55 protein-coding genes, 1 tRNA gene and 1 pseudogene (2 of these 57 running past the window's edge) are annotated in these 54,804 nt (G+C 70.7%); 25 read left to right on the top strand and 32 right to left on the bottom strand.

Going from position 1 to position 54,804, the window contains the following annotated elements:
* Positions 1-580, top strand: the 3' end of a protein-coding gene (locus IEY70_RS09165; protein ID WP_189064709.1) for a M16 family metallopeptidase. 761 nt of this gene lie to the left of the window's left edge; the window shows 580 of its 1,341 coding nt (coding positions 762-1,341); the start codon falls outside the window, past its left edge; it ends in the stop codon at positions 578-580.
* The gene (locus IEY70_RS09170; RefSeq protein WP_189064710.1) at positions 573-1,823 is read left to right on the top strand and encodes a M16 family metallopeptidase; all 1,251 of its coding nucleotides are present in this window, start codon (positions 573-575) and stop codon (positions 1,821-1,823) included. The genes IEY70_RS09165 and IEY70_RS09170 overlap by 8 nt, the downstream gene beginning before the upstream one ends.
* A gap of 567 nt (positions 1,824-2,390) precedes the next feature.
* Here the strand turns inward: IEY70_RS09170 and IEY70_RS09175 are convergent.
* The 13 genes from IEY70_RS09175 to IEY70_RS09235 all read right to left on the bottom strand — a co-directional run bounded on the left by IEY70_RS09175 (position 2,391) and on the right by IEY70_RS09235 (position 14,803).
* A complete protein-coding gene (locus IEY70_RS09175) occupies positions 2,391-3,794 on the bottom strand; it encodes an RtcB family protein (protein ID WP_189064711.1) in 1,404 nt (467 codons plus the stop codon).
* Positions 3,795-4,035: 241 nt separating this feature from the next.
* Entirely contained in the window at positions 4,036-4,713 is a 678-nt protein-coding gene (locus tag IEY70_RS09180; RefSeq protein ID WP_189064712.1) for a hypothetical protein, read from the bottom strand.
* Positions 4,714-4,765: 52 nt separating this feature from the next.
* Positions 4,766-5,347, bottom strand: coding sequence for a hypothetical protein (locus IEY70_RS09185; protein ID WP_189064713.1), 582 nt, complete (start codon positions 5,345-5,347; stop codon positions 4,766-4,768).
* A complete protein-coding gene (locus tag IEY70_RS09190; protein WP_189064714.1) occupies positions 5,344-6,234 on the bottom strand; it encodes a CapA family protein in 891 nt (296 codons plus the stop codon). The genes IEY70_RS09185 and IEY70_RS09190 overlap by 4 nt, the downstream gene beginning before the upstream one ends.
* A 133-nt stretch (positions 6,235-6,367) precedes the next feature.
* Positions 6,368-8,398 carry a DUF3160 domain-containing protein gene (locus IEY70_RS09195; protein WP_189064715.1) on the bottom strand — a complete coding sequence of 677 codons (2,031 nt, stop codon included), beginning with the start codon at positions 8,396-8,398 and terminating at the stop codon, positions 6,368-6,370.
* A 32-nt stretch (positions 8,399-8,430) separates the two neighbouring features.
* Positions 8,431-9,888 carry a UDP-N-acetylmuramoyl-L-alanyl-D-glutamate--2,6-diaminopimelate ligase gene (locus tag IEY70_RS09200; RefSeq protein WP_189064716.1) on the bottom strand — a complete coding sequence of 486 codons (1,458 nt, stop codon included), beginning with the start codon at positions 9,886-9,888 and terminating at the stop codon, positions 8,431-8,433.
* Positions 9,889-9,933: 45 nt separating this feature from the next.
* Positions 9,934-10,671 carry a hypothetical protein gene (locus IEY70_RS09205; RefSeq protein ID WP_189064717.1) on the bottom strand — a complete coding sequence of 246 codons (738 nt, stop codon included), beginning with the start codon at positions 10,669-10,671 and terminating at the stop codon, positions 9,934-9,936.
* A 48-nt stretch (positions 10,672-10,719) separates the two neighbouring features.
* On the bottom strand, positions 10,720-11,343 hold the full coding sequence (locus IEY70_RS09210) for a deoxynucleoside kinase (protein WP_189064718.1): 624 nt from the start codon (positions 11,341-11,343) through the stop codon (positions 10,720-10,722).
* Entirely contained in the window at positions 11,343-11,954 is a 612-nt protein-coding gene (locus IEY70_RS09215) for a deoxynucleoside kinase (RefSeq protein ID WP_189064719.1), read from the bottom strand. The genes IEY70_RS09210 and IEY70_RS09215 overlap by 1 nt, the downstream gene beginning before the upstream one ends.
* A gap of 244 nt (positions 11,955-12,198) precedes the next feature.
* A complete protein-coding gene (locus tag IEY70_RS09220) occupies positions 12,199-12,369 on the bottom strand; it encodes a type II toxin-antitoxin system antitoxin (RefSeq protein WP_189064720.1) in 171 nt (56 codons plus the stop codon).
* Positions 12,370-12,373: 4 nt separating this feature from the next.
* Positions 12,374-13,285: an SPFH domain-containing protein gene (locus tag IEY70_RS09225; protein ID WP_189064721.1), complete on the bottom strand. Its 912-nt coding sequence runs from the start codon at positions 13,283-13,285 to the stop codon at positions 12,374-12,376.
* Positions 13,286-13,454: 169 nt separating this feature from the next.
* Positions 13,455-14,600, bottom strand: a complete 1,146-nt coding sequence (locus IEY70_RS09230) for a S1C family serine protease (RefSeq protein WP_373290770.1) — start codon at positions 14,598-14,600, stop codon at positions 13,455-13,457.
* Positions 14,597-14,803, bottom strand: coding sequence for an FmdB family zinc ribbon protein (locus IEY70_RS09235; protein WP_189064722.1), 207 nt, complete (start codon positions 14,801-14,803; stop codon positions 14,597-14,599). Before IEY70_RS09235 ends, IEY70_RS09230 begins: the two co-directional genes overlap by 4 nt.
* A 608-nt stretch (positions 14,804-15,411) precedes the next feature.
* On the opposite strand from IEY70_RS09235, the gene glmS reads away from it, so the two are divergent.
* The gene (gene glmS, locus IEY70_RS09240) at positions 15,412-17,232 is read left to right on the top strand and encodes a glutamine--fructose-6-phosphate transaminase (isomerizing) (RefSeq protein WP_189064723.1); all 1,821 of its coding nucleotides are present in this window, start codon (positions 15,412-15,414) and stop codon (positions 17,230-17,232) included.
* Positions 17,233-17,330: 98 nt separating this feature from the next.
* Here the strand turns inward: glmS and IEY70_RS09245 are convergent, their stop codons facing one another.
* Positions 17,331-19,004: a C1 family peptidase gene (locus tag IEY70_RS09245; protein ID WP_189064724.1), complete on the bottom strand. Its 1,674-nt coding sequence runs from the start codon at positions 19,002-19,004 to the stop codon at positions 17,331-17,333.
* Positions 19,005-19,230: 226 nt separating this feature from the next.
* Here IEY70_RS09245 and IEY70_RS09250 point away from each other — a divergent pair, with 226 nt between their 5' ends.
* Complete coding sequence (locus IEY70_RS09250) at positions 19,231-20,349, top strand: catalase family protein (protein WP_189064725.1); 1,119 nt, start codon at positions 19,231-19,233, stop codon at positions 20,347-20,349.
* A 24-nt stretch (positions 20,350-20,373) separates the two neighbouring features.
* Here IEY70_RS09250 and IEY70_RS09255 read toward each other — a convergent pair whose 3' ends face one another.
* The 4 genes from IEY70_RS09255 to IEY70_RS09270 all read right to left on the bottom strand — a co-directional run bounded on the left by IEY70_RS09255 (position 20,374) and on the right by IEY70_RS09270 (position 23,439).
* Positions 20,374-20,718, bottom strand: coding sequence for a (2Fe-2S) ferredoxin domain-containing protein (locus IEY70_RS09255; RefSeq protein ID WP_189064726.1), 345 nt, complete (start codon positions 20,716-20,718; stop codon positions 20,374-20,376).
* A 4-nt stretch (positions 20,719-20,722) separates the two neighbouring features.
* A complete protein-coding gene (locus IEY70_RS09260; protein ID WP_189064776.1) occupies positions 20,723-21,448 on the bottom strand; it encodes an ABC transporter ATP-binding protein in 726 nt (241 codons plus the stop codon).
* A gap of 91 nt (positions 21,449-21,539) precedes the next feature.
* Positions 21,540-22,559, bottom strand: coding sequence for a FecCD family ABC transporter permease (locus IEY70_RS09265; RefSeq protein ID WP_373290771.1), 1,020 nt, complete (start codon positions 22,557-22,559; stop codon positions 21,540-21,542).
* 4 nt (positions 22,560-22,563) lie between these two features.
* Entirely contained in the window at positions 22,564-23,439 is an 876-nt protein-coding gene (locus IEY70_RS09270) for an ABC transporter substrate-binding protein (RefSeq protein ID WP_189064727.1), read from the bottom strand.
* Between the two features lie 418 nt (positions 23,440-23,857).
* Here IEY70_RS09270 and IEY70_RS09275 point away from each other — a divergent pair, with 418 nt between their 5' ends.
* The gene (locus tag IEY70_RS09275; protein WP_189064728.1) at positions 23,858-24,979 is read left to right on the top strand and encodes a sterol desaturase family protein; all 1,122 of its coding nucleotides are present in this window, start codon (positions 23,858-23,860) and stop codon (positions 24,977-24,979) included.
* Between the two features lie 111 nt (positions 24,980-25,090).
* On the opposite strand, the gene IEY70_RS09280 is transcribed toward IEY70_RS09275, so the two are convergent.
* The gene (locus IEY70_RS09280) at positions 25,091-25,762 is read right to left on the bottom strand and encodes a lysophospholipid acyltransferase family protein (protein ID WP_189064729.1); all 672 of its coding nucleotides are present in this window, start codon (positions 25,760-25,762) and stop codon (positions 25,091-25,093) included.
* A gap of 161 nt (positions 25,763-25,923) precedes the next feature.
* Here IEY70_RS09280 and IEY70_RS09285 point away from each other — a divergent pair, with 161 nt between their 5' ends.
* Entirely contained in the window at positions 25,924-26,553 is a 630-nt protein-coding gene (locus IEY70_RS09285) for an SDR family oxidoreductase (RefSeq protein ID WP_189064730.1), read from the top strand.
* Positions 26,554-26,629: 76 nt separating this feature from the next.
* On the opposite strand, the gene xseB is transcribed toward IEY70_RS09285, so the two are convergent.
* A complete protein-coding gene (gene xseB, locus IEY70_RS09290; protein ID WP_189064731.1) occupies positions 26,630-26,863 on the bottom strand; it encodes an exodeoxyribonuclease VII small subunit in 234 nt (77 codons plus the stop codon).
* Positions 26,864-26,892: 29 nt separating this feature from the next.
* Between xseB and IEY70_RS09295 the strand changes: the two genes are divergently transcribed.
* A complete protein-coding gene (locus IEY70_RS09295) occupies positions 26,893-27,546 on the top strand; it encodes a flavin reductase family protein (RefSeq protein WP_189064732.1) in 654 nt (217 codons plus the stop codon).
* 95 nt (positions 27,547-27,641) lie between these two features.
* On the opposite strand, the gene IEY70_RS09300 is transcribed toward IEY70_RS09295, so the two are convergent.
* Together IEY70_RS09300 and IEY70_RS09305 are read right to left on the bottom strand one after the other, a co-directional pair.
* Positions 27,642-28,262: a DNA-3-methyladenine glycosylase family protein gene (locus IEY70_RS09300; protein WP_189064733.1), complete on the bottom strand. Its 621-nt coding sequence runs from the start codon at positions 28,260-28,262 to the stop codon at positions 27,642-27,644.
* A 254-nt stretch (positions 28,263-28,516) separates the two neighbouring features.
* A pseudogene (locus IEY70_RS09305) lies at positions 28,517-29,946 on the bottom strand (S8 family peptidase); the annotation flags it as partial.
* Positions 29,947-30,476: 530 nt separating this feature from the next.
* Between IEY70_RS09305 and IEY70_RS09310 the strand changes: the two are divergent.
* Positions 30,477-30,995 (top strand): YbaY family lipoprotein, encoded by a 519-nt coding sequence (locus IEY70_RS09310; RefSeq protein ID WP_189064734.1) that lies wholly within the window; start codon positions 30,477-30,479, stop codon positions 30,993-30,995.
* 257 nt (positions 30,996-31,252) lie between these two features.
* Here the strand turns inward: IEY70_RS09310 and tmpR are convergent, their stop codons facing one another.
* The 4 genes from tmpR to IEY70_RS09330 are packed head-to-tail and all read right to left on the bottom strand — an operon-like array spanning position 31,253 to position 34,845.
* Positions 31,253-31,996, bottom strand: a complete 744-nt coding sequence (tmpR, locus tag IEY70_RS09315) for a bifunctional dihydropteridine reductase/dihydrofolate reductase TmpR (protein ID WP_189064735.1) — start codon at positions 31,994-31,996, stop codon at positions 31,253-31,255.
* On the bottom strand, positions 31,993-32,403 hold the full coding sequence (locus IEY70_RS09320) for an NUDIX domain-containing protein (RefSeq protein WP_189064736.1): 411 nt from the start codon (positions 32,401-32,403) through the stop codon (positions 31,993-31,995). Before IEY70_RS09320 ends, tmpR begins: the two co-directional genes overlap by 4 nt.
* A 46-nt stretch (positions 32,404-32,449) precedes the next feature.
* Positions 32,450-33,922: an ABC transporter permease subunit gene (locus IEY70_RS09325; RefSeq protein WP_189064737.1), complete on the bottom strand. Its 1,473-nt coding sequence runs from the start codon at positions 33,920-33,922 to the stop codon at positions 32,450-32,452.
* On the bottom strand, positions 33,919-34,845 hold the full coding sequence (locus tag IEY70_RS09330) for a DMT family transporter (protein WP_189064738.1): 927 nt from the start codon (positions 34,843-34,845) through the stop codon (positions 33,919-33,921). The genes IEY70_RS09325 and IEY70_RS09330 overlap by 4 nt, the downstream gene beginning before the upstream one ends.
* Positions 34,846-35,001: 156 nt before the next feature.
* Here IEY70_RS09330 and IEY70_RS09335 point away from each other — a divergent pair, with 156 nt between their 5' ends.
* The 3 genes from IEY70_RS09335 (at position 35,002) to IEY70_RS09345 (ending at position 36,325) form a co-directional block, all read left to right on the top strand.
* Entirely contained in the window at positions 35,002-35,229 is a 228-nt protein-coding gene (locus IEY70_RS09335) for a hypothetical protein (RefSeq protein WP_189064739.1), read from the top strand.
* Between the two features lie 70 nt (positions 35,230-35,299).
* Complete coding sequence (locus IEY70_RS09340) at positions 35,300-35,947, top strand: SRPBCC family protein (RefSeq protein ID WP_189064740.1); 648 nt, start codon at positions 35,300-35,302, stop codon at positions 35,945-35,947.
* Between the two features lie 210 nt (positions 35,948-36,157).
* Positions 36,158-36,325 carry a hypothetical protein gene (locus IEY70_RS09345; protein ID WP_189064741.1) on the top strand — a complete coding sequence of 56 codons (168 nt, stop codon included), beginning with the start codon at positions 36,158-36,160 and terminating at the stop codon, positions 36,323-36,325.
* A 20-nt stretch (positions 36,326-36,345) separates the two neighbouring features.
* Here IEY70_RS09345 and IEY70_RS09350 read toward each other — a convergent pair whose 3' ends face one another.
* Positions 36,346-36,675 (bottom strand): hypothetical protein, encoded by a 330-nt coding sequence (locus tag IEY70_RS09350; RefSeq protein WP_189064742.1) that lies wholly within the window; start codon positions 36,673-36,675, stop codon positions 36,346-36,348.
* Positions 36,672-37,271 (bottom strand): TetR/AcrR family transcriptional regulator, encoded by a 600-nt coding sequence (locus IEY70_RS09355; RefSeq protein ID WP_189064743.1) that lies wholly within the window; start codon positions 37,269-37,271, stop codon positions 36,672-36,674. The genes IEY70_RS09350 and IEY70_RS09355 overlap by 4 nt, the downstream gene beginning before the upstream one ends.
* A 206-nt stretch (positions 37,272-37,477) precedes the next feature.
* Here IEY70_RS09355 and hisC point away from each other — a divergent pair, with 206 nt between their 5' ends.
* On the top strand, positions 37,478-38,563 hold the full coding sequence (gene hisC, locus IEY70_RS09360; RefSeq protein ID WP_189064744.1) for a histidinol-phosphate transaminase: 1,086 nt from the start codon (positions 37,478-37,480) through the stop codon (positions 38,561-38,563).
* On the top strand, positions 38,560-38,913 hold the full coding sequence (locus IEY70_RS09365; RefSeq protein WP_373290774.1) for a YkgJ family cysteine cluster protein: 354 nt from the start codon (positions 38,560-38,562) through the stop codon (positions 38,911-38,913). The genes hisC and IEY70_RS09365 overlap by 4 nt, the downstream gene beginning before the upstream one ends.
* A gap of 13 nt (positions 38,914-38,926) precedes the next feature.
* Here IEY70_RS09365 and chrA read toward each other — a convergent pair whose 3' ends face one another.
* Positions 38,927-40,072 carry a chromate efflux transporter gene (chrA, locus tag IEY70_RS09370; protein ID WP_189064745.1) on the bottom strand — a complete coding sequence of 382 codons (1,146 nt, stop codon included), beginning with the start codon at positions 40,070-40,072 and terminating at the stop codon, positions 38,927-38,929.
* Positions 40,073-40,299: 227 nt separating this feature from the next.
* Between chrA and IEY70_RS09375 the strand changes: the two genes are divergently transcribed.
* Positions 40,300-41,103, top strand: a complete 804-nt coding sequence (locus tag IEY70_RS09375) for a VC0807 family protein (protein WP_189064746.1) — start codon at positions 40,300-40,302, stop codon at positions 41,101-41,103.
* 109 nt (positions 41,104-41,212) lie between these two features.
* Positions 41,213-41,297 (top strand) — tRNA-Leu (locus tag IEY70_RS09380).
* 94 nt (positions 41,298-41,391) lie between these two features.
* On the opposite strand, the gene IEY70_RS09385 is transcribed toward IEY70_RS09380, so the two are convergent.
* Positions 41,392-42,546, bottom strand: coding sequence for a glycosyltransferase family 4 protein (locus IEY70_RS09385; RefSeq protein ID WP_189064747.1), 1,155 nt, complete (start codon positions 42,544-42,546; stop codon positions 41,392-41,394).
* A gap of 39 nt (positions 42,547-42,585) precedes the next feature.
* Between IEY70_RS09385 and hisA the strand changes: the two genes are divergently transcribed.
* The gene (gene hisA / locus IEY70_RS09390) at positions 42,586-43,299 is read left to right on the top strand and encodes a 1-(5-phosphoribosyl)-5-[(5-phosphoribosylamino)methylideneamino]imidazole-4-carboxamide isomerase (RefSeq protein WP_189064748.1); all 714 of its coding nucleotides are present in this window, start codon (positions 42,586-42,588) and stop codon (positions 43,297-43,299) included.
* An 18-nt stretch (positions 43,300-43,317) separates the two neighbouring features.
* Here the strand turns inward: hisA and IEY70_RS09395 are convergent, their stop codons facing one another.
* A complete protein-coding gene (locus IEY70_RS09395; RefSeq protein ID WP_189064749.1) occupies positions 43,318-44,478 on the bottom strand; it encodes a YihY/virulence factor BrkB family protein in 1,161 nt (386 codons plus the stop codon).
* Positions 44,479-44,628: 150 nt separating this feature from the next.
* Here IEY70_RS09395 and IEY70_RS09400 point away from each other — a divergent pair, with 150 nt between their 5' ends.
* From IEY70_RS09400 to dnaX, 3 genes are all read left to right on the top strand, one after another.
* Positions 44,629-45,054 carry a thioesterase family protein gene (locus IEY70_RS09400; RefSeq protein ID WP_189064750.1) on the top strand — a complete coding sequence of 142 codons (426 nt, stop codon included), beginning with the start codon at positions 44,629-44,631 and terminating at the stop codon, positions 45,052-45,054.
* 144 nt (positions 45,055-45,198) lie between these two features.
* On the top strand, positions 45,199-46,932 hold the full coding sequence (locus tag IEY70_RS09405; RefSeq protein WP_189064751.1) for an NAD-dependent malic enzyme: 1,734 nt from the start codon (positions 45,199-45,201) through the stop codon (positions 46,930-46,932).
* Between the two features lie 215 nt (positions 46,933-47,147).
* Entirely contained in the window at positions 47,148-49,556 is a 2,409-nt protein-coding gene (gene dnaX / locus IEY70_RS09410; protein ID WP_189064752.1) for a DNA polymerase III subunit gamma/tau, read from the top strand.
* A 70-nt stretch (positions 49,557-49,626) separates the two neighbouring features.
* Here dnaX and IEY70_RS09415 read toward each other — a convergent pair whose 3' ends face one another.
* Entirely contained in the window at positions 49,627-50,067 is a 441-nt protein-coding gene (locus IEY70_RS09415; protein WP_189064753.1) for a hypothetical protein, read from the bottom strand.
* A gap of 126 nt (positions 50,068-50,193) precedes the next feature.
* Between IEY70_RS09415 and IEY70_RS09420 the strand changes: the two genes are divergently transcribed.
* The 6 genes from IEY70_RS09420 to IEY70_RS09445 form a co-directional block, all read left to right on the top strand.
* The gene (locus IEY70_RS09420; protein WP_189064754.1) at positions 50,194-51,819 is read left to right on the top strand and encodes a glycoside hydrolase family 10-like protein; all 1,626 of its coding nucleotides are present in this window, start codon (positions 50,194-50,196) and stop codon (positions 51,817-51,819) included.
* Between the two features lie 37 nt (positions 51,820-51,856).
* Positions 51,857-52,345 carry a flavin reductase family protein gene (locus IEY70_RS09425; protein WP_189064755.1) on the top strand — a complete coding sequence of 163 codons (489 nt, stop codon included), beginning with the start codon at positions 51,857-51,859 and terminating at the stop codon, positions 52,343-52,345.
* Between the two features lie 59 nt (positions 52,346-52,404).
* Positions 52,405-52,701, top strand: a complete 297-nt coding sequence (locus tag IEY70_RS09430) for a hypothetical protein (RefSeq protein WP_189064756.1) — start codon at positions 52,405-52,407, stop codon at positions 52,699-52,701.
* 73 nt (positions 52,702-52,774) lie between these two features.
* Positions 52,775-53,509, top strand: a complete 735-nt coding sequence (locus IEY70_RS09435) for a metallophosphoesterase family protein (protein WP_189064757.1) — start codon at positions 52,775-52,777, stop codon at positions 53,507-53,509.
* A 78-nt stretch (positions 53,510-53,587) separates the two neighbouring features.
* Positions 53,588-54,154 (top strand): peptidylprolyl isomerase, encoded by a 567-nt coding sequence (locus tag IEY70_RS09440; protein WP_189064758.1) that lies wholly within the window; start codon positions 53,588-53,590, stop codon positions 54,152-54,154.
* A 281-nt stretch (positions 54,155-54,435) separates the two neighbouring features.
* Positions 54,436-54,804, top strand: the 5' portion of a protein-coding gene (locus IEY70_RS09445) for a YbjN domain-containing protein (RefSeq protein ID WP_189064759.1). It continues 87 nt past the right edge of the window; only the first 369 of its 456 coding nucleotides appear in the window; its start codon is at positions 54,436-54,438; its stop codon lies off the right edge, out of view.

Consider the following 54,804-nt stretch of genomic DNA (forward strand, 5'->3'; position numbering starts at 1 on the left):
GCCCGGCGTGCCCCCCGGCCACCCCGACTGGATGGCGTGGCAGGTCGCCCTGACCGCCCTGAGCGGCGGCAGCGCCAGCCGACTGTTCCACGCCGTGCGCGAGGAACGCGGCCTCGCGTACGCCGTCAGCGCCAACCCCGTCATCCTGGGCGGCAACGGCTTCCTGAGCGCCTACGCCGGCAGCACCCCCGCCCGCGCGCCCGAAACGCTTCAGGTCATCCTCGCGGAACTGCACCGCCTCCCGCAGGGCCTGACACCCGCCGAATTCGAACGCGCCCGCGCCGGACTGGCCGTCAGCGTCGTGTTCGGCGCCGAAAGCATGCGCGCCCGCGCCCACGCCCTGACCCGCGACGCCGCCGTGTTCGGCCGCATCCGCAGCGTCACCGAACTCCGCGAGTCCCTCAACGCCCTGACCCTGGACGACGTGAACAGCTTCCTGACCCGCTACCACCCCGCGCCCGACGCCACCACCGTCACCATCGGCCCCGACGAGCACGGCCCCCAGTCACAGGAACCCGATGCACCCGCACCCGACAACGCCACACCCGACAGCACACCCAGCGAAGGACCCCATGCCTGACCCCACCCACCCCACCGCGCCCGCCACCCAGCGCCACACCCTCCCCAACGGCCTGACCCTCCTCCTCGAACCCGACCCGCACGCCCAGACCACCGCCGCCGGGTACTTCGTCAACACCGGCAGCCGCGAAGAAACCCCCACCGAAATGGGCGCCAGCCACTTCATCGAACACCTCCTCTTCAAAGGCAGCGACACCCTCAGCGCCGCCCAACTCAACGAACGCCTCGACGACCTCGGCGGCAACGCCAACGCCTTCACTAGCGAAGAAGCCACCGTCTACCACGCCGCCACCCTCCCCGAACACACCCCCGAACTCCTCAGCACCCTCACCGAACTGATGCGCCCCGCCCTGCGCGACACCGACATCCACACCGAACGCGGCGTCATCCTCGAAGAAATCGCCATGTACGCCGAACAACCCACCGTCCGCGTCACCGACGAACTCCGCGCCGACTACTGGGGCACCCACCCCCTCGGCTGGCCCATCCTCGGCACCACCGACACCGTCACCGCCCTCACCCCCGACGCCCTACGCCGCAACCACCGCCAACGCTACGGCGCGCAGCGCGTCACCCTCACCCTCACCGGCCAGTTCGACCCCGCCCACGCCCTCGACTGGGCCACCACCCACCTCAGCGACTGGCCCGCCGCCACCCCCCACACCCACACCCCCGCCCGCCCACACCACCCCCGCACCACCCGCACCATCCACGACCCCACCCTCACCCGCGTGCAGGTCACCGCCGCCACCCCCGGCCTGAGCGCCACCCACCCCCTGCGCGAAGCCGCGCACATCCTCGCCGACCTCATCGGCGGCGAGAACGGCGCCCTCTACTGGCACCTCATCGACAACGGCACCTGCGACACCGCCGACCTCGGCCACCTCGAATACCACGACACCGGCACCTTCGAAGGCGGATTCTCCTGCGACCCCGACCGCGCCGCCACCGCCCTCACCACGTACCGCCACGTCCTCGCAGACGCCGATACCCTCATCACCCCGGCCGCCGTGCGCCGCGCCGCCCGCAAACTCGCCGTCAGCACCCTCCTGCGCGCCGAAACCCCACAGGGCCGCCTGTTCACCCTCGGCATGGAACACCTCGCCACCGGCCACACCCTCACCACCGAGGAACACGTCCGCCGTTACGAACAGGTCACCGCCGACGACGTCCGCGAAGTCCTGCGCCTGTGCCCACTGAACGAACTGACCATCGTGGCTCTCGGGCCGATCATCAGCATCTGACAGTCGGGTGCGCGTGTGCGGTGGGGTTTGCCATTGGAATGTGGGCGCCTGGCGGCGGGCCTCCCCACCCCCCAGCCCCCTACCCCAGGGGGGCAGGGGGAGCAGGCGTTGCACTGGGCAAGAGTTTTTACTGATGGTGTCGAGGTTGCTGTAGGCGGTGACGTGTCTGGCCTCGACGCCATCCTGCCGCCCCCCTCGCAGGCCCGCGCGCTGCGCGCACGACGGCCGGTGGCAGTCTGCGGTAGCTGGCAGGGTGCCTTGCTGAACGCCGCTGATCTACTTCGAAACCCGGCTCTGGCAACAGCCGAAAAAGTAGAACCTTCCAGCACGCACCAAGAATTGGGGCCACACAGGCGTCGTGGCAACGCGGCCCGTCGTGCGCGCAGCGCGCGGGGCAAACGCGACGGGGGCGGAGGCATGCAGCCCCATACGTGGCCATCCCAGCCGACAACCCGCCATGCAAGCCCGCGAAATACCTGCCCAGTGCCAACGTAAGCCCCCCCTGCCCCCCTGGGGTAGGGGGCTGGGGGGTGGGGAAGCACACGGGAGGCGCCCCCCTTCCAACTGCTAGATGTCCTCACTCCCGGTGTCCATGCGGACCACGCGAGGCTGGAAGCTGGCCACGACGTTCACGAGGTCGGTCTGCCGGGCGATGACGTCCTCGATGCGTTTGTACGCCTGGGGCGCTTCGTCGATGCCGCCGCCGATGAGGGTGACGCCGCGCCCGGTGAGGTACGCCTGGACGTCTTTTTTGTTGAGGGTGCTGGTGGCGGCTTTGCGTCCGAGTTGGCGTCCGGCGCCGTGGCTGGCGCTTTGCAGGGCGCCTTCGTGGCCGAGGCCGCGGACTACAAAGCCGGGGTCGGCCATGCTGCCGGGGATCAGGCCGAGCTGGCCGTGGGTGGCGGGGGTGGCGCCTTTGCGGTGGACGATGAGTTCCTGGCCGTTGACGGTCTGTTTCCAGGCGAGGTTGTGGCTGTTGCTGACCTGCGCGAGGGGCGTGACGTTCAGGGCGCGGGCGAGGCGGGCGTGGATGAGGTGGTGGTTGGCGAGGGCGTAGCGTCCGGCGAGGTTCATGGCCTGCCAGTACGCCTGTCCGTCTTCGTGGTCGAGGGGGAGCCACGCGAGTTTTTTGGCTTCGGGTGCGAGGCCAGGGTGGTGGCGTTCGGCGAGGGCGGTGAAGTGTCCGGCGACCTGCGCGCCGAAGCCGCGGCTGCCGCTGTGGGTGAGCAGCGCGAGGTACTGTCCAGCGTCGAGGCCGAGGTCGGCGTGGGGGAGGGTGAGGGTGCCGAATTCGGCGAAGTGGTTGCCGCTGCCGCTGGTGCCGATCTGCGTGGCGGCCTTGTCGTACAGGTGCTGGAGGATGGGCTGGTCGTCCCAGGTGCTTTCGTGCAGGACTTCGTGGTCCTGGCGGTCGCGTTTCTCGAAGGCGACGCCCGCGCCGAAGCGGGTGTGCTTGAGCAGCAGGGTGGTGGCCTCGTCGGTGCGCAGCGCGCCGGGCTGGATGGGCAGGACGGACAGCATCATGGAGCAGCCGATGTCCACGCCGACGCCGTAGGGAATGACGGCGTTCTCGGTGGCCAGCACCCCGCCGATGGGGAGGCCGTAGCCGACGTGCGCGTCGGGCATCAGCGCTCCGGCGCGGCTGACCGGGAGGCGCATGGCGACGTCCATCTGGCGGTGCGCGCCGGGGTCGATCAGGTCGGCGCCCCAGGTGAGGTAGGGGAGGGGTGCGGGGCGCAGTTCGCTGCCCTTGCGGGCGTCGAGGATGGCCTGCTGCGCGAGGAGTTCGGCAGCGAGCGGGGCGTACACGCCGCCCGCAGCGTATGCGGCGGGGTCATGCTGCACGGCGCGCAGTTCGTTCAGGATGTCGTCGCGGGTCAGTCCGGCGGTTTCGCGCTGGGTGGCGGCGGTCTGGGCGAGGGCGATGGCTTTCTTTTCCAGGCCGAGTTTCACGAGGTGTTTGCCGTTCATGGGGTCTCTCTCTTTCAGGTGGATGGGGAGGCGACTTTGCCTTGGGGGGTGGGGCCTCCGGGTGTGGGTGTCCGGTCGCCGGGATCGCCGTCCGGGGCGTCGGGCGTTCTGGCTGTGGTGCTGTCGGGTGTACCTGCGGGCATGGTCGCCTCCTTTCCCTGAATCGGGTCTGGGTGAGTGTGCCGCTTGGGTGGGGGGCCGGGCATCCGCATGGTGGCGGATGGGCGGCGTAGGCCAGTGCCTACTCCGGCAGCTCGTCCAGTGGCGTGGGGTCGAAGCGGACCCGGGCGGGAATCAGCCGCCCGTTCTGCGCGCGGTACGTCAGGACGAGGCGGCCCGTGAACGCCCAGCCGCGCTGCACCTCGACCAGCGCGGTCAGGTGGCCCTCCTGCACGGTCCAGCGGACCTGATCGCCGATGCGGGCCGCCTCGCCACGCAGGCCCGGCAGCGGGGGGAGTTTCACGCTACGGCCGGGCAGGGTCAGGGTGTTCGACCCGAAGCGCACCTGCTGCCGCAGGTACGGGACGGGCGGCGTGACCGGCCACTCGCGCAGGTCCGGCAGGCTCAGCACGCGCGCGTCGTACACGGCCACGCCCGTGCCCTCGTCGGTCATGAGGGTCACGAGCACCTCGGGCGCCCCGTCGCCGCCCAGGTCGGTGACGCTCAGGCCCGGCCAGAAGGTGGGGTTGCTGATTGTCCGCCATGCGGGAAAGGTTCGCGTGGTGGCCCCGGCGGTGACCCGCAGCCCGGTCAGCCAGCCCTCCCGTGCGGGCGCGGTGGTCTGCACGGTCAGGTTCGGACCCTCGTGCCGCGCGATCGTCGCCCCGGCGGGAATACCGCCCGTGGGTGTCGGGACCGGCACCTGCGCGGCGTGCGCGGGCAGAAGCGAGGCGGCAAGCAGCAGGCACAGGGGTCGCATGCCCCATCATGCCGGGTTTCCGGGCGGCCCTGCGCTACCGGACGGCCCGGCGTTACCGGACAGCGGGGCGGCCCTGCGCGTCGGGCTGCACCTCGCGGGCCACGGTAAGGGCGCGGCGGTCCAGCCGGAACCCGAAGCCGGTCCAGTGCCACAGGCTCAGCGCGCGGGCAGGCGCGCCGGGGGCGGCGTAGGTGGTTTCCAGCGTGGCGAGCGTCCCGCCGGGCAGTACGGTCAGCGCCGCGACCGGCTGGAACAGGGCGCTGCCCACCCAGACCTCCCGGTACCGGCCGCCGCCCAGGGGGCGCAGCACGGCCACGTGACTGCTCAGGCCGCGCGCGTCGCGGTTGCCCTGGATGGGCGTGGGGTGCGCGGTCCAGCGGGCGGTGCGCCAGTCGCGCCAGGGGCGCCAGACGGCCAGCACGCACTCGGGGATGCCGTCGCCGGTCACGTCGGCCAGGACGCTGCTGCGCACCTCCCAGTCCGGGGGCAGGGTCAGGGCCGGGCAGGGGGGCGGGGCGCGCCGGGCGGGGCTGGCCGTCCACGTGCCTGCCGGGGTGAGGCTGCGCCACGTTCCCTCGCCGCCGCCCGCCAGTGCGCTGCTTAGCAGCAGCAGGGCCGTGAACAGGACTCTCACCGGGCCTCCGGGCAGGCGGGGAGGCCCAGCCGGGTCAGCGCCTGTGTCCGCTGCGTCCCGCTGGCGGGGGTCACGCGGCCCGCGCGGGTGCGGGTGGGGGCGGCGCAGGCGCGCCTCACGTCTGCCAGGGGTACGCGCACCACCGCGCCGATCTGCGCCGCCGGGAACGGCTGGTCGAACAGCAGGTTGCCCAGGCTGTACAGCACCAGCGCCGCTCCGCGCGGCCCGGTCAGCACCTCGTGGCCCTGGAGGACGTGCGGGCCGCTCCCGGCGACCACGGTCGCCCCGGCCCCCACCAGCGCGCGGGCCTGCGTCCGCTGCCGGGCGGTGGTCAGGCCGTACTCCTCGCCCCAGTGGGCCAGGACGATCACGGTGTCCGCCTGCCGCGCCGCCGCGCGCACCGCCGTCAGGGGGAGGGGAGCCGCGCCGTCGTCCAGCCACGCCAGCAGTGCGACCCGCTGGCCCCGTACCATGCTGAGGCCTGGGGCCGCCGTGACCGGGTGGAGGCCCGCGCGCTGCAGCGTGCCTCGCGACTGCGCCTGCCCGGCCATTCCGGCGTCCCGGCCGTGGTTGTTCAGCACGCCCAGATGGGTGAGGGGCCACAGGGCGGCTGCCGCGCCGGTCGGGGCGCGCAGGTCGATGCCCGGCGTCCTGCGCGGCGCGTCCGTCAGGGGGGATTCCAGGTTCGCGGCCACCAGATCGGCGCGCAGCAGCGGCGCCACCGCCCGCAGTGTGCCGGGCCAGTCGGCGGTGTTCGCCTGCGCCACGCCGCGCGCGAGGCTCAGGTCGCCGGCCAGCGCCAGCGTGACCGGCCCAGATGGCGGGGCCTCCCGCCCGCCCGAGGTGAGCAGCAGGCCCGCCAGCAGGCCGCAGATGGCGATCCTCATACGGATTCCGTTTGTTTCGTTGATAACCCGGAAGGGCGCCGGGTTATCAACTCCACGCCCGGAACCCGCTTCTCTCCTACTCGCATCCGCTCGGATTGAATGGTTTGCACAAACCATTCAATCCGAGTCCGCATCACTTCACCAGCACGCCGTCCAGCCAGGGGTGCGCGGGCGGCACCTTGCCCTGACGCAGCTGCGCGCGCCACGCCTCGTCCGTCAGGCGGCCCGAGACGGGTACCGTGAACTCGTACTGCGAGTACACGCCGCCCCGCGCGACCTGAAGGCCGCCGCGACCGTCGGGCACGACGGCGTACAGCTCGTGGATGAAGCCCGTGCCTTCCTCCAGGGCGGTTCCGTCGCCGGTAGCGACGTCCGCGACGACGGCGGCCATGGCGTCCTCGTCGAACTGGCTGGCGTTCTCGCCGTCCTCGGGGTCGGCGCTGGCCATCTTCATCTGTTCCAGCCACCCGCCGAAGTAGTGGATCTGGTCGTACTCGTCGCGGGTCAGCGGGGTGCCCGCCAGTTCCTTGGCGGTGGCGCGGCTCAGGAGGCCCAGCATGTCGCGCAGAGAGTCGAGGTTCTGCGCGGTGCGTTCCGACAGGACGCCCTGCTCTTTCAGGACGCGGCGGGTCAGGGCCTCCAGGGTCTGCAGGCGCGCCCAGAGGGCCGGGTTGGGTTCCACGTACCCGCGCGGGGGCTGCGGGGGCTCCCCGGCGCCCATCTCGGCCATGGTCTGCTTGGCGTACAGGATGGTGTCGTGGCGCAGTTCCGTCCAGGAGCCCAGCGCGGTCAGCATCTCCTTGCGCGTCCAGGCGGGCGTGCGCATGAACGCCGGGTAGCGTGCGTCGCGCGGTTCGGGCCTGGCGAGGGCCTGGAGGGCGTACAGCCAGCCGGAATAGACGTTCGCGGTCCAGTCGGCCTGCTTCAGCTCGGCGAAATTCGCGCGGAGTTTCGCCATGTTCGCGTCGTAGTTCGCGTACTTCGACTGCCCGGTGCGGCGCAGTTCGTTCAGCGCGGCGTCGCTGCCCAGCACGGCCAGCAGGTCAAGGCCGCTGGGCAGCAGGCGCGGCTGCGTGTCGGTGCCCACCTCGCGGTACACGAGGCGCTGGAAGGCCGCGCCGTCCAGCGTGAAGCGCTGCCCCATCAGCCGGAAGCCGAGTGTCTGCGCGTCGCGCACCTCGCGGCCCTCGCCGGGGCGGGCGATCACCACGGCGCTGTTCACCTGCGGGGGCGGCAGTTTCCGCAACTCGGCCTGGAAGGCCGTCAGGACGGCCGGTTCCGCCAGTCGGCGCACCTGCCCGCCCGCCGCGACTTTCAGGGCCGCCGCATACTGCCGGTAGTTCAGGTCGTCGCTGCGGCCCACCAGCAGCGCGGTCGGGTCGTACACGCGCGCCCACAGCTTCTGCGCCTCGGCGTTCGCCCCCATCAGGGCGGTCAGCAGGCCCGCCACGCGCGTCTCGCTGTCCTTATCCACGCGCAGGTTCAGGCGGCCCAGCCACATCATGGAGCGGAAGTAGCGTTTCAGCGCCTCGCTTTTCGTGTAGTGCCCGCGCGGCACGTACTGCGAGTAGTCCTCGAGCAGTTCCGTGCCGCTGAAAATGGCCGAGGGAGCAATGCCCTGGTGCGCGTCGATGAGTTTCAGTTCCGCCGCTACCAGCGCCGCCACCTCGGCGGGCGGGGTCACGGCCGGATCGGCGAGTTTCTGCGCGACCGACAGGTACGCCAGTGTCAGCCGCGCGTCCGCCTCCAGTGGCGTGCCCTTCAGTGCCGTCAGTTGCCGGCGGGAATCCGCCACCAGCAGCGCGGTCAGGCGGCGCGCGGCCGGGGCCAGGGACTCACGTTCCAGGTCACGCAGCAGTTTGTCGAAGATCAGGTGGTACACGTGCAGCGTGGCGTCCGACGTGACGAACACCGGCTGCTCTGCGTAGCGGGTCGCCTCGTACACGGCGTCGAACTGCCGCCACTGCGCGGGCGTGATCACGAAGCCGTTGCGGGCCAGCGCCGAGCGTTGCGCGGCGTTCAGTGGGTCCAGGCCCAGGTCGGCCTTCCCGCTGACCAGCGGCGATTTCAGGGCGTTCAGGTTCACGGGCAGCGAGTACGGCGTGGGAGCCGCCACACCGGTGCCCAGCAGGGCCAGGGTCAGGACGCACAGATGAGGACGCATACCGCCTTCATACCATGTCGCTGGGCACCCGGTCAGCTCAGCTTCAGGGCGTCCGTGGCTTCCTGCGTCTCGTTCCAGGGGAGGGTCTCGTGGGCGCGTTCCAGGGTGTCCTCGGGGCCTTTGCCTGCCAGCAGGACCGTGTCGCCGGGCTGCGCCAGGGCAATGGCGGCGCGGATGGCGGCGCGGCGGTCGGGAATGGACTGGAAGTTGGTGTGTCCGCCTTCCTGGGCGCCGCGTGCCATCTCGCGCAGGATGTCGTCCAGGGGGGTGTCGCGGCAGTCCTCCTCGGTGAAGACCGCGTGGTCCGCGAGGCGGGTGGCGACCTCGCCCAGCGGGGCACGCTTGCCGGGATCGCGGGGGCCGCCCGCCGAGCCGAGCACGACGATCAGGCGGCCCGCCGTTGTGGTGCGCAGGGTGCCCAGAGCTTTTTCGAGGCTGGGGGGCGTGTGCGCGAAGTCCACGACGACGCGCCGCCCGCGCGCGTCGGGCACGAGTTCCATGCGGCCCGGCACGCCCCGGAACGACGCGAGGCCTGCCGCCAGGGCCTCCCAGCCCGCGCCGAGGTGCGCGCTCGCGGCCATGGCGGCCAGGGCGTTGGCGACGTTGAAGCGTCCGATCGTCGGCAGGTGCGCGTCGAACTCGCCCAGCGGGCTGAGGACGTGGAAGTGCAGGCCGGTGCTGCGTTCCTCGATGTCGGTGGCGCGCCAGTCGGCATGCTGCCCCTCGGCGGAGTACGTGGTCTCGGCGGGGGCGACACCACGCAGCTGCGCCGTCCAGGGGTCGTCCACGTTCAGCACCGCGAACGGTGCGGCCTCGACCAGTCGGCGTTTGTCCGCGAAGTAGTTTTCCAGCGTGCCGTGGAAGTCCAGGTGTTCGCTGCTCAGGTGCGTCCAGACGGCCACGTCCCACGCGACGCTCCGCACGCGCTCCAGGGCGAGGGCGTGACTGCTGGCCTCCAGCACCGCCGCGTCCGCGCCCGCCGCGACCATGTCGGCCAGGGTGGCCTGCACCTGCGGGGCCTCCGGCGTCGTGAAGTGCGCCGGGAAGTGCCGCAGCTCGCCGTCCGGAAGTTCGTACCCGACGGTGCTCAGGAGGCCGGTGCGCTGTCCGGCGGCGCGCAGCAGGTGCCGCGTGATCCAGCTGGTCGTGGTCTTCCCGTCCGTGCCGGTCACGCCCACCACCCGCAGCCCCCGGCTGGGGTGCCCGGCCAGCGCGGCCGCCGCGTCGGCCAGCGCGGCGCGGGCACTGGCGACCCGCAGGTACGGCAGCGGGCTGGTCATGCCGTCCGGGAGGCCCTCGCCGATCACGGCCACCGCGCCCGCCGCCGCGACCCGGTCAATGAAGCTGTGCCCGTCGAAGCGCGCCCCCCGGATCGCCACGAACGCGAACCCCGGCCCTGCCCAGTCGGCGTTGTGCGTCACGCCCGTCACCTCCGGGTTGTCGGTAGGGGTGGGGGCGTTCAGGTGGGCGGCCAGCTCGGAAAGACGCATGGGGGGATGATACGGGCTGCGCCGCCCGGCGCTGCGGGCCGCCGCTCAGCGCACCCGCTGGTACAGCCCGTCGAAGCGGACGTTCAGGCCGCCGCAACGCCCGTTGTCCGCCGCGAGCATCCACGGACCCACGGGACGCAGGTTCACGCTGCACTCGCCGTCACTGTACGCCAGCGGCCACGCGCCCTCCTGGCGGCGCAGCGGGCCGTTCAGGTTCCCCTGGGTCACGTTGCCGTCCGCGCCGACGTGCGTGGCTGACCCGTTCAGGGTCAGCGCGCCGCTCCCGGTCTGCCGGACGGTCAGGCCCGCGTTGGCGTCCCTGGCCCAGGTGCCGGCCTCTTCGGGCGCGGCGGGGAGCGCCTCGACCTGCGTGTCGGGCAGGAAGCCCCGCATCAGCTGGTCGGGCAGGCCGCCGCTGGGCACCAGGTAACTGCACCGGCGGCCCTGCACGCTGCGTCCCTGGAGGAGCAGGTCGCCGCTGCGCACGCTGTACTTCCCGGCCGCGCCGCGCGCGTCACTGAACGTCGCGCGCGGCACGCTGACCTGCGCGGCCCGCAGGTGCTCGGGGTGCAGTTCGGTCCAGTCGGCCGGGCAGGTGGGCGGCTGGGCGGGCGGGGTGGCCGGGGGTTGCGCCGCTGCCAGCGGCGAGGTCAGGCACAGCAGGCCCATGCGGAGCAGTGCCTGCCGGAGCAGGCCCGGTCGCTGATCCGGTCGCTGGCCCGGTTGCTGGTCTGGCCGGGAGGGCCGCGGGTGCATGCGCGCGGAGGAACGGAAGGCCGTCATCCCCGCAGGCTACCGCGCTGCGCCGGGAGCAATGGTGCGCGGTGCGGATCAGCGCAGCAGCGGCAGGCCGAAGCCGTTGGCCTGCACGCGCGCGCACACCCACTCGAAGGCCTGCGGGTCGGCCACGAAGTCCAGCTGGTCGCCGGGAACACGCACGACCGGGCAGGCGCCGAAGCCCGTGACCCAGCTGTCGTACAGGCGGTTCAGGCCGCCCAGGTACTCGTCGGGGATGGCCTGCTCGTACTCGCGGCCGCGCTGCGCGATGCGGCGTTTCAGGGTGGGCAGGCTGGCGTCGATGTGGATCAGCAGGTCCGGGACGCGCAGGGCGCTCAGCACCCCCTCGTACAGGCTGAGGTAAGTGTCCCAGTCGCGCCGCGCCATCTGTCCGCTCTCGAACAGGTTGCGCGCGAAGATGTTGGCGTCCTCGAACACCGTGCGGTCCTGAATGACGTAGCGGGCGCCGGTCACGAGGTTCAGGTGCTGCTCCAGGCGCCGGGACAGGAAGTACACCTGCGAGTGGAACGAGTACTGCCGCATGTCGCGGTAGAAGTCTTCCAGGTAGGGGTTGTCGGCGTACGGTTCGTACACGGGGCGCAGGCCGTAGCGGTCGGCCAGCATGCGCGTCAGGGTGCTCTTGCCGCTGCCGATGTTCCCGGAAACCGCGAGGTACATCAGTCGGCCGCCTGCGTGTCGCGCAGGGCGCCGTCGATGCGGTCCATCAGGTCCTGTTCGTGGTCCGGGTTGTTCACGAAGTCGATGCCGGCCGCGTCGATGATCAGGTGCGGGTGCGGGTACGTGCGGAAGTACTCGTCGTACCGCCCGGTCAGGTCCGCGAGGTACGCGGCCTGCATGTCCTGCTCGAACGGGCGGCCGCGCAGCGCGATGCGGCGCAGCAGTTCGTCGGTGTCGGCGCGCAGGTACACCACGAGGTCCGGGGTGGGCAGGCGCGGCGACAGGTGCGAGTACAGGTCCTCGTACAGCGCGAACTCGGCGTCGCGCAGGTTCATGGACGCGAAGATGAAGTCCTTGTCGAACAGGTAGTCGCTGACCACGCTGCCCTTGTACAGGCCCGGCTGCCACAGCGCCGAGAGCTGCTTGAAGCGTGAGAGCAGAAAGAACGCCTGCACCTGAAACGAGAACGCTTCGGGCTGCTCGTAGAATTTCGCCAGGAAGGGGTTCTCCTCGACGATTTCCAGGTTCAGTTCGGCGCCGTGGCGCGCGGCGAGGCGCCCGGCGAGGCTTGTTTTCCCGACCCCGATGGGCCCTTCGACGACAACGTACATGACAGGCCAGAGCATAGCGCCCCCCAGGAGTCTCAAGGGTGGATGAACGCCTTGACACGCGCGGGGAGGAGGAGGGTGAACGGCAGACGGAGGATGGGGTGGGTTCCATCCTACGTCTGCTAAGTACGTTGAAGCTACCATTGCGAGATTCCGGGAAAGCGCCGGAATCTCTCCATTCCCGCTTCAACGTACTTCTTCTGCTACGCGCTCCGCGCGGTTTATCTAAAAGATAAACGCAGTGTACTTAGTCGCTGTCCTCTTTTTTCTTGTCTTTCAGGCGCCCGGCGTCTTTCGCGGCGCGGGTCAGGAGGTACTCGATCTGGGCGTTCACGCTGCGCAGGTCGTCTGCCGCCCAGCGTTCCAGCGCGGCGTACAGCTCCGGGCTGATGCGCAGGGGGAAGTTCTTGCGCGCCATACCGTCAGTACAGGCTTCCGGCGTTCACGACCGGCTGCGTGCCGCGTTCGCTGGTCAGGACCACCAGCAGGTTGCTGACCATCTGCGCCTTGCGTTCCTCGTCGAGGTGCACGATGTCCTGCTCGCTGAGTTCCTTCAGGGCCATCTGGACCATGCCCACCGCGCCCTGCACGATCTGGGTGCGCGCCGCGATGATGGCGCTGGCCTGCTGGCGCTGAAGCATGGCGCCCGCGATTTCCGGGGCGTACGCGAGGTGCGACAGGCGCGCTTCGAGGACCTCCACGCCCGCGTGGCGCAGCCGGGTGGCGAGTTCGGTGGCCAGGGCGTCGGCGATCTCGTCGGCGTTGCCGCGCAGGCTCATGCCGGTGTCGGTGTACTCGTCGTAGGGGTACTGGCTGGCGAGGTGCCGCAGGGCCGTCTCGCTCTGGATGGCGACGAACTCGTTGTAGTCCTCGACGTCGAACACGGCGCGGGCGGTGTCCACGACCCGCCAGACGATCACGGCGGCGATCTCGATGGGGTTCCCGGCCAGGTCGTTGACCTTCAGGCGTTCGGAGTTGAAGTTGTGGATTCTCAGGCTGACGCTCTTGCGGACGGTCAGGGGGTTGGTCCAGTACAGGCCGTTGCGGCGTTCGGTGCCCACGTAGCGGCCGAACAGCGTGAGCAGCATGGCCTGGTTGGGCTGCACGATGAAGAAGCCCACGACCACGAAGATCACGGCTGCGATCAGGACACCGCTCAGGATCAGTTGCCCGGAGCTGAATGCCCAGACGGTCAGGGCGCACAGCAGCATCCAGATCAGGAACACCGGGATGCCGGGCAGGCCGAAGGCGGCCCGTTCGACGCTGGCGACACCGCTGCGGGTGGAGACGCCGCCCTGCGGGTTGGGGGTGGGAGCCTGTTGCAGTTCGTTCATGATGGAACCTCCGGGCTGATCTCGATTACCTATCAAAGTGATATCACTTTTGGATAGAGTGCACCAGCCGCCCGGCCCGCGAGCACGGACAGGCGGAAACGGTCAATGGTCGATGGTCGACAGAGGGGGAGTGCCCCGTCCATCGACCATCAACCGTTCACCATCAACCCTACTGCAGGGTGCGTTTGAGCAGCGTGACCTTCACGTCCACGCTCTTCTTGTTGCGCCAGACGCGCAGGGTGACGGTCTGACCGGGACGCTTGGCGGCCACCAGCCGGATCACGTCGAACGAGTCCCGCACGCGCTGCCCGTCCACGGCCACGATGATGTCGCCCAGCGGCGCGAGCAGCTGGTCCTTGCTGTTGCGCAGGCTGCCGCGCAGGCCCGCGCGGGCGGCGGCCGTCCCGGCCGGAACCTCGTCCACCAGCGCGCCCTCGGAGCTGTTCAGGCCCGCCAGTTGCCGCAGCGCCGGGTCCAGGTTGTCCAGGTCCACCATGGTCACGCCCAGCGTGCCACGCTGCGGCACGCCGATCTTCTCCAGGTCGTCCAAGCTCTGCTTGACCAGATCGCCGGGCACGGCGATGCCGATCACGCCCGGAATCAGGCCGTTCGCCGAGACGTTCGCGTCGGCGACACCCACCACTGCCCCGCGTGAATCCAGGACCGGGCCGCCGCTGTTGCCCTGCTGGATGCTGGCCGTCGTGACGATGTACTGCCCGACCTCGTTGGCGAAGCCGTCGTTGCGGTTCAGGTCGCGGGCGCTGGCGGCCACGCTGAACACGCCGCTGCCCACGAAGTTCTGAATGCGCAGCGGCGTGCCGATGGTCAGCAGTTTCTGCCCCGGAATCAGGCGCGCGCTCGACCCGAAACTCAGGGTGGCGGGCGCGGTCACGCCGGTCACGCGCAGGATGGCGATGTCGATGCCGGGGTCGATGCCCTCGATCTTCGCGCTGACGCGACGGCCGTTGAACAGCGTGACCGTCAGGGACTCCTGGTACTGAACCACGTGGTAGTTCGTGACGATCAGGTCCTTCTTGTAGAAGAAGCCCGTGCCGGTGTCGATGGGGTCATCCCCGACCTGCAACCTCTCGCGTTGCAGGCGGTTGTCGATGCGCACCACGGCCTGAATGGCTTTCTGGGCCACCTCGACGGTGTTCACCTCGTCCGGCGTGACCAGCGCCCGCTCGGCGCTGACCCGTCCCGTGATGTACGCCCCGGCGACTGCGCCGCTCAGCAGCAGCGCCGCGCCCAGCACGCGCAGACCCAGCCGCCCGGTGCGGGCCGCCGGGCGGGCCGGGGTGCCGGGCGGCGTCACTCGCCGCCGCCGCCCTCGCCGCCCTTGGGGCGGGAATCGGTCACGTAGAATCCGCTGCCCTTGAAGGCAATGCCGGGCCGCGCCAGGATCCGCTTGACAGGCACGCCCGTTTCCGGGTGCGTGGTGTAGGCCTCGTCGCGCATGCTCTGCTGCAACTCGTAGATTTCGCCGGTTTCGATGTTCTTGTACAGGTACGTGGGCATGGTGGTTACGGTGTCCTCTGATCGTGACGCTCTGACGTGCGCCGGCCCGTGCAGCCGGACCGTGGTCCTCGCTGCGTTCCGCGTGCCGGAAAGTTCAGCCGGACGCGCGCGCGCACTGCGGGCACGTCCGCGCCTATCCTAGCAAGGACCGCCGCGCCCGGACTGTTCCGCCGGGCAACCCGTCCACACTGCCCGCACGGCGCGGGCTTCAGAGTTTCTTCAGTTACCGCCCTCCCGGCCGCTCTGCCGATCCCTCTGCCGCTCCCTGTGCCGCCCACCGTGAGTGCTGTACTCAGGGGCGGCGGGCACTCACATGCGCCCACCCCCCTGCCCGCGCTATGCTGCGGCCTGAACCGCTGGTGTCCGGTTCACACAAACAGGGCAGCGCAAGGCCCCCGCACGCGGGGGAGACGAGGTGGAGGTCAGCGAGCAATCTGCGGATGCCTCCAGGCGCGCGTTCAGGCGCCTACCCGCCGCCCCACGCCGGGGCGGGAAGCGCGGCGATAACCCCCACGGCAACGTGGGCATAAGGCCGCGCACGACGCACAACAACTTCAAAGACAGGCACCCCCGCCCGGCCCCCGCGCCGACGGCGGGATGGAGTCACCATGTGTGGAATCGTTGGATACATCGGCCCCCGTCAAGCGCAGGAAGTCCTGATCTCCGGCCTCGCCAAACTCGAGTACCGCGGCTACGACAGCGCCGGCATCGCCATCCATGACGGCGCGCAGATCGACGTGAAGAAGAAGGCCGGGAAACTCGAGAACCTCAACACGCTCCTCGACGGCCAGCCCATGAGCGGCTCGCTGGGCATCGGGCACACCCGCTGGGCCACGCACGGCCTGCCGAACGACACGAACGCGCACCCGCACGCCACCGAGGACGGCCGCATCGTGATCATTCACAACGGCATCATCGAGAACTACCTGACCCTCAAAGAGGGCCTCCAGGGGCGCGGGCACGAGTTCAAGAGCGAGACCGACAGCGAGGTGCTGGCCCACCTGATCGAGGAAGCCTACGCGGGCAACCTTGAAGAGGCCGTCCGGGCCGCCCTGGCGCAGGTGCGCGGCGCGTACGGGATCGTCGTCACGCACGTCGACCACCGCGAGATCGTCGCCGCCCGCACCGTCAGCCCCCTCGTGATGGGCGTCGGGGAAGGCGAGATGTTCCTTGCCAGTGACGTGCCCGCCCTGCTGGCCTACACCCGCAACATGGTGTTCCTGCACGACGGCGACATGGTCGTCCTGAACGACGACGGCTTCCGCGTCATGGACCTTGCGGGCAACCCGCAGCAGCGCACCATCGAGCACATCGAATGGGACGCCGAGGCCGCCGAGAAGGGCGGGTACGACACGTACATGCTCAAGGAGATCTACGAGCAGCCCCAGGCCCTCACGAACACCCTGATCGGCCGCCTGCACGACGACACCGGCGAGGTGAACCTCGACATCAACCTCGACCCCGGCTCCTTCAAACGGATCAGCATCATCGCGTGCGGCACCGCCTTCTACGCCGGACTGGTCGGCGAGTACCTCATCGAGCAGCTCGCCCGCATTCCCGTCGAAGTCGACGTGGCCAGCGAGTACCGCTACCGCGACCCCCTCGTCAGCGAGAACACCCTGGCCATCGTCGTCTCCCAGAGCGGCGAGACCATCGACACCCTGGAAGCGCTGCGCGAGGCGAAGAAGTTCGGCGCGAAGACCCTCGGCGTGATCAACGCCAAGGGCTCCTCCATGACCCGCGAACTGGACGACACGCTGTACATCCACGCCGGACCCGAGATCGGCGTCGCCAGCACCAAGGCGTACACGTCAATGGTCAGCGCGTTCCTGATGCTGGCCCTCTGGCTCGGCCGCGCCCGCGGCACCCTGAGCGCCGAGCAGGGCGCGGAACTCCTGAAGGCCGCCCGTGAACTGCCCCGCCTCGTCGAGGACGCATTGAGCCCCGAGCGCGTGGCGCGCATCAAGGAGGTCGCGGAGAAATACGCCATGGCCCGCGACTACCTGTTCCTCGGGCGCGGCGTGAACAGCCCCACCGCCTACGAGGGCGCCCTGAAACTCAAGGAGATCAGCTACATCCACGCCGAGGCGTACGCAGCGGGCGAGATGAAGCACGGCCCCATCGCCCTGATCGACGAGCACCTGCCCGTCGCCGTGATCGCCACCGAGAGCCGCCTGCTGGAAAAGACCATCAGCAACGTGCAGGAAGTCCGCGCCCGCGCCGGGAAGGTCATCCTGTTCCTCAGTGACGGCGACACCGAGAACGCCCGCCACGGCGACGACGTCATCTACGTCCCCCGCGCGCACGAGATGGTCAGCCCCGTCGTGAACGCCGTCGCCATGCAGCTGCTCGCGTACTTCACCGCCACCGCGCTGGGCAAGGACGTGGACAAACCCCGCAACCTCGCCAAGAGCGTCACGGTAGAGTAAACACGGTTGAGTAAACACGGTCGAGTAAGCAGCGTCGAGTAACGGCAATGCAGGAGGGGGCCGCAGCCAGTCGCGCTGCGGCCCCCTCCCTTGTTCGTTCAGAAGCCAGCCATGTCGCTGGCGACGGCTCCGGCGCGCAGGTTGTACACGCCGTTCGTCTCGCGGTCCATGAAGCTGTCGGGCAGGTAGGCGTACCCGCCGTCCCCGAAGCCGCAACTCCAGGAGTTCTTGATCACGAAGTACCCGGTGGGGAGGGTCAACTTCACGTCGACCAGTCCGGCGATCTTCGCCGCGTACGTCTGCGTGCCGGTGTTCACGTACCCGACGATGTGAACGGCGTGCCCGCCGCGCACGTTCTGGCCCATGCGGGTGGTGTCGGGCAGGCCACTGGCGCCGATGGAGTCGAACGCGCCGTCCACGGTGAAGCCCAGGATCAGCTGGTCGCCCCGGTCGATCATCTGCCGCAGCATGGCGCGGCGGTAGGCGCGGGCGGCGTCCCCGTTGCCCAGGGCGTTGTTGGCGAGCGCCACCCAGACCTCGTTGCCCTGGGTGGGCCGGAAGTTGAACGCGGCGTTCGGGGCGATGTCCCACTCGGGTTTCCAGGCGCAGTTGTTCGTGCCGCTCTGGCAGACCAGTTGTGCCTGCGCGGTGGTGTCGCTGCACGCCTGATCGGCGTAGTTCACGCAGGAGTTCTTGAAGGCCGTGATGGGCTGCTGGGTGTTGGCGGGCACGCGCACGCGGCTGCGGGACGGGTTGTACTTCCAGCGGACCTCGGTGGGCAGCATGCGCTGGCGGGCGATGGCGTCATCGAAATCGCCCCAGCCGGCGCCGTCGCCCAGCACGCCGTCGTCGCCGCGCAGCCAGTAGTACGCGTACTGCTCGGACAGGTTGAAGGTGATCTGCTTGCGCCGCGCGATCAGGCTTTCCAGCGCGGAGGTGTACGCGAAGGCCATGCAGGTGCCCCGGCGCCCCTGGTCCTTGATGGTGGTGATCTGATCGATGGCGTTGCCGCGCATCTGGCCGAACAGGGCGCTGGTGGGCGTGAACCGGCACGCGCCGTCACTGGGGTTGCTGACGAACCCGTCCCCGAGTTCCCCGCCCGGCTGCGAGGGCTTGGGCGGCGCGAGGCGCGTCTGCAGGCGGGTCAGGGCGGCGGTGTTCAGCGCGGCGACGTTGATGCGGGCGTTCGCGGCGAGCGTCACGCCGCTCAGGGAGTCCTGGGACAGGAACTCGCGCGGAACGGGATTCTGGTCGTTCAGGCCGAAGGACCCGAGGATCTCGGCGCGGTTGCGGTCGGCGCCCGCCTCGGCCTGCGCGACACTGACGGCCACGGTGTCCTGCCCGAACAGCAGCACCTCGCGGTTCTCGCCGCCGCGCAGGGTGACGGTGGCGGGCACGGTCAGGCCGCGCGGGAGGCTCAGCGTGGTGCGGGCAATGTCGGCGCGCAGTTCGGTCGAGCGGGCCAGGGTGCCCACGACGTCCAGGCTGCGGCGCACCTCGGCGTCGCGGGCCTGGATGCGGGCGGGCAGGTCGGTCAGGTTCAGTTGCAGGGCGTTCGGGGCTTTCAGGGTCTGCTGGAACACCTGCGGGTCCACGCGCAGCACGTTCAGGTCCAGGTTCGCGATCTGCACCGGTTGCAGGGTCAGGTTCCTGAAGTTCAGGTTGACGGTGTTCTGCGCGTGCGCGCCTCCCAGCGCGGCGCACAGGGTCAGCAGGGTCAGGCGGCGGGCAGCGTGGTGGGCGGGGCGGCGGGCAGAGCGGTGCTTGTTCATGCTGATCTCCCTGAAAACCGCTGCCGTTGGTCCGTCTGCGCGGGGGCGGCGGGTTCTCGTGGGTGCAGTTCACCACCTCACCCATGATCGGGCCGTGATCGGCCGCGCCGGTCCGGGCACCTGCGCATGAACAGGCCCGCATGAACAGGCCCATGAACGGCAGCTGAACGGAGCGACAAGGGCGCCCCTGCTGGCCGGATTCCGCGCGTGCCTGTTAGCCTGCGCCATGACATCTGACGGGACTCCGGAGTTCGTGCAGTACCACGACAGGCTCGAACAGGCGCAGCCGGGCGAAGCGCAGACCGCCGAGCGGATCGCGCAGGTCATGCGCGGGTACAGCGAGGCCTTCCAGGGGCGCTACCACCACGCCGTTCGCAGCGTGCACAGCAAATCGCACGGGGTCATGATCGGGGAACTGGAGGTGCCGGGCGACCTGCCCGCCCCGCTGGCGCAGGGGCTGTTCGCGCAGGCGGGCCGCTACCCGGCCGTGATGCGGCTGTCCACGCCGCCCGGCGACATCCTGCCGGACAGCGTGTCCACACCCCGCGCCCTGGCGCTGAAGGTCGTGGGTCCGGCCGGGCAGGACATGGTGGACGGCCACGCGGGCGAGGTCACGCAGGACTTCCTCCTGAACAACGGTCCCGTGTTCGCCGCGAAGGACGCCAGCGGCTTCCTGAACAACCAGTTGCCGATCCGCCTGACCGTGAACGCCCCGGAGGAACTGAAGGTCGCGGCGGCGCTGGGCGCGCAGGTCGCGGCGCGCGTCGCGGGCAGCAGCGGCCCGCTGGCCGGCGCCCTGAAGCAACTGGGCGGCCACCCGTACACGCACCCGCTGGGCGAGACGTACTACTCGCAACTGCCCGTCCGCTGGGGCGAGTACGTGGCGAAGGTGTCGCTCGCGCCGGTCTCGCAGCCGCTGCTGGCCCTGAAGGATCAGGCGGTGAAGGTCCTCGGGCCGGGCCGCGCCGACGCACTCCGGGCCGCCGTGGCCGACACCATCCGCCGCGAGGGTGGCGTGTGGGAACTGCGCGCGCAATTGTGCACCGACCCGCAGCGCATGCCCATCGAGGACGGCTCGGTGCAGTGGGACGAGACGCTCAGTCCCTTCCGGATGGTCGCGCGGTTGACCGTGCCGCCGCAGGACACGGCCCGCCCGGACAAACTGGTGTTCGCGGACGACCGCCTGAGTTTCAACCCGTGGCACGCGCTGGCCGCGCACCGCCCGCTGGGGAACGCCATGCGCGCCCGCCGCCACGTGTACGAGATGTCTGTGCAGTTCCGCCGCGAGCACAACGACGAACCCATCCCGGAACCCCGCAGCGGCGCGGACCTGCCCCAGCCCTGAAGCCTGGAGCGGGCGCAGGTCGCGTCACTCCGGGCCGTACTGATGCTCGGCGGGTAGTGGCCCCTGCTCGTGCACGGCCTGCGCGATGCGGGCGGCCAGTGGGAAGTCCACGGCGGCGTACCACGCTTCTTCCAGGCCTGCCCCGGCCGGCGCGGCGCGGTACACGCACAGGCTGGGGCCGAAACTGCACGAGCCCAGGCAGCCGCTCTCGGTCAGGCGCAGCGTGCCGCCCCGCTTGTAGTACACCAGGGACTCGCGTTCCAGGTGATTCCACAGGGCCTTGTGCAGCAGCGCCGACCCGCGCGCCTGACAGTTGGGGCCCTGGCAGACGAGCAGGTGGCCGTGGGTGGGGAAGTACTTGGCAGGCATCGCCCTAATCCTCGGGGATAACCAGCAGGCGGTCTGAGTCCTGCACCACCCTGACCCGCACCCCGTACGCCGCGAGCAGGTTCGCGGGCGTCAGCACCTCGCGCGGCGTGCCGGTCGCGAGGACCTGCCCGGCGTGCAGCAGCACCAGCCGGTCGGCGCGGGCCGCGAGGTTCAGGTCGTGCAGGACCGCCACGACGCCCAGCCCCCCGGCCACCTCGCAGCGCAGGTAGCGCACCACGTCCAGCGCGTACGCGAGGTCCAGGTGGTTGGTGGGTTCGTCCAGCAGCAGAAACCGGGGTTGCGCGGCCAGTGCGCGGGCCAGGGCGGCGCGCTGCGCCTCGCCGCCCGACAGTTCCGACACGCGCCGGTCCTCGAAACGGCGGGTGTCCGTGCGGTCCAGCGCGGCGTCCACGGCGGCCTCGTCCTCGGCGGTCCAGGGGGAGCGGGGCAGCAGACCAAAGCGCCAGTCGCCCGCGCCGCGCCCCAGGGCGACCACGTCCCGCACGCGCGCGGCGGCCGGGAGGCCCTCGCTCTGCGCCAGGAACGCCAGCGCCCGTGACCGCTCGGCGCGGCTCCAGGCTCGCAGCGGCTTCCCGGCCAGTCGCACCTCGCCGCGCGTGACGGGGGTCAGGCCGATCAGGGCGCGCAGCAGCGTGCTTTTCCCGGCGCCGTTCGGGCCGATCACGGCCGTGAACTCGCCCGGCGCGAAGGTCACCGTGACGCCCCGCACCGCCGGGAACGACCCGGCCTGCACGTGCACGTCGTGCGCCTCCAGCCGATCCGGGCTGCTGGTGGGACTGCTGGCCGGGCTCTGCACGGAACTACTCACTGACCTGCCGCCTCAGCAGCCACAGGAAGAACGGCCCGCCCAGCAGCGTGGTCACGATGCCCACCTGCGACAGCGGCGTGGTGCGGGCCAGCAGGTCCGCGTACACCAGCAGCGCCCCGCCCAGCAGCGCCGAGAGCGGCAGCAGTGTCCGGTGACCGGGGCCGAACATCAGGCGCACCACGTGCGGCACGATGAGTCCCACGAAGCCGATCACGCCCACGTACGCCACCGCGCCCGCCGTGGCGACGCTGGCCGCCACGACCGTGATCAGCCGCAGCCGCTCGACCGGCACGCCCAGACTGCGGGCGGTGAGTTCCCCCAGTTGCAGGGTGTCCAGCGCGCGGGCCAGCAGCAGCAGCGCCCCGCCGCCCAGCGCCGCGTACGGCAGGACCGTCAGCACGTCCGGCCAGCCGCTGAAGCCCAGGTCGCCCAGCGTGTAGGCCAGCACCTGCCGCGCGCGGTCCTCGCCGCGCAGGATCAGTGCCGTGGTGGCCGCGCTCAGGACGCTGCCCACCACCACGCCCGCCAGGATCAGGCGGTTCGGCGGAAAGCGGCGGCCCTCACGCGCCAGGGCCAGCGTGCCCGTCACGGCCGCCAGCGCCAGCAGCAGCGCCGTCACCGGAATCAGGGTGCGCGGCCAGCCGGCCACGATGGCGATGGTCGCGCCCAGCGCGCTGCCGCTCGCCACGCCCAGCAGGTACGGGTCGGCCAGCGGGTTGCGGAACACGCCCTGAAACGCGCCGCCGCACACGCTGAGGCTCGCACCCACCAGCACGCCCATCACCACGCGCGGCAGGCGGATCTGCCACACGATCACGTCGTTCCCGGCCAGCGCCTGACCGGTCACGCCGCGCCACAGCGCCCCCAGCACCTCGCCCGGCGGCACGTTCACGCTGCCCAGCCCGGTGCCCAGCACCACCGCCGAGAGCAGCAGCAGCACCAGCCCGGCCGTCTTCAGGGGCAGCGCCAGGGCGCCGGCCGCCCCCCGGCGGTCACTCGCGGCGGCTTCCACGGGCTTACTTGAACAGTTCCGGGTGAATCAGCTTCGCCAGGCCGCGCAGCGCCTGCGGCAGGCGCGGGCCGGGGCGGCCCAGCATGGTGTTCAGGTCATCCGGGATGCTCACGACCCGCCCGGTCTTCAGCGCGCCGATGCTGTTCCAGCCGGGCCGCGCGCCCGCCGTCTTCGCGTCCACGCCCAGGATCAGTTGCGGGTTGGCCTTCACGATGAATTCCGGGTCCACCTTCGGGAAGTCCCCCATGCTGGCGGGGATGATGTTCCGCGCGCCCGCCTTGGTCAGCAGCACACCCATGAACGAGTTCGGGCCGATCGAGTACGGCGTCGGGTCGATCTCCAGGTACGCGGTGGGTTTACGCACCACGTTCCTCGTCAGGATCTCCACGCGGGCGATATCGCTCTTCATGCGCGTCACCAGCGCCCGCGCCTGCGCCTCGCGGTTCACGACGCGGCCCAGCGTCAGGGTCTTGCTGAACACCTCGTCGTACGTTTCGGGGTTCACGGCCACCACCGTGATGCCCGCCTGCGTCAGCGGTCCCTCCAGCTTCCCGTACTGACTGACCAGCACCAGGTCCGGCTTCTGCGCGATGATCGCCTCGACGTTCGGGTCGTACAGGCCGCCCATCTTCGGCAGTTTCGTCACCTGCTGCGGGTAGTCGCTGTAGGCGTCCACGCCCACCAGCTTCTCGCAGGCGGCAATGGCGCACAGCGTCTCGGTGGTGCTGGGCAGCATGCTCACGATCCGCTTTGGCTCGGCCTTCACGGTCACGGTGCGGCCCAGGTCGTCTTTCAGGGTCAGGGGGTAGGTGGTCGCGGCAGATGCGCCGCTCAGGGTCAGGAAGCCGGTCAGGGCCGCAGTCAGGAAGGTACGGTTCATGGAGTGCTCCTTGGCTGCCTCCCCCGGCCGGAAGCACAACACCGCCCCGGAGTGGGGCGGCGCAGGGAATCAGCAGTCCGTGGGCAGGCACGCCAGGAGCGGGGCCAGCCACGGCGTGCCCCCTACTCCGCGAGAGGTCATGCCACACGCCCCCGGTGCCGGGCAGGCGTGAACGGCGGGGGTGCTCGGCCTTGCCCGCCCCACAGGGGAGGGTTACCGTTGCGCGACAGGACCGGATTCTCACCGGATTTCCCCCCGCAGCCGTCACCGCCCAGCATAGCGCAGCCGACCCCCGCCGCCCTGCGCCAACCTGACGCGCGGCGGCCGCTCCCGGCCGGTACACTCGCGGTCATCACAGGCCGCCCGCTCCTGCGCCATCCTGCCACCTGCTGAAATTCACCGTACTGCTGGACGGTCCATGATCAACCTGTTTCTGGGAATCCTGCTGCTGCTCGTGCTGGTCATCGCGGAACTGCTGTACATCCACTTCGTGGAGAAGGAACCCATCCCCTGGCGCGAGGTGATGTTCAACCTGAACTCCGGGCACGTCATGACCTGGGTGTGCCGCGGCCTGGAAATCGCGGGTTTCGACTACGTCCTGCGGCACTTCAGTCTCGGCTGGGTCGGGCAGTGGCCGGTCGCGGCGCAGTGGGTGTTCACGCTGCTCGCCTGGGACCTGTGCTTCTACTGGATGCACCGCCTGCACCACAAGTACCCGCTGCTGTGGGCCGTGCATGTCGTCCATCACGAGGGCGAACACTTCAGCCTGTCGCTGGGCATCCGCAACTCCTGGTACTCCTCGCTGACCTCACTGCCGTTCTTCGTGCCGCTGGCCGTGCTGGGCGTCCCCACCGAACAGTTCGTGCTGATCGGCGCACTGCACTACTTCGTGCAGTTCTACAACCACAACCGCGTCGTGAAGAACAGCGGCTGGCTGGAGCACGTCCTCGTCACGCCGTCCCATCACCGGGTGCACCACGCCAGCAACCCCGAGTACCGCGACCGGAACTGCGGCGGCACCTTCGCCATGTGGGACCGCTGGTTCGGCACCTTCCAGGAGGAACGCGGCGACATCGAGATCAGGTACGGCGTCGCGCACCGCACGCCCAGCGACAACCCCTTCTGGGCGAACAACCTCCCGGTGCTGCGGCACGTCCTGCGCCGCCCCGCGCCGCGCCTGCCCACCTGGACGCGCCGCGACCCCACGCCCCTCCCGGACCCGCTGGTCGCGCTGGGGGGCTTCGTGCTGTTCGGCGTGCTGATCGACTACATCGCCACCCAGCCCACGCGGGGCGGCGCGGAGGAATTCACGCTGTTCGGCATCCTGCTGGCCAGTACCGTCGCCGTCGCCGGACTGTTCGAGGGCCGCCGCTGGGGCAGCCGCTCCTGGCTGCTGCTGGCCGCCGCGCTGGCCGCCTTCACCGCCTGGACCGGCCGCGACGACCTCGCCCTGATCGCCCTGACCGCCGCGTTCCTGGCACACGCCCTGCTGACCACCTGGTGGACCCGCAGACCGCAGCCGCAGCTGACTGGAGCGTAACGAGACTTGTAGCGAGGGAACCGAACCGCCGGAAGTGGGCACCGGGTGGCCTTGACCTGGGCGGTCAGGCCGCGCACACGCTGTTGACCATCAGCCATCAGCCATCAGCCATCAACCGGACAACGCCTCCCCGACCGGGCGGGACAGTTCCGTCAGGGCCTCGCCGAGTTCCGCCGTGACGCTCTTGATCCCCCCGCGCGGCGAGATGGGTTCGCCGAACCGCACGATCCAGCGTTTCCCCTCGCGGCTGATTCCGGCGGGCAGGATCGGCGCGCGGCCCTTCGCGGCGATCAGGGCCGCGCCGCCGTGCAGTTCCGTGCCGCCGCGCGTGCCCTGCGGGAAGATCCCGACCGTGCCGCCCGCTTTCAGGATCCGCAGGGACGTGCGGACCGCGCCCAGGTCGTTGCCGCTGCGGTCCACCGGGAACGACCCCCCGGCGCGGATGATGTCCCCGACGACCGGCACGAACAGTTCCTTTTTCGCCATGAACTGCATGAACCGCCCGTGCGGCAGTGCGCGCGCCACCAGGAACGGGTCCAGGCCGCTCACGTGGTTGGCTGCCACGACCAGCGGCGTGCCCGCGACCGGCACGTGCTCGCGCCCGTGCACTTCGAGGTGCATGCCGCTCGCCAGGACCGGCAGGTACGTGACGTTCACCACGAAACGGTACACGCCGGGAATCACGCGCGGCGCGGCCGGTTCCGGCGCGGGACGCGCAACTACGGCCGCGCCGTGGTCTGGAGAGCCGGAGCCGTTCAGGTCAGGGCGGGCAACTTCACTCATCAATGCAGAGGATACGCCCGCCGCGCCCTCCCGGCAGCCCAGGCTGACCCGCCCGCCTCCCTGCCCTGCGGGAACGCTAAGTGGCACGTGAAGGCCGCGCCCGGCCCAACGTGACGGCGCCGACAGTGCCCGGGCCGGGGTGCGGGCGTAGGCTGGGCCGCATGAAGATCACTGTCATCGGAGCGGCGGGCGGCGTGGGCCGCCGCGTCGTGGCTCAGGCCGCGCAGGCCGGGCATCACGTGACCGCGCTGGTCCGCACGCAGGAGCAGGCGGACATGCTCGCCCTGCACGGCGCGCAGCCGGTCCTGGGCGACCTGACCGGCGAGTGGAGGCACGCCCTGGACGGCGCCGAAGCGGTCGTGTGGGCAGCCGGGGGCGGCGCGGGCGGCAACTTCCAGGCCATCGACGGGGACGCCCTGATCGCCCTGACCGACGAACTCGCGCGCCGCGACGGTGGCCCGCGCCGACTGGTGGTCGTCAGTTCCATGGGCGTGGACCGCCCGGAGCAGATGCCGCCCTTCCTGAACGCCGTGCTGCGCGTGAAGGCCGTCTCGGACGCGCACGTGCAGGCCAGTGCGCTGGAGTGGACGGTCGTCCGCCCCGGCGGCCTGACCGACACGCCCGGCACCGGCATGGTCAGCGCCGGGATGCCCGCCCCGCGCGGCATGATCGCCCGCGACGACGTGGCGGGCGTGGTGCTCGCCTGCCTGAACGACCCGCGCAGCGCCGGGCGGACCTTCGAGGTGGTCGCCGGGAACACCCCGGTCGCGCAGGCCATCGCGGAACTGTAAGCGGGCAGTGGGAAGTAGGCAGTGGGGAGTGGATCGGGGCTGACCTCCGACCCGCTCCCCACTGCCCACTCCCGACTTACTCCTCGTCGTCCGTGTCGGGTTCGTCGGCGTCGTCCCCGTCGGCCCAGTCTCCGGCCAGGACGGCGCGGACCGCCTCGATCCGCTCGCGGCACTGGGCGTACGCGGCGCGGGCTTCCTCCAGCAGGGGCAGCACGCGGTCCAGGTCGGCCTCGCCGGATTCGAGTTCGGCGGCGATGCGGCTCAGCCGGGCGTACGCCTCCCGGTACGAGGTGGGCTGAGGCTCAGTCATGCCGCCCATGCTACCGCTACGCTGCGCGCATGACCCAGGCCCCGCCGGACGTGCATCACTTCGACCTGACCGCGCTGCCCGCCGCCGCGCGGTACAAACTGCTGACCGCCACCGTCGTGCCGCGCCCCATCGCGTGGGTCGGCACCGTGGGCGCGGACGGGCACGTGAACCTCGCGCCGTACTCGTTCTTCGGGTTGATGGGCAGCGACCCGCCCGTCGTGGCGTTCGCGCCCGGCGACCGCGCGGACGGCACGCCCAAGGACACCGCGCTGAACATAGGCCCGGGCGGAGAGTTCACCGTGAACCTCGTCAGCGAGGCGCTGGCCGGCGCCATGAACGCCACCGCCACCGACTTCCCCCACGGACACGCCGAACCTGACGCGCTGGGCATTCCGCTCGTGCCGGGCGTGAAGGTCGCCGTGCCGCGCGTGGCCGCCGCGCCCGCCGCGCTGGAATGCCGCGAGGTGCAGACCGTCACCATCGGCCACACCCGCATCATCCTGGGCGAGGTGCTGGGCCTGACCCTGCGCTCGGACGCCGTGCAGGACGCCGAGCGGCACCACGTCGACACCGCCGCGCTGGACCTGATCGGCCGGATGGGCGGTCGCGGCACGTACGCCCGCACCCGCGATACGTTCGTCATCGACCGCATTTCCTTCGAGGAGTGGCAGAAGGGGCAGTAGGAAGTGGATCGGCTTGACCCGGGCGGGGAGGCCGCGTACACGCTGTTGACCATCCGCCATCCGCCATCCGCCATCCGCCATCCGCCATCCGCTGATTAAACCGGTTCCCCTCCGGCCTTCACGCGGGCGTTGTCCGCCCAGACGTAACGGGCGGCCAGGGTGCGGTACGGCGCCCAGCGGGGCAGCACCTCGGCGCTCGGGGTGTCCGGGTGCAGCCGCGCGAGGCCCTGGCGCAGCGCGAGGTCCCCGAGGCTGAACACGTCCGCGCGGGCCAGGGCGAACATCAGGAACATCTCCGCGGTCCAGCGGCCGATGCCCGGCAGGGGCAGCAGCGCCGCGATCACGGCCTCGTCGTCCTGCGCGGCCAGGTGCGCGAAATCCACCGCGCCGGTCTTCGCGGCCTGCGCGGTCGCCTGCACGGTCCGGACCTTCGCCCAGGACAGGCCCGCGCCGCGCAGCGTGTCGCCGCTGGCGGCGAGCAGGGTGTCGGCCGTGACCTGGCCCAGCGTGCCGGTCAGGCGGGCGTGGATGCTGGCGGCGGCCTTCACGCTCAGTTGCTGCCCGGTCACGTTGCGGATCAGCGTGCCGAACGGGTCCGGGGTGGGTGTCAGCACGGGCAGGTCGCCCACGCGGGCGATCACTTCGGCCATGACCGGGTCGCGGGACAGGTGCGCGGTTGCCGGCGCGTGGCTGGTCAGGGGGACGGACAGCGTCATGCCGTTCATTCTGAGCGAACGAGGCCGGGGGGAAGAGGCGCAAGAGGTGCTGATTGCGCCCGTTCCCCCCGGCCTCGCGGGTGGTTGCATGCCGGTACCGGTGCCCTGCTGGTCCTGGTTACACGGATTCCGTCTGTTTCGCCAATAACCCGGAGCTTCATCGGATTGCCAACTCCACGTCCGGAACCCGTTTCTCTCCCACTCGCTTCGCTCGGATTGAATGGGCTTTGCAGCCCATTCAATCGGAGTCCGTATTACTTGCTGGTGTTCAGGGTGTAGCTGCCAGAGCCGCTGTACGCGTAGACCTCCCAGCGGTAGGTGCCGCTGCCCGCGTTGTACGTGACGCTCTCGTTGCTGCTGCTGCCTTCGCTGGCGGCCACGTCCACCCAGCGGCTGCCGCTCTTCTTCTGCAGGTACAGGTCGAAGTCCGTGCCGCTCACGGCGATCAGGGTGGCGCTGAGGGTCCCGCCTCCGTAACTGAAGCCCGCGCTGCCCGGCTGGTAGCTGCTCTGCCTGCTGCTGACCGTGCCGGTGTAGGTGCCGCTGCTGGGCGGGGGGGCGTGACGGCGCCGCTGCCGGTGTACAGCAGCCGGTTGGGGCTGCCGGTCCCGGCGCCCGTGACCTTGCCGGTCGTAGCGCGGCCGAGCAGGTCGCTGGTCACGCTGCTGGTGCCGGTCGAGCCGCCGGCCAGCGACAGGGCGGCCGCGCCCGCCACGTGCGGGGAGGCCATGGAGGTGCCGCTGATGGTATTGGTGGCGGTGGTGCTGCCAATCCAGGTGCTGGTGATGGAGCTGCCGGGCGCGAAGATGTCCACGCAACTGCCGTAGTTGCTGAACGAGCTGCGGGCGTCGGTGCTGGTGGTGCTGCCGACCGTGATGGCGCTGGCGGCGCTGGCAGGGGAGACGTTGCAGGCGTTCTGGTTCTCGTTGCCGGCCGCGACGATCATCACGAGGTTCTGGGCGGCGGCGCTGTTCACGGCGTCGTTCACGGCCTGGCTGAAGCCGCCGCCCAGGCTCATGTTCGCCACGGCCTTGCTGGTGCCCTTGTTGCTCACGGCCCAGTTGACGCCGGCGATCACGCCCGCGTTGGTGCCGCTGCCGCTGCAGTCGAGGACTTTCACGGCGATCAGTTGCGCGCCCTTGGCGACGCCCCAGGTGGCGCTGCCGACCGTCCCGGCGACGTGCGTGCCGTGGCCCTGGCAGTCGCTGTTGTTGCCGTCGCCGGTGGTGTTGGTGCCCCACACGGCCCGCCCGCCGAAGCTGGTGTGCGCGGTGTTGATGCCGGTGTCGATGATGTACGCGCGGACGCCGCTGGCGGTGGTGTCGTAGGTGTAGGTGCCGTCCAGCGGGAGGCTGGTCTGGTCGATGCGGTCCAGGCCCCAGGTGGCGCCGCTCTGGGTGGCGGTCATCTGCATGCGGGCGTTCTGCTCGATGTACTTCACGCGCGGGTCGGCCTGGAGTGTGGCGAGGTTCTGGGCGCTGAGTTTCCCGGCGAAGCCCTGGATGGTCTGGCTGTACAGGTGCTGGATGGTCACGCCCTGCGGGTCGAGGCCCAGGCTGCCGATCAGGCCGCCGGCGCTCTGGGTGCTGAGGCTGCTGGCGGCGCCGTCGCTGAAGACCACGATGTACTCGCCGGGGATCGCTTCGGGGTTGCTGGTGCCCAGCAGGCGGGCGGAGCTGGAGGCGCGCTGAACGTCGTTTCCGGGCGGACGGGTGGGGGGCGGTCACGGGCGGGCAGGACAGCGGGAGTCCTGACACGGCGACTGGAAAGTCGTGTGTGGCACGGCCTGAATAGAAGTGGTACGGAACTGGTAGAGATCATACGCAGGTTCCGGGGGTGGGTGGATGAATCGGCTGTGGAATTCCCGACATTTGTTTTCTGAGGAGTCGGAATGGCCGAAAAGTGCGTTCCTCACGTTATGAAAGCCGTCCAGAATAGACGAACGGGTGTATAACAGCACCCATATGATGAGATTTGTCTCATTTTACTCATATAAGGTGTACGCTGCTCAAGTCCCCGGAATGCCGTCTGAAACGTCGATCCAGCCGCCGAAGTTGCGGATCGCACGCCGGAATCCTCCCTTCGAAAGCGGACCGCCGGTCAGTTATTCATGAGATGACCCTGCCGGCCGGTCGCACCTCCGCTTGACAGTCCCGGCAGTTCCCCTCCCATCAGGCCTTGCAGTGAACAGCCGCACACGCGCACCATGCGGATATGAACTTTCTCACAAAACGCGCGCACCTGCCCTCCGGCGCCCATCTGCGCGCCGCATTCCTGACCACCCTGCTGACCGGCCCACTGATCCCGGTCGCCCACGCCCAGCAGACCCCCACGCAGGCCCGCGCCGGAACCATCCTGCTCAGCCCGGTCGTCGCGCAGATCACCCTCACGCCCATCGATGCCCCGCCCAGCCGCGACATTCCCGCCGGTTGGCGCGAGATCCGCGGCGAACTCCGCACCGCCACGAACACCCGCCAGTCCTTCCCGGCAGGCACGCAGGCCCGCGTGACCATCCGCGACACCGCCGCACCCGACCGCGCCCTCGTCACGGTCACGTTCCTCGTCAGCCGTCTGCCCGCCCCCTACTGGCTGACCTTCAACCCCGCCCGCCTCCAGAAGGGCCATACCTACACCGTCCAGGCCACCCTGAGCAGCGCAGCCGGAAAGACCCTCTGGAACAGCGCCCCCACACCGCTGCCCACCACGCCCCGCGCCGTCCTGAACCTCCGCTGACCCCCAGACCCGGAGGGGCAGTTCTCTCCTTCTCGCATCCACTCCGATTGAACGGCTTCGCAGACCATTCAATCGGCGTCCATGTCATCAATGGTGCGGACAGGTTCATACCTTCAGGGCAGACCAGCGAGAAATACGCAGTGGTTACCCCTCCCCCTTGAGCGGGGAGGCTGGGAGGGGGTGAGCAGGCATGGCGTTACAGAAGACGTGTTCCATGCTGTTCCCCTCTGACGCCCGAACAGTGTCCGCACCATTGATCAGAGGTTCCAGCCGCCCGCGACTTCCAGTTCCTGCCCGGTCAGGTAATCGCTGGCCCGCACGAACGACAGCGCCGCTCCGACCAGTTCCGGGACGGTGCCGGGCCGCCCGGCCGGAATCTGCGCGACCGGCTGGCTGACGCTGGTGTCGATCACGCCGGGACTGACCACGTTCACGCTGACGCCCGATCCGGCCAGCACCACCGCCAGCGACCGGCTCAGTTGCAGCACCCCGGCCTTGGCGATCACGTACGGCACGATGCCGGGCCGCGCCACGTTCGAGGAGGCCCCCGCGTACCCCAGGTTCACGATGCGCCCCCAGCCGCGCGCCCGCAGCAGCGGCGCCGCCTCCTGGCAGGTGGCGAAGGTGGAGGTCAGGTTGCTGCCCAGCATGTCGGCCCACTCGGCGTCCGTGGTGTCCAGCAGCGGACGGTTCACGTAGTTGCCCACGTTGTTCACCAGGACCGCCAGTCCCGATTCCGGGAAGGCCGCGTGTGCCGCGCGCACCAGCGCCCGTGCCTGGGCCGGGTCGGTCAGGTCTGCCTGCAACGCGGCGGCCCGCACGCCGTGCTCGCGGCACAGCCGGGCGGTCTCCTGGGCGTCGGCCTCGCTGCCCCGGTAGTGCGCGGTCACGTCGAAGCCCTCGGCGGCCAGGGCGACGGCCAGTGCCCGCCCGATCCCGCGCGAGGCGCCCGTGACGAGCGCCGTGCCCCGACCCTGCGTGGTGCCGGTGTGCTCCGTCACTGCTCGCCCCGCCGCAGGGCCAGTTCCACCAGCGTGCGCGTCACGCCGTTCAGTGGGTACTCCAGCGCCCCGGACAGGTGCACCCAGGCCCACTCCTCGATCTCCTCGTTCGGGGTGATCTCGTGCCCGTCCGTGCTGGCGAAGAAATCCACCAGCAGCATGTGCGCGGGCCTGTGGAACTCCGGGCTCAGGACCGATTCCTGCGTCTGCGCGTACAGCACGCCCCGCAATTCCAGGCCCACTTCCTCGCGGAACTCGCGGGTCACGGCGTCCAGCAGCGTCTCGCCCCACTCGACCTTGCCTCCGGGCACGCCCCACAGCCCGCGCCATTTCGTGGTGCGCACCAGCAGCACCCGGCCATCCTGGCCCCACACGAGCGCCCCCACACACACCAGCGGTCTGTCCATGCGGCCCAGGGTAGCGCCCGCCGCGCCCGTCCGTCCGGGTGAACGCCTACCGACCCCGCCGCCCCATCACGCGGCGTTCCAGGCCCGTGATCAGCGCGTACACCAGCACCCCGTACCCGATCAGCAGCGCGATGGCCGCGAACTGCGCCGCCTTGTTCTGGTACACGCCCGCCACCTGCACGGCCAACCCCAGGCCCTTCTGGTTGGGGTCCACGAACTCCCACACGACCGCCCCGATCAGCGCCAGACTGGCCGCCAGCCGCAGGCCGCCCAGCATGACGGGCAGCGCGCCCGGCAGTTCCAGCCGCCGCAGCCGCTGCCACGCGCTGGCCTGCAGGGTGCTGAACAGCTCGTGGTACGTGGCTTCCAGTTCGCGCACGCCCACCAGGGTCGCCACCATGATCGGGTACAGGGCGCTCAGGGCCGACACGACCACGGCCGGCAGGAACCCGAAGCCCAGCCACGACACCAGCAGCGGCGCGAGCACCACGATCGGCGTGCTCTGCGACGCCACGATGAACGGACTCAGGAAGCGTTCCAGACCCCGCCATTTCGCCAGCGGGTACCCGATCAGCACGCCGCCCAGCGCGCCCAGCAGCGTGCCCAGCAGCGCCGTGCGGACCGTCACCCAGAATGCCGCTGCCAGCGCCGGAGCGGTCCGCGCCGCCTCCTGCCACACCGCGGCTGGCGTGGGCAGCAGGAACGGCTGGTTCAGGGCCGCCGCGCCCAGCTGCCAGCCCAGCAGCGCCAGTCCCACTGCCAGCAGCGGCAGCAGCCACCCGGCGCTGCGCGGGGCGGGTACTTCCGAACGCACGCGGGTGCTGTCGCCGGTGCCCAGCACGGTTCGCAGGTGCGCCTCCAGTCCGTCCGTGTAGGCGCTCACGCGGCCCTCGCCGCGCGTGTCGAGCACCTCGACGATCCGCCCGCCACGCAGGACCGCCACCCGGTCAGCCAGCCACACCGCCTCGCGGATCGAGTGCGTGACAAGCACCGTCGTCCGGCCCGTCTTCTCGTGCAGGTGCCGCAACTCGGCGTTGAAACGCTCGCGGACCAGCGCGTCGAGCGCCGCGAACGGTTCGTCCAGCAGCAGCACGTCCCCGCTCTGCGCCAGTGCGCGGGCCAGCGCCACCCGCGCCCGCATCCCGCCCGACAGCTGCGCCGGGAAGTACGAGCCGTACTCCTCCATGCCCACCAGTTTCAGCGCCTCGGCGGGCGGCAGGCCCCCCCCGGCCCCCAGGTCGGCGGGCAACGCCACGTTCCGCAGGGCGCTGCGCCACGGCAGCAGCCGGTAATCCTGGAATACCAGCGCCGGGGGCGTCCCGATCCGCACCGTTCCGGACGCGGGTTTCAGCAGGCCCGCCAGCACCCGCAGCAGCGTGCTCTTGCCGCCGCCGGACGGGCCGATCAGCGCCAGGAACTCGCCGCGCTGCACGTCCAGCGTCACGCCGCTCAGGATCACCTCGCCGCCCAGCCGCACCGTCACGTCCTGCACGCCCAGCGGTTCCGTCCCGGCACTCACGAGCGCACCCCCGGCGTGACCGTGGGGGCAGGCAGCGGCGCGGGGCGGCCGCGCGTGTTCACCAGCACCACGCCCGCCACCGCCACCACGCCGCCCAGCACCGTCAGGCGGGTCGGCAGTTCACCCAGCCACGCCCACGCGATCAGCACCGCGAACACCGGCGACACGTACAGGAACGAGGTCGTCACGCCCGCCCCCACCCGCGCGAGCGCGAACGTCCAGGTCAGGTACGCCAGCGCCGCCGGGAACAGCCCGATGTACACCATCGCCAGGTGCGCGTGCAGCGGCGCCGCCCGCAGTTCCGCGCCGAACCCCGGCAGGAACACCAGCATCGGCACGGTGCCCAGAATCAGCGACCACACCGTGAAGTGCAGCGGGTTCATGCGCCGCAGCAGCGGCTTCTGAAACACGAAGTACACGCTCGTGAACACGGCCGCCGCCAGGATCAACAGCGCCCCGCGCGTGAACTCCAGGCCCTGACCGCCCCCCAGCACGATCAGCGTCACGCCGCCCAGACTGACCAGCGTGCCTGCCCAGCCCAGCGCGTTCAGCCGCTCCCCGCCAAAACGCGTGGCCAGCAGCGCTGTGATGACCGGCCCCGCCGCGATGATCAGGCTGGCCGTGCCCGCCGGGACGCTCACCTCGCCGTAGTTCAGGCACACGTGGTACAGCGTGATCCCCGAGAAACTCAGCGCCGCGATCCGCGCCAGGTCCGCCACTGGCGGCACCGGAATCCGCGCGACCAGCGCGTACACGCCCAGCGCGAGGCTGGCCACCAGAAAGCGGTACAGCGTCACGTGCCCCGGCGTGAACACCTCCAGGCCCGCCCGGATTCCCGCGAAGGCCGACGCCCAGAACACGATCGTGACCAGAATCGCGCCCAGCGAAAGGGCGTCCAGGCGGGCGGGGGCAGCGGCACTCATATGCGCGCAGGGTAGCGCAGGGCGGCGCCGCCCACGCCTGCCCGCACCGCGCGACCGTGGGCGGCACTTGGGGGAATCCACATCCACCCCCCGCCCGGCAGGGGAGAGGATGCAGGTCAGCACCCCCGCCCTTCTTTCCCCTCGCAGGAGGCCCCGATGACCGCACCCGACCGACCCTCCCACCCCGACGACACCGGCACGGCGACCAGCACCCCGGAAGACGCGCAGGACCACACGGGCAGCGACCACGCCACGCACGGCGCGAACACCAACCTCGACCCCCACCTGCAGGGCGGCCCCGCCACCCCCGCCGACCGCGCCGCCACCCAGGACATCGAGGACCGGAACGCCGCGCCCGACGGCCCGAACCTCAAGGGGTCTTAATCTGGCCGGAGCAAGCCTTCACCCCCACCCCCGCACACCCCACTAGACTGACCCTCACGGAGGACGACTTATGACCAACAACGAAAGTGGAATGGATCAGACCCGCATGATCAGCGGCGCCGCAGGTGGCGCCCTGCTGCTGATGGGCCTGCGCAAACGCGGCGTGCTGGGCCTCGGCATGGCCGCCGTCGGCGGGTACCTCGCGTACCGCGCCGCGACCGGCAACGACCCCGTCATGGCCGCCGCCGGCCTGAGCGGCAACAGCGTGGCCGCCAAGCCGATCTTCGTGGAGCACAGCGTCGTCATCGACCGCCCCGCGCAGGACGTGTACGACTTCTGGCGCAACCTGGAGAACCTCCCCCAGATCATGAGCCACCTGGAGAGCGTCACCGCCCTCGACGAGAAACGCAGCCGCTGGGTCGCCAAGGCCCCGCTCGGCACGCACGTCGAATGGGAAGCCGAGATCGTGAACGACAAGCCCGGCCAGCGCATCGGCTGGCACTCCCTGCCCGGCGCGACCGTCGACAACGCCGGCAGCGTGCAGTTCGAAAGCCTCCCCAACGGCGGCACCCGCGTGCACGTGGCCCTGTCGTACCGCCCCCCGGCCGGCCCGCTCGGCGCGGCCGTGGCGAAACTGTTCGGCGAGGAACCCAGCCAGCAGATCGCCGAGGACCTCCAGAAGTTCAAGGCCGCCTTCGAAGGCAACGCCAAGAACTGAACGGCCCTGCCCGGTGAAGCCCACCGGCAGAGCCCCACCGGCAGAGCAGAGAGAAGTGGGAGTGTCAGCAGATGTTCAGCTGACACTCCCACTTTCTCCTGTGTGCGTGGCAGACCGGTGTTCGCCCAGCGCACGGACTGCCGTGCAGGTGCCTGGAACTCCGATTGATCCGGGCAGTCCCCTCTGAAGGGAGTTGAGACTCTGATGCGAATGGTATTGATCTGTGTGGCGCTGGTCGTTCTCTACCTGGCGTGCTTCTATCTGGTGCAACTGCGTTTCGGCGAGATCGGTGTCGGCGTGGCCATGCTGGCCATTCCGGTGACGAGCCTGCTGGTCGGAAGACTGTTCAGGGGCAGGTCAGCCGGACGGATGGACTGATCTGACACCACTCGACAGCTTTACAGCGTGCCGTCGTCGGCTTCGGCGGGGCCGCTTTCGGGGAGGCTCTGGGCGCCTTCCTCGATGACGGTCAGGGAGCGCAGCGTGGCGCCCTGATGCCAGCCGTAGGTGGGGTTTTTCAGGCCCAGGGCGGCGGCGATGGCTTCGGCGCTGCTGCGCTGCGGTTCGTCTTCCAGGCTGAACAGCAGGAATTTGCGGCCGCCGGGGCCGATGCGGATGAACAGGTCCGTGCCGATCTCGAGTTGCTGGGTGCGGCCCAGGCGTTCGGCGCGGCCCTGCGCGTAGCGGATCGCCTCGCGGATGGGCACGGTGACGGTGGGGTTGCTCATGGCTGCGCTCCGGTGGGGGCGCGCAGGCCGCCCAGCAGCATGTCCGCGAACTGTTCGGCCACGTCGCGCGGCGCGAGGGTGCCGCCGGGGCGGTACCAGGTGTACGCCCAGTTCACGGCGGACAGCACGAGGTACGAGGTCATCTTGATGTCCAGGTCGGCGCGCAGGGTGCCTTCCTGCACGCCCTGCGTGATCAGTTCGCGGTAGAAGGCGTCGATGGTGTCGCGCCAGCCGGTCACGCGGGCGTACGCCTCGGGGGACAGGTGTTTCCACTCGTGGAAGAACACGGTGGCGCTGTCCATGTTGTCCGCGACCACGCGGATGTGGCGGTACATGGCCTCGCGGAGTTTCTGGTCGGCGGGCATGGCCTCGCCGCGCAGCGTGAACAGCGCCGCGTCGAACTGCCGGGACGCCTGGTTCACGATCTCGATCAGCAGTTCTTCCTTCGAGGAGATGTGCGCGTAGAGGCTGCCGCCCTGCATGCCCAGGTCCCCGGCGAGGTCGCGCATGCTGGTCGCGTGGTACCCGCGCTCGGAGAAGAGGCGGCTGGCCGAGTCGAGAATCTGCTCGCGGCGGGGTTTGGCAGTGTCTGTCATGGTCGTGGGGGTGGGCGCGTGGGATGCCGGGCGCTCCTGAGGGGCAGGGTAGCACGCTGCCAAACGCCCGTTTGGTGCGGCGTCTGTACCAATTCCAGTCCGGCGGTGCGGCCAGTGGGTCCGGGTGGGTCTGGTCTGATGGCGCTGGGCCGCTGGGTCTGGGCTGGGTGGACGCCCGGCGGGGGGCGGGTGATACAACGAACCCCATGACCTCCACGCCTTCTGCCGATGCCGGAACCACCCCGGCCGGGGTGCGCGCCGCCGTGCGCGACGTGCCCGCCTACCCGTTCACGCCGCTGGACGTGCCCATCAAACTCGACCAGAACGAGAACCCGTACGATTTCCCGGCGGACCTGAAGGGCGAGGCCCTGGCGCGCATGGCCGCCCGCCCCTGGAACCGCTACCCGGACCTGCACGCCGACACCCTGCGGGACCGCATCGCCGCCTTCGAGGACTGGGACGCGGCCGGGGTGGTCGTCACGCCCGGCAGTAACGTGCTGATCAAACTGCTGACCGAACTGGGCGGTATCGGGCAGACGGTCCTGACCGTGAACCCCACCTTCAGCGTGTACACCCTGGAGGCGCAACTGCTGGGCGCCGAGCTGGTGCAGGTGCCGCTGAACGCGGACTTCAGCCTGCCGGTCGAGGCGCTGAAGGCCGAACTGGCCGCCCGGACGCCCGGCGTGCTGTACATCACGCAGCCGCACGCCCCGACCGGGCACGTGGACGCCGAACGCGACATCCGCGCCCTGATCGACGCCGCGCAGGGCTGGATCGTGGTGCTCGACGAGGCGTACTACCAGTACGGCGGCCAGGATCACCGCGACCTGATCCGCGCCAACCCCAACTGCCTGAGCCTGCGGACCTTCAGCAAGGCCTGGGGACTGGCGGGCCTGCGCCTGGGCTACGCGCTGGCGCACCCGGAACTGGCCGGGCAGCTCCAGAAGCTCGTCCCGGCGTTCAACGTCAGTCTGCTCGCCCAGACGGCCCTGGAAGTCGCGCTGGAGAACCCCGCCTACGTGCAGCAGCGTGTCGCCGAGGGCCTGCGCGAGCGGGCGCGCGTGCTGGAGGCCCTGGCCGCGCACCCGACCCTGGAGGCGCTGCCCAGCGGCTCTAACTTCTTCCTGCTGCGCTCCCCGGACGCCGGGGCCACGTACACGCACCTGCTGTCACGCGGGATCGTCGTGCGCCGCCAGGACCGCCTGCACCTGCTCGAAGGCTGCCTGCGCGTGGCCGTCGGTACGCCCGCCGAGAACGACGCGCTGCTGGCCGCGCTGGCCGAACTGGCTTGACCAGGGTCGCCGGGCCACTGCACCTGACGGCACAGGAAACGGCCCGGTTCACCCCGCCCGCCGGTGTGGCCCCGCGCAGTCCGGTCACGCGGGACTGCACGGCCTGCGGGGCCTGCTGCGCCGCGCCGGACATCCACGCGCTGGGCAAACCGCTGGGCGTGCCGTGCGTGAACCTCGGACCCGACCAGGGGTGCGGGCACCTGTGCGCCGTGTACGACACGCGCCCCGACGTGTGCCGCGCCTACCAGCCGGACTGGGTGTGCGGCGAGGTCGCGCCCCTGCCGACCCTGGGCGCCCGCGTGCGGCGGTTCCTGACCATCTACGGCCTTCAGGACGAGGCCGGTCTGTAGTGCCTGAAGCGGCCTACAGTGCCGCCCACCCGACGCCCGCGCAGGCCAGCACCACGGCCCAGGCAGGCCACCGCAGAACCGTCAGGGCCGCGTAGGCCAGCACGGCCAGCGCCAGATCACGCGGGCCGCGCACGGCGCTGGTGAAGACCGGGTCGTACAGCGCCGCCAGCAGCAGACCCACCACCCCGGCGTTCAGTCCGGCCAGCGCGGCGCGGGCGGCGGGTCGGGCCGCCAGCGCCGCCCAGTGCGGCAGCGCGCCGACCATCAGCAGCGCGCCCGGCAGGAAGATGCCCAGCGTGGCGAGCAGCGCCCCGGCCGGTCCGTGCGCGGCGGCCCCCAGGAAGGTGGCGAACGTGAACAGCGGTCCCGGCATGGCGTTCGCCGCGCCGTACCCGGCCGTGAACGTGGCGGCCGGCAGCGCCGCGAAACTGCCCTCCAGCAGCGGCAGGACCACGTGCCCGCCCCCGAATACCAGCGCCCCGGCGCGGTACGTGGCGTCCAGTGTGGCCCAGCCCGGCCCCAGCGGCGCCAGCAGCGGCAGTGCCAGCAGCAGCGCCCCGGCCAGGAGCAGCAGCGCAGTCCCGGCGCGGCGCGACACTGGAACAGGGGGCAGGGCCGCGTCCCCCGTGCTGACCGGCCCGGACAGCCAGCGCCACCCGACGCCCGCGCACACCAGCAGCGCCAGCACCTGCACGCCCGCGCCGGGCAGGATCAGCAACGCCGCCGCCGTGCCCAGCGCCAGCCCCGCCCGCACCCGGTCCGTGACCAGCGACGCCCACAGGCCCGCCACGGCCTGCGCGACCACCGCGACCGCCGCGAGCTTCAGGCCGGTCAGCCACCCGGCCTGCCCCGGATCGAGGCGGGTCAGGCCCAGCGCCAGCGCGGTCATCAGGGCGGCGCTGGGCAGCGTGAAGCCCGCCCACGCGGCCAGCAGGCCCGGCCAGCCGGCGCGCAGCAGGCCCACGCTCAGGCCCACCTGCGAACTGGCCGGGCCGGGCAGGAATCCCGCCAGCGCCACCAGATCCGCGTACGCCGCCTCGCCCAGCCACGCGCGGCGCGTCACGAACTCCGCGCGGAAGTACCCCAGGTGCGCGACCGGACCCCCGAAACTCGTCAGGCCCAGCCGCAGGAACACCAGAAACACTTCCAGAACACGCATCCCCCGGATCGTACAGGCCGCAGGTCAGGATGTGATACGGACTCCGATTGAATGGGTTGCAAAACCCGTTCAATTCGAGCGAAGCGAGCAGGAGAGAAACGCCCCTCCGGACGTGGAGCTGACAATCCGGTGAAGTTCCGGATTGTCAGCGAAACAGACGGAACCCGTATGGTGGGCCGGGGCCAGGCGCGGCGCACTCCTCACCTGCGGATGAGAGAATGCCTCCCATGAGTCAAGCGGCCCCCACTCCCCCCGAACCCAGTCCCGCCCAGAAAGGCCGCGTGCCGAAAACCGTGTGGGACCTGGTGTTCACGCTGGTCATCCCGATCCTGATTCTCAGCCCGAACATCCTGGGCAGCGGCATCAGCGTTGCCGAGCAGGTGTTCGGCGGCGGCACGGCCGGGAACGTCCGCGCGTACCTGCTGGCCGCGCTGATTCCCGTGGCGTACGTGCTGTGGGATCTGCTCGTGAACCGCAACGTCAGCCCGGTCGCGCTGATCGGCGGGGCGGGCGCGATCTTCAGCGGCGCGCTGGCCTTCTGGTACGTGGACGGCTTCTGGTACGCCATCAAGGACAGCGCCCGCTCGTACCTGACGGGCCTGCTGTTCCTGATCAGCGCGGCGACCAGCGTGCCGCTGTTCCGGGTGTTCCTGGACGCCAGTTCCATCGGCGAGAGCCCCGAGCACCGCGCCGCCACGCAGCGGGCCATGCGGGACCCCGGCGTGCACCGCAGCCTCGCGCAGGCGACCGTGGTGTTCGCGGTCGTGGACCTGATCGGCGGGGTGGTGAACAGCGTCGTGAACTACGCCCGCGTGACCGCGAAGTTCGGCACGGATGACTTCAACGCCCAGGTGGCGGCCGTGAACGCCCTGATGCGCATTCCGGGCCTGCTGATCACGCTGGTCGGCGTGGCCGTCGCGATCTGGCTGGTCAACCGCGCCGTGACGGCCCGCTACGGCGCGGGCGCCAGCCTGTTCGAGCCCGGCAAGCTCCTTGAGCGCATGCGGGAGCGCGGCGAACCCGTCGCCTGAACCTCCCTGCCCGCTGATCTGCGGGTGGGGGTTGACAGTTTCGGCAGTCGCCTATAAAGTAAGCGAGCCCTGAAACGCGCCCGTGCGCGGGCGAGATTACCAAAGGTGTGCCGAGGTGGCGGAATTGGTAGACGCACTAGTTTCAGGGACTAGCGCCGCGAGGCGTGTGGGTTCAAGTCCCATCTTCGGCACCACAAGGAAAGCCCCAGCAGCAATGCCGGGGCTTTCTTGTATTGCACCCCTGGCGTGCGGCGCAGGTCATGTGCTGCGCCGGCCGTGGGGGGGCGCTCAGCCGCGTCGTCTGCTGGGGCGCCCGGCGCGGGCCTGTTCGTACACGGCTTCCAGCGCGGCCGAACGCACGGGCAGGTCGTACTGCGCCGCGCTGGCACGCGCTCCGGCCTGCAGGCCGGGCAGGCGGTCCGGGTGCAGGGTGTGCAGCAGGCCGTCTGCGAGGGCCTCGGGCGTGGCGGGGCGGACGGTGCCGTTCACGCCCTCCTCGATCAGGTCCAGCGCGGCGGGGCTCTGCGCGGCGACCAGCGGGGCGCCCGCCGCGAGCGCCTCGATCATGCTCATGGGCAGCACCTCGCTGGTACTGGCCGTGATGAACGCGTCGGCGGCCGCCAGCGCCCCCGGCACCTGCTCGTACGGGACCGGGCCGGTGAAGGTCACGCCCCCGTGCGCCAGTGCCTGCATGGGCGCGCGGCTCGGGCCGTCCCCGACGACCAGCAGCCGCAGTTCCGGGCGGCTGGCGCGGGCCAGCGCGAAGGCGCGCAGCATGACTTCCAGGTTCTTCTCGGGGGCCAGCCGTCCCAGGTACATGACCAGTGGCGTGTCCGGACTCACGTGGAATCCGGCCCGGAAGGCCGCGCCGTTCGCCGCGCGGAACGCCGCGAGGTCCACCGGGTTCGGGAACAGGTCGACCGGCCCGGCGTACCCGTACTCGCGCAGCATCTCGACCATCGCGCGGCCCGGTGCGAGCACGGCGTTCACGCGCCGCGCGAAGGCACTCACGTGCGGGCGCAGCACCGCCTGCCCCACGCGCGGCATGGGCGTGTAGTGCAGGTACTGGTCGTACTGCGTGTGCGCCGTGTACACCACGGGCGCGCCCGACGCCCGCGACCAGCGCAGCGCCAGTTGCCCGGCCAGGAACGGGTGCATGGTGTGCAGCACGTCCAGGTCCCGCAGCGGCAGGCGCGAGGTCAGCAGCGGTCCCGGCGCCAGCATCACGGGGTAGTCCGCCGGGGCGCCCAGTGCCCGCGCGCCCGCGAACGAGGAGTTCAGGCGGTACACGCCGTCCTCGTGGGGCGGCATCTGCGGGTGGCGGGGCGCGAAGATCCGCACGTCATGCCCGCGCGCCCGCAGGCCACGGGCGAACAGGGCCGTGCTGGTCGCCACCCCGTTACGGGACGGCAGGTACGTGGCTGTGACAATCCCGATTCGCACTGCCTGTCAGTGTACCCCGCGCCCCTTATTCTGTACGGCATGAGTTTGCCGCTGATCATTCCCTGCGTGGACATCCAGTCCGGCCGCGCCGTGCGCCTGTTCGAGGGCGACCCGGACCGCGAGACCGTGTACTTCGACTCGCCGCTGGACGCCGCGCGCCACTGGGTGGCCCTGGGTGCCGGGCTGGTCCACCTGGTTGACCTGGACGCCGCCACCGGGCGCGGCGAGAACCGCGCCGTGATCGCGCAGATCACAGGTGAACTGGGCGTGCCGGTCGAGGTGGGCGGCGGGATCCGCAGCCGCGAGGCGGCCGAGGAACTGCTGCGCCTGGGTGTGGACCGCGTCGTGATCGGCACGGCCGCCGTGAAGGACCCGCAACTGGTCGCTGACCTGATCGGCGCGCACGGCCCTGAACGGGTCGTCGTGAGCCTCGACGCGCGCGGCCTGGAGGTCGCCACGCACGGCTGGGCGCAGGGCAGCGGCGTGATGGTCGCCGACCTGACCCCCGGCCTGGCCGACGCGGGCCTGGAAACCCTGATCTTCACGGACGTGACCCGCGACGGCACCCTGCGCGGCCTGGACCGCGACCTGATGCGGCAGGTGCGCGGCCTGTGGACGAACACCCTGATCGTGGGCGGCGGCGTGGCGAACACCGACGACGTGCGCCTGCTGGCCGAGGAAGGAATTCACGGGGCTATCGTGGGCCGCGCCATCTACGAGGGCACCCTGCCGTACCCCGTCACGCTGGACTGAAGGCGGGGGCCGGGCCGACTATTTCCGCCGTCCGCCCGTGATGCCCAGTACCCGCAGGACGATCACGGCGGGCACGGCCAGCACGGCCGTGACGGCGTTCCAGATGGCGGCGCGGACGGTGGGCAGCACGCGGCCCTCGTCGCGGCGCGGCACCTGCGGCAGCACGCGCGGCAGTTCCGGCAGCGGCAGGCCCAGCAGGTGGGTGCGGCCCTCGGCCGCCGCGCCCTGTCTGGCGTCGCGTTCCTGCGGGCTCTCGTCCGGGTCGATCTGCGCGCCCTGCGCGGCCAGCGCCCGTTTCTTGGCGGTGTTGGCGGCGCCGCCCGCGTGGTTCCCGAACTTCTGCGAGTACACCCACGTGACCTCCGCCCCGAAGAAGAAGATCATCGCCGAGTAGTAGATCCACAGCAGCAGCACGATCAGGATCCCGGCGGCCCCGAAGGCGCTGTCCGGCGCGGCCCGCCCCAGGTACAGGCCGATGCCCAGTTGCCCCAGCGTGAACAGCGTGGACGTGAAGAACCCCCCCACCCACACCTCGCGCCATTCCAGTTTCACGTCGGGAAGCACCTTGTAGATCCCGGCGAACACCGGGGCCAGGAACAGCACGGACAGCAGCGCCGTCCCGGCCCGCACCAGGAACGCGCCGCCGCCGATGCTGTCACCCAGGTGCTGCGCGATGGCCGACAGGTACGTGTTCACGCCCAGGAACGCGATCAGCAGCACCCCGATGGCCAGGATCATCAGGAACGACTTCACGCGGGTCCACAGGACATGCACGAACCCCTGCGGCGGGCCGGGGTCGGCGCCCCACATGGAGTTCAGGGCGTCCTGAAGCTGCACGAACAGCCCGGTGGCGCCCATGAACAGCGTCACGAACGCCGCGATGCTGGCGATCACGCTGCCTTTTTGCAGGGCGTCGGTGTTGATCAGGCCGCGCAGGAAGTCGGCGGCTTCCAGTCCCAGGTTCTGCGCCACGATCCCGGCCGGGCCGAACAGGTCGTCCAGGACCGTGCCGTTACTCAGGAACTGCCCGGCGACCAGCACCGCCAGCAGTAGCAGCGGCGCCAGGCTGAACATGGCGTAGTACGCGATGGCGGCCGCCAGTCTGGGGGCCTTGTCCTGCCCGAATGCCAGGAACGCCTCACGCAGCAGTGTGAACACGTCGGCGGGCCTGAGGGTCATGTCCGGTCCTTCATGACCGGCAGTCTACGGGCCGCTTCCCTGTCCTGTGCGCCCAGAGGGATTAAGAGAGTATCCATGCAGCGCACCGGCACGCCCGACCCGAACGCCCGACCCGCCCACCCGACCCGCACGTTCGCTTAGCCTGCGGGCATGCACCCCATTCCCGCCGGACTGACCCGCACGCTGACCGTGACCGTCACGGACGACATGACCGTGAACTTCGAGCAACTGGGCCGCCTGCACCCCGTGTACGCCACGTACTGGATGGCCCGGCACTTCGAGGAGGCCGGGCGCCTGATCATCCTGGACTTCCTGGAAGACGGCGAGGGCGGCATCGGCACGCAACTGGACGTGACGCACACCGCGTCCGCGCTGCCCGGCATGCGCGTCACCGTGACCGCCACCTTCGAGCGGCAGGAGGGACGCCGCGTGAGCGCCAGCATGGTCGCCGTGAACGAACTCGGCGACGAGATCGGGCGCGGCACGACCACCCAGATGGTGCTGCCGCAGGCGCGCATCGACGCGAACTTCGACACGCTCCGGGCACGCTGGGCGGAGCGTACCGGGAGGCCTTGACCCACCGCCTCCCGCCAGGTGTTCCCCGCCGCCCCTTTCTGTTCACGGGCTGAACACACTGCGCGCCTGTCTGGGCGGCTGCGTGCAGTGTGTGCGCGGCGTGACTGGACCGGGTACAACGCCCGGCGGCTATGCTGGGACGTCATGCCGAAGAATCTTCCTGTCTCCCGTTACTACGACGTGAAACGCGACCCGCAGGGGCAACGCTTCATCGACGTGCACGTGACGGGCCTGGCGCTGCTGCAAAACCCCCTGCTGAACAAGACCACGGCCTTCACGCCCGAGGAACGCCGGGAACTGGGCCTGGAGGGCCTCGTGCCGCCGCACACCAGCACCTTCGAGGAGCAGAAGGAACGCACGTACCTGCGCTACCTCAAGTGCAGCTCCGACCTGGAAAAACACGAGTACCTGCGCGCCCTGCAGGACCGCAACGAGGTGCTGTTCTACGCGATCCTCGAAGACCACCTCGAGGAGATGCTGCCCATCATCTACACGCCCACCGTGGGCGAGGCGGTCCGGAACTACTCCAGCAACTACCGCTACCCGCGCGGGTTCACGGTCAGCACCGGCGACATCGACCGCGTGGAGGACATGCTGGAGAACGTCACCGTGAACGATGTGCGCATGATCGTCGCCACTGACTCCAGCGCCATCCTGGGCATCGGCGACCAGGGCTTCGGGGGCATGGCGATCAGTATCGGGAAACTGTCGCTGTACACCGCCGCCGGGGGCGTCGGCCCCGACAAGACCCTGCCGGTCGAACTGGACGTCGGCACCAACCGCCAGGACCTGATCGACGACCCGCTGTACCTCGGCGTGCACCACCGCCGCCTGACCGGCGCCGCGTACGACGAGTTCCTCGACGCGTTCGTGGAGGCCGTCACGGCCCGCTACCCGAAGGCGATCATTCAGTGGGAGGATTTCAGCCGCGGCACGGCGTTCCGGGTGCTGGAACGCTACCGCCGGGTGGTGCCCAGCTTCAACGACGACATTCAGGGCACGGGCGCCATGGCGCTCGCCGGGCTGATCAGCGCCGCGCGCCTCAAGGGCGAACGCCTGAGCGAACAGGTGTTCGTGGTGGCAGGTGCCGGTGCCGCCGGGATCGGTGTGGCCATGGCCATCCGCCACGGCCTTCAGGCCGACGGCCTGAGCGCCGAGCAGGCGAACGCCCGCGTGCTCGTCGTGGACCGCCACGGCCTGCTGATGCACGGCCAGCCGGACCTCGAAGAGCAGCAGCTGAGCTTCGCGCGCCGCCCCGAAGATCTGAGCGGCTGGGTGTTCGACGGCGAGTACCCCAGCATGCACGACGTGATCGTGAACGCCCGCGCGACCGCGCTGCTGGGCTTCACGGGCGTGCCCGGCCTGTTCCGGCAGGAGAGCGTGCAGGCCATGCTGGACTTCACGCCACGGCCCATCGTGTTCCCGCTCAGCAACCCCAGCAGCCACGTCGAGGCGCGCCCCGCCGACCTGATCCACTGGACGCGCGGCGGCGCGATCATCGCGTCCGGCAGCCCCTTCCCCGACGTGGAATACGACGGGAAACGCTACCCGGTCGGGCAGGGCAACAACGCCTTCATCTTCCCCGGACTGGGCTTCGGAGCGGTCGCCAGCCGCGCCCGTGAAATCACGGACAACATGGTCATGGAAGCCGCCCGCACCCTCGCCGAATTTACGCAGGCATACGGCGAGCGCGTGTACCCGCCCATCAGCGACCTGCGCGAACTGAGCATCAAGGTCGCCGTGAACGTCGCGTTGCAGGCCATCCGCGACGGCGTGTGCGCCGAACGCCGCATCCGCGGCATGACCCCCGACCAGCTCGAAACCCTGATCCGCGACCGCGCCTGGGTGCCACGGTACCTGCCGCTGCGCAAAGGGTGATGGTTGAAAGTCGATGGGTGATGGAAACGGCCTTCCCTCCATCAACCTTCGACCATCAACCATCAACTCCTTCTCCCGTCACTGCGCCGCTTCCCGCCTGGGCTCTAGAATGCTGAGGTGAAGCGGCGTGTGTGCAGTGGTGGGGTCGGGTTGAGCGGCGGCAGGCCGTGTGGTTCAGCGTTCGGGCCTCGCCTCCGCGCCGCCGGAGGGTGCCTGTGAGCGCCATCTACCAGCGCGCCCGGCCGGTGCGCTGGGAGGACGTGGTCGGGCAGGAGCACGTCAAGGACGTCCTGAAAGCTGCGCTCTCGCAGGGGCGGGTGGGGCACGCGTACCTGTTCAGCGGGCCGCGCGGGGTGGGGAAGACCACCACGGCCCGCCTGATCGCCATGACCGCCAACTGCACCGGACCGCTGCCCAAGCCCTGCGGTGAGTGCGAATCGTGCCTGAGCGTGCGCGCCGGGTCGCACCCGGACGTCATGGAGATCGACGCGGCCAGCAACAACTCCGTGGACGACGTGCGCGACCTGCGCGAGAAGGTCGGTCTGGCCGCCATGCACGGCGGTAAGAAGATCTACATCCTCGACGAGGCGCACATGATGAGCCGCGCGGCCTTCAACGCCCTCCTGAAAACGCTCGAAGAGCCACCCAGTCACGTGATCTTCATCCTGGCGACCACCGAACCCGAGAAGATCATCCCGACCATCCTCTCGCGCTGCCAGCATTACCGGTTCCGCCGCCTGACGCCCGAGGAGATCGCCGGGAAACTCGCCGGACTGGTGCAGCGCGAAGGCGTGCGCGCCGAGAGTGACGCCCTGCACCTGATCGGCCGACTGGCCGACGGCGCCATGCGCGACGGTGAGAGCCTGCTGGAGCGCATGCTGGCCGCCGGGACCGCCATCACCCGCGCCGGCGTGGAGGACGCGCTGGGCCTCCCGCCGGGCGAGCGGGTGCGGGGTGTGGCCGCCGCGCTGGTCACGGGTGACGCGGGCGCGGCCCTCAGCGGCGTGGCGGCGCTGTACCGTGACGGGTTCGCGGCCCGCACGGTCGTCGAGGGGCTCGTGGCGGCACTCGGTGCGGCCCTGCACGCCGAACTGGGCCTGAGCAGCGAGGGCCGCCTGGAAGGAGCGGACGTGCCGCGCCTGCTGCGCCTTCAGGGCGCCCTGGACGAACAGGAGGCCCGGTTCGCCCGCGCCGCCGACGGGCAGAGCCTGGAACTGGCCCTGACGCACGCGCTGCTGGCCGCCGACGGTCCCGCCAGCAGTCAGGGTGCGGGCAGTCAGGGCAGTCCGCGCACGGGCAGCGTCGCCGCTCCGGCCGCCACGGCCGAACTGACGCAACGCCTGGACCGCCTGGAGCGGGAACTGGCCAGCCTGCGTGCCCGTCCGGCCGCGCCGACCGGGGGGCCGGTCGTGAGTGCGCCGGTCGCGGATTTCGATCCCGGTGCACGGCGCGCGCCCGCCCGCGCCGCCGCGCAGGCCGACGAGGTCAGCGCGCCGCCGACCGGGGGCAGCTGGCCGGACGTACTTCGGCAGGCCAGCATGCAGCTGCGCGCCTTCCTGAAACCCGCCCGGCAGCACGCCGAACCCGGTTACGTGAGCCTGTCGTACGACGAGCGCAGCGCCTTCCATGCCAAGCAGGTCGCCGCGAAATTCGACGAGATCGGCCGGATCGTCCTGAAGGTGTTCGGGCCGGTCACCTTCGAACTGATCGCCCCGGAAGGTGGCCGCCGCGTGAAACTGGGCGGGCCGGGCGGCGACGGGGGCGGCGCGCCCGCCCCGGCCGCTCCAGCCCAGCAGGTCGCAGCCCAGCAGGCAGCCGCGCCGCAGGTGGCCGTGCAGTCGCCTGCACCGGCAACCCGCTCCACTGACGCCCGCCCGGCCGACGCCCGCCCGGCGCAGGCCAGCGCTCCGGAGATCGCGCCCTTCGACCCGGTGCGTGCCGCGCCGCGCCGCGCGGCCCCGTCCGGCCCAGCGCAGGCCAGTCCGGCGCAGTCCGGCCCGGCGCAGGCCAGCGCAGTCCAGTCTGCCGTCCAGCAGGTCGCGGAGCAGGCCGGGGCTGCCGCAGCGCCCAGCCCGGCGCTGGTGGCGACCCTGCCGCCCCGCCCGGAACGTCACGGGCCGCGCAGCCCGGACGACGTGGCCCCCGCGCCCCTGCCGCACGATCCGTTCGGCGGTGACGACCCCTTCGGGACGGAACCCTTCGAACCTGCGGCCGGGCACGTGGCCGCGCCGCCCCCCGCTCCCGCAGGCGCGCAGGGCGGCGACCGCCTGCCGCCCGCCCCGAGCCGTGAACTGTACATCGTGGAACCCATCACCGAGGAACCCGACTGGAACGCCCTGGGCGGCCCCTACGACGACAGCGGCCCCCTGACGCCCGTGCAGGAAGGTCCGCCCGCCCAGGCCCCCCGGCCCGCGCCCCGCCCCGAACCCGTCCCGGCGGCCGCCCCACTTTCTGCCGCGCCCGCGCCGTCCCGTCCGGGTGACATCCGCGCGCACCCCATGTACGAGGACATCCGCAGCCGCTTCGGCGGGCGCGTGCGCGAGATCGGCAAGAACCGCAACGTGCCGCCCGTCGTGACCCCCGGCGACGATGACACCGAGGACGTAGACGACAGCGACGTGTAACCTCCGCCCACACCAGACGCAGACAGGCCGCCCACGCTGAACGGGGCGGCCTGCTGTCAGTGGGAACGGATCAGAGGGGCGCGCAGACCGGCACGTTCGCCAGGGCACTGGCTTCGTGCACGTTGATGTACTTCGCGTCCTTCAGGTCGGCCGTCAGCTGGAAGCCCTTGAGGACCAGATCGCCGCTGGCGTTGCTCTTGGTCGTCATGCCGATCATGCCGCCCACGACCGCCCCGTTCGATTTGCAGGCGTCCGTGGTGCTGGCCGTGCCCATTGCGTGGTAATGCGCCAGGTAGTCCGTGTTGGCTTTCAGGCCCTTGACGGTCAGCGTGGTGCGGCGGTCTCCGCCGGTCAGGTCCACGAACACGGCGGTGCCGGAGGGAGCGGTGTACCCGGCAAGTTTCATGTCCGTGAAGCTCTTGGTGACGCTTTTACCGGATACATCAGGTGCCTGATTGCAGGAGGCGAGGGCGATGGTACCGACGAGGGCCAGCAGGGCAAGTCTGTTCATGGTGTTTCCTCCGGTTGGTTGTGGTGCCAGTCGAGCGTAACATGCGACCGGCCTGCCCGCCTGCGCGAGTGAGTGCGGGTGTTCATCTGCCCGGCGGGTGGGTGCGCTAGCCTGCCCGGCACGACTATGACGCCTCCTCTGCTGCGCCGCGCCGCGCCCCTGATCCTGACCTGCACCCTGGCCCTGGGGGGCGTTCAGGCCACGGCCCCCACCCCCACCCCTGCAACTGCTGCCCCTACATCCGCTGCTCCGGTTGCTCCTGCGGCGCCCGCCGTGCCGGACGCGGCCGCGCAGAAGCCCGCGCCGGCCCCCGATCCGGGCGCGAACCTGCGCGGGCTGTGGATCGACGCGTTCGGGCCGGGCCTGAAGACGCGGGCGCAGGTCACGCAGACCGTCGCGGACGCGCAGCGCATGGGCGTGAACACGCTGTTCGTGCAGGCCATCCGCCGCGCCGACTGCCTGTGCCTGAAGGCCAGCGTGCCCACCGTGACGGACGCCGACCTCGAGAAGAACTTCGATCCGCTGGAGGTCATCACCACGCTGGCGCACGCGCGCGGCATGCGCGTGATCGCGTGGGTCAGCGTGACCGGCGTGGGCAACACGGCCGCGCCGAACACCAATCCGGCGCACGTGCTGCGCGGGCACGGCGCGCAGGCGGGCGCGGCGTCCTGGGTGGCGCGCCGCCCGGACGGCACCTGGCAGGAGGGCCGCGACACGTGGCTGGACGCCGGAATTCCCGGCGCGGCCGAGTACATGGCCGAGGCGGTCGTCAGTCTGGTCCGCAACTACCCGGTGGACGGCGTGCAACTGGACCGCATCCGCTACCCGGACGGGGGCGTGTGGGGCTACGACCCGAAGACCCTGGCCCGCTACCGCGCCGAGACGGGCCGCGCCGGGACGCCCGCCACGAACGACCCGCAGTGGGCCGCCTGGAAACGCGAGCAGGTCACGAACCTCGTGCGGCGCATCACGCTGGAGGTCAAGGCGCTGCGGCCCGACGCATGGATCAGCGCGGCGACCATCACGTACCAGACGGCACCCCGCCCCGGCGACCTGAACGCCTTCACGCGCACCCGCACGTACGGTGACGTGCTTCAGGACTGGCCCGCCTGGATGCAGAGCGGCCTGATCGACCTGAACGTCCTGATGAACTACAAGCGCGACACGGTCGCCCCGCAGGCCGACTGGTTCGACGGCTGGAACGCGTTCGCCCTGTCGGTCCGGGACCGCCCGGACGGCGCGCGGGCCGCGCTGGCCGCCGGGACGGCCATGTACCTGAACACGCCGGATATCACGGCCGCGCAGGCCCGCCGCGCCGTGCAGACCGGGATGGGCTGGGTGGGGTACTCGTACCGCACGCCGACCGCCGGGGTGTACGGGCAGCGCGAGACGGCCGCGCAGGGCCTGAAGTCCGTCATGAACGTCCTGGGCGCACCCGGCATGCCGCTGGCCCGCCCGCTGGCCTGGACGGACGCGCCGCCCACCGTGCGCGGGCTGCTGGGCCGCGTGACGGGCACCGCCACGCCGGGCCGCCGGACCGTGCAGGCCATCCAGCAGGGACAGGTGGTGGCCGAGAGCGTGACGGACGTCCTGGGGTACTACGGGTTCGCGGCGCTGCCTGCCGGGAAGACCGAGATCCGCGTCAGCGGTCAACGCTGGGCGGACACCATTCCCGAGCGGGGCGTGGTGCGCCTGCCGGACCTGCTGGTGCGCGACACGCCGGTCGTGCCGGCCCTGCCTGTCAGACGCTGAAGCCCGCCGGGGGCGGCGGGGCGGGTACACTCGCCGCATGAGTGACACCCCTCCCGCCGGACTGAACGCCACGGAATTCCGTCAGACCCTGGGCCGCTTTGCGAGCGGCGTCACGGTCATCACCGCCACGGACGGCCAGACGCGCCGGGGCATGACCGCCAGCGCGTTCGTGTCGGTCAGCCTGACCCCGCCGCTGATTCTGGTCAGCGTGGACACCCGCGCGCACATGCACGAACTGCTGTCCGGCGAGGCGGTCACGCATTTCGGCGTGAACGTCCTGTCGGCCACGCAGCGGCACCTGAGTGACCACTTCGCCGGGAAGCCCGGCCCCGAGGAACGCGTGCCGTGGTTCGAGCACGAGGGCCTGCCCCTGATCGGCGGCAGCATCGCGCAACTGGTGTGCCGCAAGCAGCAGGTCATCCCGGCGGGCGACCACACGCTGTTCGTGGGTTTCGTGGAGTACAGCCGCTACACCGACGACGACCCGCTGGTGTACTTCCGCGGCCAGTACCACGAGCTGGGGTAAGTTCCCGCGCCTGCACGGGCCGTGCAGACTGGGCCGCGCGTGCCGTGCATACTGGCAGCGTGCCTCCTTACGCGCTGCAACTGTTGATCGCGCTGGTGCTGGTCGGCCTGACGCCCCTGCTGTCGTACCCGCTGGCAGTGGGCGGCGGATGGATGGACGCGCTGGACGCCGCGCTGCTGGTCCTGGCCCTCGTGAACCTGCGGATCGCGTGGGGCGCCGCGAATCACGCTGGCGCGGCCCGCGTGCCCGGCGGCCGGGGCGGCGCGCCGGCGTGGTTCGTGCTGGCCGGGCTGGTCACGGCGGCCCTGATCACCTGGGCCATGGTCCGCGCCCTGACGCCCACGCTGCCCAGCTGACTGGCCTGTCAGGTGAAGGTGGCCGGGGCGGGTGCGTCCGGGCGGCGCGGGGGGGTGGGCTACACTCCGGATTATGATTCGCCTCGCCATTCTCGCGGACCTGCACGCCAACCTGGCGGCCACGCTCGCGGTTCACGCGGACCTTCAGCGGCGCGGTCTGACCGACATCTGGATTCTGGGCGACCTGGTCGGCAAGGGCCCCCGCCCCCGCGAAGTGCTCGACTGGGCGCAGGCGCACGCCACGCGCGTCATTCAGGGCAACTGGGACGCCCGCGTGGCCGGCGCCACCCACCGCCCCCAGGACCTCTGGCCGCGCAGCCGCCTGACACCCGCGCAACTCACGTACCTGGGCGAACTGCCCTACGGCATCGAGGAACAGTTCGGGGGTGCGTGGTGGCGTTTCGTGCATGCCAGCAGCCGGGGCCTGTTTCACCGGCTGTACCCGCACAGCAGCCTGCACGACCAGCTTGAGGCGTTCGCGCCCAACGCGCAGCACGGCCTGACCCGGCACGCCGACGCGCTGGTGTACGCCGACATGCACGAGGCCCTGCTGCTGGACGTGGAGGGCCGCCCGCTGATCAACTGCGGCAGCGTGGGCAACCCGCTGGATTCCACGCTGCCGTGCTACCTGATCCTGGAATTCGATCCGCACAGTCCCAACCACACCGCGACCTTCGTGCGCCTCACCTACGACCGCGACGAGGAGATCAGCGCCGCCGAGGCCAGCGACATGCCGTTCACCCGCGAGTACATAGCCGAACTCCTGACCGGCGCGTACCAGAAACGCCGCGCCCGCACCGGCGAGTAACGGCCGGAGCGCGGGGCGGCCCGTTCCCTTGGCTGTTCTCTGCGTCCCCGTTCACGCGGGTTCTGTAGACTGTGCCTCATGAGCGACCTTTACCAGGCAGACGGTTTCACGCCCAGCCCCGAACTCAGCGCCGAGCGCCAGACCAGCTTCAGGGCCGCCCCGGAACTCGGTGACGGCATCGAACCCGGCAAGAGCTACCGCGCCGTGCTGGAAACCAGCAAGGGCCGCATGGTCGTCGAACTGCACGCCGACGACGCGCCCGTCACCGTGAACTCCTTCGCGTACCTGCTGCGCCACCACTACTACGACGGCATCAAGTTCCACCGCGTCATCAACGGCTTCATGGCGCAGGCCGGCGACCCCACCGGCACCGGCGCGGGCGGCCCCGGCTACGACTTCGAGGACGAACCCAACCAGCACCGCCACCAGGGCAAGGGCGTCCTGAGCATGGCCAACCGTGGCCCGAACACCAACGGCAGCCAGTTCTTCATCACCTTTACCGACACCCCCCACCTCGACGGCCGCCACACCGTCTTCGGCCGCGTCGTCGAAGGCCTCGACGTCCTCGACCGCCTGACCCGCATCGAGCCCGGCATGCGCGGCACGCCCGACGTGATCGAAACCGCGTACCTCGTCGAGAAGTAAGCCAGAAGTCAACCCACCGGTCGCAGGGGGCCGGGGCAGCGCACATGGCCGCTGCCCCGGCCCCCTGCCCGTGCGGGCAGCAGCGGCCCTCCGGCAGGGAAGGCGCATACGGACGCCGTTCGTCTTGTCGGCACCCGTCCCTCGTTGACAGACCCCGCCCCTGCACCGGCCGGATCATACGGACTCCGGATCAGGTGTTCCCGTAAGTGTTCCCCCGGCGGCGTACGCTGCTGCGCAGGTGCTCAGACAGAGCCGCCTGCACGACCGGGAGACTGTCAACCATGCTCCTACGCACGACTGCCCTCGCCCTGATGATGAGTACGCCCGCCCTTGCCGTCACCCTCGTGGACGCCACCGTTCCCGACGTGATCCTGTCGGTCGCCCGTGACTTCGGAACGGCCTCGTTCGATAACCTGTCGAACGGCGACCCCGGTATCAAGGGCCGCATCGACGACGTGACGTACTACATCAATTTCGCGGGCTACAAGGACAACCGGAACTGCAACAGCATCCAGCTCGAGGCGACCTGGGAACCCACCAGTGACAACACACTGGCGCAGATGAACACCTGGAACCGCACGAAAATGGTGGGTACCGCCTCCCTGAACAGCAAGGGGAACGTGGCACTGAGCATGTGGGTGAACCTGCGT

The sequence above is a fragment of the Deinococcus seoulensis genome (assembly GCF_014648115.1).
GTDB classification, from domain to species: domain Bacteria; phylum Deinococcota; class Deinococci; order Deinococcales; family Deinococcaceae; genus Deinococcus; species Deinococcus seoulensis.

Bases quoted from the DNA above. Each gene is read 5' to 3' on its own strand.
- IEY70_RS09170 (WP_189064710.1), top strand. From the start codon at position 573: ATGCCTGACCCCACCCACCCCACCGCGCCCGCCACCCAGCGCCACACC.
- IEY70_RS09175 (WP_189064711.1), bottom strand. From the start codon at position 3,794: ATGAACGGCAAACACCTCGTGAAACTCGGCCTGGAAAAGAAAGCCATC.
- IEY70_RS09180 (WP_189064712.1), bottom strand. From the start codon at position 4,713: ATGCGACCCCTGTGCCTGCTGCTTGCCGCCTCGCTTCTGCCCGCGCAC.
- IEY70_RS09190 (WP_189064714.1), bottom strand. From the start codon at position 6,234: ATGAGGATCGCCATCTGCGGCCTGCTGGCGGGCCTGCTGCTCACCTCG.
- IEY70_RS09195 (WP_189064715.1), bottom strand. From the start codon at position 8,398: ATGCGTCCTCATCTGTGCGTCCTGACCCTGGCCCTGCTGGGCACCGGT.
- IEY70_RS09200 (WP_189064716.1), bottom strand. From the start codon at position 9,888: ATGCGTCTTTCCGAGCTGGCCGCCCACCTGAACGCCCCCACCCCTACC.
- IEY70_RS09205 (WP_189064717.1), bottom strand. From the start codon at position 10,671: ATGACGGCCTTCCGTTCCTCCGCGCGCATGCACCCGCGGCCCTCCCGG.
- IEY70_RS09210 (WP_189064718.1), bottom strand. From the start codon at position 11,343: ATGTACCTCGCGGTTTCCGGGAACATCGGCAGCGGCAAGAGCACCCTG.
- IEY70_RS09215 (WP_189064719.1), bottom strand. From the start codon at position 11,954: ATGTACGTTGTCGTCGAAGGGCCCATCGGGGTCGGGAAAACAAGCCTC.
- IEY70_RS09220 (WP_189064720.1), bottom strand. From the start codon at position 12,369: ATGGCGCGCAAGAACTTCCCCCTGCGCATCAGCCCGGAGCTGTACGCC.
- IEY70_RS09225 (WP_189064721.1), bottom strand. From the start codon at position 13,285: ATGAACGAACTGCAACAGGCTCCCACCCCCAACCCGCAGGGCGGCGTC.
- IEY70_RS09235 (WP_189064722.1), bottom strand. From the start codon at position 14,803: ATGCCCACGTACCTGTACAAGAACATCGAAACCGGCGAAATCTACGAG.
- glmS (WP_189064723.1), top strand. From the start codon at position 15,412: ATGTGTGGAATCGTTGGATACATCGGCCCCCGTCAAGCGCAGGAAGTC.
- IEY70_RS09245 (WP_189064724.1), bottom strand. From the start codon at position 19,004: ATGAACAAGCACCGCTCTGCCCGCCGCCCCGCCCACCACGCTGCCCGC.
- IEY70_RS09250 (WP_189064725.1), top strand. From the start codon at position 19,231: ATGACATCTGACGGGACTCCGGAGTTCGTGCAGTACCACGACAGGCTC.
- IEY70_RS09255 (WP_189064726.1), bottom strand. From the start codon at position 20,718: ATGCCTGCCAAGTACTTCCCCACCCACGGCCACCTGCTCGTCTGCCAG.
- IEY70_RS09270 (WP_189064727.1), bottom strand. From the start codon at position 23,439: ATGAACCGTACCTTCCTGACTGCGGCCCTGACCGGCTTCCTGACCCTG.
- IEY70_RS09275 (WP_189064728.1), top strand. From the start codon at position 23,858: ATGATCAACCTGTTTCTGGGAATCCTGCTGCTGCTCGTGCTGGTCATC.
- IEY70_RS09280 (WP_189064729.1), bottom strand. From the start codon at position 25,762: ATGAGTGAAGTTGCCCGCCCTGACCTGAACGGCTCCGGCTCTCCAGAC.
- IEY70_RS09285 (WP_189064730.1), top strand. From the start codon at position 25,924: ATGAAGATCACTGTCATCGGAGCGGCGGGCGGCGTGGGCCGCCGCGTC.
- xseB (WP_189064731.1), bottom strand. From the start codon at position 26,863: ATGACTGAGCCTCAGCCCACCTCGTACCGGGAGGCGTACGCCCGGCTG.
- IEY70_RS09295 (WP_189064732.1), top strand. From the start codon at position 26,893: ATGACCCAGGCCCCGCCGGACGTGCATCACTTCGACCTGACCGCGCTG.
- IEY70_RS09300 (WP_189064733.1), bottom strand. From the start codon at position 28,262: ATGACGCTGTCCGTCCCCCTGACCAGCCACGCGCCGGCAACCGCGCAC.
- IEY70_RS09310 (WP_189064734.1), top strand. From the start codon at position 30,477: ATGAACTTTCTCACAAAACGCGCGCACCTGCCCTCCGGCGCCCATCTG.
- IEY70_RS09320 (WP_189064736.1), bottom strand. From the start codon at position 32,403: ATGGACAGACCGCTGGTGTGTGTGGGGGCGCTCGTGTGGGGCCAGGAT.
- IEY70_RS09330 (WP_189064738.1), bottom strand. From the start codon at position 34,845: ATGAGTGCCGCTGCCCCCGCCCGCCTGGACGCCCTTTCGCTGGGCGCG.
- IEY70_RS09335 (WP_189064739.1), top strand. From the start codon at position 35,002: ATGACCGCACCCGACCGACCCTCCCACCCCGACGACACCGGCACGGCG.
- IEY70_RS09340 (WP_189064740.1), top strand. From the start codon at position 35,300: ATGACCAACAACGAAAGTGGAATGGATCAGACCCGCATGATCAGCGGC.
- IEY70_RS09345 (WP_189064741.1), top strand. From the start codon at position 36,158: ATGGTATTGATCTGTGTGGCGCTGGTCGTTCTCTACCTGGCGTGCTTC.
- IEY70_RS09350 (WP_189064742.1), bottom strand. From the start codon at position 36,675: ATGAGCAACCCCACCGTCACCGTGCCCATCCGCGAGGCGATCCGCTAC.
- IEY70_RS09355 (WP_189064743.1), bottom strand. From the start codon at position 37,271: ATGACAGACACTGCCAAACCCCGCCGCGAGCAGATTCTCGACTCGGCC.
- hisC (WP_189064744.1), top strand. From the start codon at position 37,478: ATGACCTCCACGCCTTCTGCCGATGCCGGAACCACCCCGGCCGGGGTG.
- chrA (WP_189064745.1), bottom strand. From the start codon at position 40,072: ATGCGTGTTCTGGAAGTGTTTCTGGTGTTCCTGCGGCTGGGCCTGACG.
- IEY70_RS09375 (WP_189064746.1), top strand. From the start codon at position 40,300: ATGAGTCAAGCGGCCCCCACTCCCCCCGAACCCAGTCCCGCCCAGAAA.
- hisA (WP_189064748.1), top strand. From the start codon at position 42,586: ATGAGTTTGCCGCTGATCATTCCCTGCGTGGACATCCAGTCCGGCCGC.
- IEY70_RS09395 (WP_189064749.1), bottom strand. From the start codon at position 44,478: ATGACCCTCAGGCCCGCCGACGTGTTCACACTGCTGCGTGAGGCGTTC.
- IEY70_RS09400 (WP_189064750.1), top strand. From the start codon at position 44,629: ATGCACCCCATTCCCGCCGGACTGACCCGCACGCTGACCGTGACCGTC.
- IEY70_RS09405 (WP_189064751.1), top strand. From the start codon at position 45,199: ATGCCGAAGAATCTTCCTGTCTCCCGTTACTACGACGTGAAACGCGAC.
- IEY70_RS09415 (WP_189064753.1), bottom strand. From the start codon at position 50,067: ATGAACAGACTTGCCCTGCTGGCCCTCGTCGGTACCATCGCCCTCGCC.
- IEY70_RS09420 (WP_189064754.1), top strand. From the start codon at position 50,194: ATGACGCCTCCTCTGCTGCGCCGCGCCGCGCCCCTGATCCTGACCTGC.
- IEY70_RS09425 (WP_189064755.1), top strand. From the start codon at position 51,857: ATGAGTGACACCCCTCCCGCCGGACTGAACGCCACGGAATTCCGTCAG.
- IEY70_RS09435 (WP_189064757.1), top strand. From the start codon at position 52,775: ATGATTCGCCTCGCCATTCTCGCGGACCTGCACGCCAACCTGGCGGCC.
- IEY70_RS09440 (WP_189064758.1), top strand. From the start codon at position 53,588: ATGAGCGACCTTTACCAGGCAGACGGTTTCACGCCCAGCCCCGAACTC.